This window comes from Kitasatospora sp. NPDC088346 (assembly GCF_044740765.1).
GTDB lineage: Bacteria > Actinomycetota > Actinomycetes > Streptomycetales > Streptomycetaceae > Kitasatospora.
Genome location: NZ_JBIURH010000033.1, coordinates 1 through 56,472, shown reverse-complemented (window position 1 = coordinate 56,472; position 56,472 = coordinate 1). Strand labels below are relative to the sequence as shown.

At 75.3% G+C, this 56,472-nt stretch carries 52 protein-coding genes (1 of these 52 only partly in view); 26 read left to right on the top strand and 26 right to left on the bottom strand.

Annotated elements, in window-relative coordinates:
• The 5 genes from ACIOFR_RS30625 to ACIOFR_RS30605 form a co-directional block, all read right to left on the bottom strand.
• A protein-coding gene (locus ACIOFR_RS30625) for a glycosyltransferase (RefSeq protein WP_401002481.1) crosses the window boundary here: on the bottom strand, positions 1–1,134 show its 5' portion. 66 nt of this gene lie to the left of the window's left edge; only the first 1,134 of its 1,200 coding nucleotides appear in the window; it begins with the start codon at positions 1,132–1,134; its stop codon lies off the left edge, out of view.
• A gap of 2 nt (positions 1,135–1,136) precedes the next feature.
• The gene (locus ACIOFR_RS30620) at positions 1,137–2,330 is read right to left on the bottom strand and encodes an ABC transporter ATP-binding protein (RefSeq protein WP_401002480.1); all 1,194 of its coding nucleotides are present in this window, start codon (positions 2,328–2,330) and stop codon (positions 1,137–1,139) included.
• Positions 2,320–3,066 carry an ABC transporter permease gene (locus ACIOFR_RS30615; protein ID WP_401002479.1) on the bottom strand — a complete coding sequence of 249 codons (747 nt, stop codon included), beginning with the start codon at positions 3,064–3,066 and terminating at the stop codon, positions 2,320–2,322. Before ACIOFR_RS30615 ends, ACIOFR_RS30620 begins: the two co-directional genes overlap by 11 nt.
• 279 nt (positions 3,067–3,345) lie before the next feature.
• The gene (locus ACIOFR_RS30610) at positions 3,346–3,993 is read right to left on the bottom strand and encodes a thiol:disulfide interchange protein DsbA/DsbL (RefSeq protein WP_401002478.1); all 648 of its coding nucleotides are present in this window, start codon (positions 3,991–3,993) and stop codon (positions 3,346–3,348) included.
• 114 nt (positions 3,994–4,107) lie between these two features.
• The gene (locus ACIOFR_RS30605; RefSeq protein ID WP_401002477.1) at positions 4,108–5,196 is read right to left on the bottom strand and encodes a glycosyltransferase; all 1,089 of its coding nucleotides are present in this window, start codon (positions 5,194–5,196) and stop codon (positions 4,108–4,110) included.
• A 244-nt stretch (positions 5,197–5,440) separates the two neighbouring features.
• On the opposite strand from ACIOFR_RS30605, the gene ACIOFR_RS30600 reads away from it, so the two are divergent.
• The 11 genes from ACIOFR_RS30600 to ACIOFR_RS30550 all read left to right on the top strand — a co-directional run bounded on the left by ACIOFR_RS30600 (position 5,441) and on the right by ACIOFR_RS30550 (position 19,919).
• A complete protein-coding gene (locus tag ACIOFR_RS30600; RefSeq protein WP_401002476.1) occupies positions 5,441–6,592 on the top strand; it encodes a glycosyltransferase family 4 protein in 1,152 nt (383 codons plus the stop codon).
• Between the two features lie 492 nt (positions 6,593–7,084).
• Positions 7,085–8,839: an AAA family ATPase gene (locus tag ACIOFR_RS30595; protein ID WP_401002475.1), complete on the top strand. Its 1,755-nt coding sequence runs from the start codon at positions 7,085–7,087 to the stop codon at positions 8,837–8,839.
• Positions 8,836–9,939, top strand: a complete 1,104-nt coding sequence (locus ACIOFR_RS30590) for a glycosyltransferase (protein WP_401002474.1) — start codon at positions 8,836–8,838, stop codon at positions 9,937–9,939. Before ACIOFR_RS30595 ends, ACIOFR_RS30590 begins: the two co-directional genes overlap by 4 nt.
• Before the next feature lie 34 nt (positions 9,940–9,973).
• A complete protein-coding gene (locus tag ACIOFR_RS30585) occupies positions 9,974–11,035 on the top strand; it encodes a GNAT family N-acetyltransferase (RefSeq protein ID WP_401002473.1) in 1,062 nt (353 codons plus the stop codon).
• On the top strand, positions 11,035–12,567 hold the full coding sequence (locus tag ACIOFR_RS30580; RefSeq protein WP_401002472.1) for a hypothetical protein: 1,533 nt from the start codon (positions 11,035–11,037) through the stop codon (positions 12,565–12,567). The genes ACIOFR_RS30585 and ACIOFR_RS30580 overlap by 1 nt, the downstream gene beginning before the upstream one ends.
• Positions 12,564–13,763 carry a DegT/DnrJ/EryC1/StrS family aminotransferase gene (locus ACIOFR_RS30575; protein WP_401002471.1) on the top strand — a complete coding sequence of 400 codons (1,200 nt, stop codon included), beginning with the start codon at positions 12,564–12,566 and terminating at the stop codon, positions 13,761–13,763. Before ACIOFR_RS30580 ends, ACIOFR_RS30575 begins: the two co-directional genes overlap by 4 nt.
• Positions 13,764–13,971: 208 nt before the next feature.
• Positions 13,972–14,415, top strand: a complete 444-nt coding sequence (gene mscL, locus ACIOFR_RS30570; protein ID WP_401002502.1) for a large conductance mechanosensitive channel protein MscL — start codon at positions 13,972–13,974, stop codon at positions 14,413–14,415.
• A gap of 288 nt (positions 14,416–14,703) precedes the next feature.
• Positions 14,704–15,357, top strand: a complete 654-nt coding sequence (locus ACIOFR_RS30565) for a DUF6643 family protein (RefSeq protein WP_401002470.1) — start codon at positions 14,704–14,706, stop codon at positions 15,355–15,357.
• A gap of 201 nt (positions 15,358–15,558) precedes the next feature.
• Entirely contained in the window at positions 15,559–16,470 is a 912-nt protein-coding gene (locus tag ACIOFR_RS30560; protein WP_401002469.1) for an MOSC domain-containing protein, read from the top strand.
• Positions 16,471–16,593: 123 nt separating this feature from the next.
• The gene (locus ACIOFR_RS30555; protein ID WP_401002468.1) at positions 16,594–19,005 is read left to right on the top strand and encodes a right-handed parallel beta-helix repeat-containing protein; all 2,412 of its coding nucleotides are present in this window, start codon (positions 16,594–16,596) and stop codon (positions 19,003–19,005) included.
• A gap of 71 nt (positions 19,006–19,076) precedes the next feature.
• Entirely contained in the window at positions 19,077–19,919 is an 843-nt protein-coding gene (locus ACIOFR_RS30550) for a DeoR/GlpR family DNA-binding transcription regulator (protein ID WP_401002467.1), read from the top strand.
• Positions 19,920–19,946: 27 nt separating this feature from the next.
• On the opposite strand, the gene ACIOFR_RS30545 is transcribed toward ACIOFR_RS30550, so the two are convergent.
• The 7 genes from ACIOFR_RS30545 to ACIOFR_RS30515 form a co-directional block, all read right to left on the bottom strand.
• Positions 19,947–21,053, bottom strand: a complete 1,107-nt coding sequence (locus ACIOFR_RS30545; RefSeq protein WP_401002466.1) for a PLP-dependent cysteine synthase family protein — start codon at positions 21,051–21,053, stop codon at positions 19,947–19,949.
• Between the two features lie 152 nt (positions 21,054–21,205).
• A complete protein-coding gene (locus tag ACIOFR_RS30540) occupies positions 21,206–23,803 on the bottom strand; it encodes an FtsX-like permease family protein (protein WP_401002465.1) in 2,598 nt (865 codons plus the stop codon).
• Positions 23,800–24,555, bottom strand: a complete 756-nt coding sequence (locus ACIOFR_RS30535) for an ABC transporter ATP-binding protein (protein WP_401002464.1) — start codon at positions 24,553–24,555, stop codon at positions 23,800–23,802. The genes ACIOFR_RS30540 and ACIOFR_RS30535 overlap by 4 nt, the downstream gene beginning before the upstream one ends.
• Positions 24,552–24,803 (bottom strand): SHOCT domain-containing protein, encoded by a 252-nt coding sequence (locus tag ACIOFR_RS30530; protein WP_401002463.1) that lies wholly within the window; start codon positions 24,801–24,803, stop codon positions 24,552–24,554. The genes ACIOFR_RS30535 and ACIOFR_RS30530 overlap by 4 nt, the downstream gene beginning before the upstream one ends.
• A gap of 144 nt (positions 24,804–24,947) precedes the next feature.
• On the bottom strand, positions 24,948–25,505 hold the full coding sequence (locus ACIOFR_RS30525) for a MepB family protein (RefSeq protein ID WP_401002462.1): 558 nt from the start codon (positions 25,503–25,505) through the stop codon (positions 24,948–24,950).
• A 45-nt stretch (positions 25,506–25,550) separates the two neighbouring features.
• Positions 25,551–26,222, bottom strand: coding sequence for a response regulator (locus ACIOFR_RS30520; protein ID WP_401002461.1), 672 nt, complete (start codon positions 26,220–26,222; stop codon positions 25,551–25,553).
• Positions 26,219–27,514 (bottom strand): sensor histidine kinase, encoded by a 1,296-nt coding sequence (locus ACIOFR_RS30515; protein ID WP_401002460.1) that lies wholly within the window; start codon positions 27,512–27,514, stop codon positions 26,219–26,221. Before ACIOFR_RS30515 ends, ACIOFR_RS30520 begins: the two co-directional genes overlap by 4 nt.
• A gap of 179 nt (positions 27,515–27,693) precedes the next feature.
• Between ACIOFR_RS30515 and ACIOFR_RS30510 the strand changes: the two genes are divergently transcribed.
• Positions 27,694–27,900: a hypothetical protein gene (locus tag ACIOFR_RS30510; protein WP_401002459.1), complete on the top strand. Its 207-nt coding sequence runs from the start codon at positions 27,694–27,696 to the stop codon at positions 27,898–27,900.
• A 48-nt stretch (positions 27,901–27,948) separates the two neighbouring features.
• On the opposite strand, the gene ACIOFR_RS30505 is transcribed toward ACIOFR_RS30510, so the two are convergent.
• Positions 27,949–28,818, bottom strand: coding sequence for a PhzF family phenazine biosynthesis protein (locus ACIOFR_RS30505; RefSeq protein WP_401002458.1), 870 nt, complete (start codon positions 28,816–28,818; stop codon positions 27,949–27,951).
• Between the two features lie 121 nt (positions 28,819–28,939).
• Complete coding sequence (locus tag ACIOFR_RS30500) at positions 28,940–30,544, bottom strand: MFS transporter (protein WP_401002457.1); 1,605 nt, start codon at positions 30,542–30,544, stop codon at positions 28,940–28,942.
• 94 nt (positions 30,545–30,638) lie between these two features.
• Between ACIOFR_RS30500 and ACIOFR_RS30495 the strand changes: the two genes are divergently transcribed.
• On the top strand, positions 30,639–31,262 hold the full coding sequence (locus ACIOFR_RS30495) for a TetR family transcriptional regulator (protein ID WP_401002501.1): 624 nt from the start codon (positions 30,639–30,641) through the stop codon (positions 31,260–31,262).
• Here ACIOFR_RS30495 and ACIOFR_RS30490 read toward each other — a convergent pair.
• A complete protein-coding gene (locus tag ACIOFR_RS30490; RefSeq protein ID WP_401002456.1) occupies positions 31,234–31,656 on the bottom strand; it encodes a VOC family protein in 423 nt (140 codons plus the stop codon). The two genes, ACIOFR_RS30495 and ACIOFR_RS30490, sit on opposite strands and share 29 nt — an antisense overlap.
• Positions 31,657–31,759: 103 nt before the next feature.
• Positions 31,760–33,016, bottom strand: a complete 1,257-nt coding sequence (locus ACIOFR_RS30485; protein ID WP_401002455.1) for an ROK family protein — start codon at positions 33,014–33,016, stop codon at positions 31,760–31,762.
• Positions 33,017–33,033: 17 nt separating this feature from the next.
• On the opposite strand from ACIOFR_RS30485, the gene ACIOFR_RS30480 reads away from it, so the two are divergent.
• From ACIOFR_RS30480 to ACIOFR_RS30460, 5 genes are all read left to right on the top strand, one after another.
• Entirely contained in the window at positions 33,034–34,332 is a 1,299-nt protein-coding gene (locus ACIOFR_RS30480) for an MFS transporter (protein ID WP_401002454.1), read from the top strand.
• A gap of 121 nt (positions 34,333–34,453) precedes the next feature.
• Positions 34,454–34,660, top strand: a complete 207-nt coding sequence (locus ACIOFR_RS30475) for a cold-shock protein (RefSeq protein WP_401002453.1) — start codon at positions 34,454–34,456, stop codon at positions 34,658–34,660.
• 192 nt (positions 34,661–34,852) lie between these two features.
• Entirely contained in the window at positions 34,853–35,422 is a 570-nt protein-coding gene (locus ACIOFR_RS30470) for a HutD family protein (RefSeq protein WP_401002452.1), read from the top strand.
• 111 nt (positions 35,423–35,533) lie between these two features.
• Positions 35,534–36,430: an NAD-dependent epimerase/dehydratase family protein gene (locus ACIOFR_RS30465; RefSeq protein ID WP_401002451.1), complete on the top strand. Its 897-nt coding sequence runs from the start codon at positions 35,534–35,536 to the stop codon at positions 36,428–36,430.
• Positions 36,431–36,500: 70 nt separating this feature from the next.
• Positions 36,501–36,983 (top strand): group II truncated hemoglobin, encoded by a 483-nt coding sequence (locus ACIOFR_RS30460; protein WP_401002450.1) that lies wholly within the window; start codon positions 36,501–36,503, stop codon positions 36,981–36,983.
• A gap of 65 nt (positions 36,984–37,048) precedes the next feature.
• Here the strand turns inward: ACIOFR_RS30460 and ACIOFR_RS30455 are convergent, their stop codons facing one another.
• Positions 37,049–37,801 (bottom strand): acyltransferase, encoded by a 753-nt coding sequence (locus ACIOFR_RS30455; RefSeq protein WP_401002449.1) that lies wholly within the window; start codon positions 37,799–37,801, stop codon positions 37,049–37,051.
• 81 nt (positions 37,802–37,882) lie between these two features.
• Between ACIOFR_RS30455 and ACIOFR_RS30450 the strand changes: the two genes are divergently transcribed.
• Entirely contained in the window at positions 37,883–38,653 is a 771-nt protein-coding gene (locus ACIOFR_RS30450) for a maleylpyruvate isomerase family mycothiol-dependent enzyme (RefSeq protein WP_401002448.1), read from the top strand.
• A 13-nt stretch (positions 38,654–38,666) separates the two neighbouring features.
• Here the strand turns inward: ACIOFR_RS30450 and ACIOFR_RS30445 are convergent, their stop codons facing one another.
• Positions 38,667–39,431, bottom strand: coding sequence for an enoyl-CoA hydratase family protein (locus ACIOFR_RS30445; RefSeq protein WP_401002447.1), 765 nt, complete (start codon positions 39,429–39,431; stop codon positions 38,667–38,669).
• Between the two features lie 129 nt (positions 39,432–39,560).
• Between ACIOFR_RS30445 and ACIOFR_RS30440 the strand changes: the two genes are divergently transcribed.
• Positions 39,561–40,352 (top strand): ATP-grasp domain-containing protein, encoded by a 792-nt coding sequence (locus ACIOFR_RS30440; RefSeq protein WP_401002446.1) that lies wholly within the window; start codon positions 39,561–39,563, stop codon positions 40,350–40,352.
• A gap of 65 nt (positions 40,353–40,417) precedes the next feature.
• On the opposite strand, the gene ACIOFR_RS30435 is transcribed toward ACIOFR_RS30440, so the two are convergent.
• Positions 40,418–41,695 (bottom strand): MFS transporter, encoded by a 1,278-nt coding sequence (locus ACIOFR_RS30435; RefSeq protein WP_401002445.1) that lies wholly within the window; start codon positions 41,693–41,695, stop codon positions 40,418–40,420.
• Between the two features lie 71 nt (positions 41,696–41,766).
• Here ACIOFR_RS30435 and ACIOFR_RS30430 point away from each other — a divergent pair, with 71 nt between their 5' ends.
• Both ACIOFR_RS30430 and ACIOFR_RS30425 read left to right on the top strand, forming a co-directional pair.
• Positions 41,767–42,747: an ArsR/SmtB family transcription factor gene (locus ACIOFR_RS30430; RefSeq protein ID WP_401002444.1), complete on the top strand. Its 981-nt coding sequence runs from the start codon at positions 41,767–41,769 to the stop codon at positions 42,745–42,747.
• Between the two features lie 128 nt (positions 42,748–42,875).
• Positions 42,876–45,140: a glycosyl hydrolase family 18 protein gene (locus tag ACIOFR_RS30425; RefSeq protein ID WP_401002443.1), complete on the top strand. Its 2,265-nt coding sequence runs from the start codon at positions 42,876–42,878 to the stop codon at positions 45,138–45,140.
• Between the two features lie 51 nt (positions 45,141–45,191).
• Here the strand turns inward: ACIOFR_RS30425 and ACIOFR_RS30420 are convergent, their stop codons facing one another.
• Both ACIOFR_RS30420 and ACIOFR_RS30415 read right to left on the bottom strand, forming a co-directional pair.
• Positions 45,192–46,406 carry a geranylgeranyl reductase family protein gene (locus ACIOFR_RS30420; protein ID WP_401002442.1) on the bottom strand — a complete coding sequence of 405 codons (1,215 nt, stop codon included), beginning with the start codon at positions 46,404–46,406 and terminating at the stop codon, positions 45,192–45,194.
• Between the two features lie 145 nt (positions 46,407–46,551).
• A complete protein-coding gene (locus tag ACIOFR_RS30415) occupies positions 46,552–47,283 on the bottom strand; it encodes a DUF4184 family protein (RefSeq protein WP_401002441.1) in 732 nt (243 codons plus the stop codon).
• Between the two features lie 75 nt (positions 47,284–47,358).
• Between ACIOFR_RS30415 and ACIOFR_RS30410 the strand changes: the two genes are divergently transcribed.
• On the top strand, positions 47,359–48,105 hold the full coding sequence (locus ACIOFR_RS30410) for a hypothetical protein (protein WP_401002440.1): 747 nt from the start codon (positions 47,359–47,361) through the stop codon (positions 48,103–48,105).
• A gap of 35 nt (positions 48,106–48,140) precedes the next feature.
• Here ACIOFR_RS30410 and ACIOFR_RS30405 read toward each other — a convergent pair whose 3' ends face one another.
• From ACIOFR_RS30405 to ACIOFR_RS30385, 5 genes are all read right to left on the bottom strand, one after another.
• A complete protein-coding gene (locus ACIOFR_RS30405; RefSeq protein ID WP_401002439.1) occupies positions 48,141–49,196 on the bottom strand; it encodes an NUDIX domain-containing protein in 1,056 nt (351 codons plus the stop codon).
• Positions 49,197–49,411: 215 nt separating this feature from the next.
• A complete protein-coding gene (locus ACIOFR_RS30400; RefSeq protein WP_401002438.1) occupies positions 49,412–50,824 on the bottom strand; it encodes an acyl-CoA synthetase in 1,413 nt (470 codons plus the stop codon).
• A 184-nt stretch (positions 50,825–51,008) separates the two neighbouring features.
• Positions 51,009–51,971 (bottom strand): electron transfer flavoprotein subunit alpha/FixB family protein, encoded by a 963-nt coding sequence (locus ACIOFR_RS30395; protein ID WP_401002437.1) that lies wholly within the window; start codon positions 51,969–51,971, stop codon positions 51,009–51,011.
• 69 nt (positions 51,972–52,040) lie between these two features.
• Positions 52,041–52,826, bottom strand: coding sequence for an electron transfer flavoprotein subunit beta (locus tag ACIOFR_RS30390; RefSeq protein WP_371495684.1), 786 nt, complete (start codon positions 52,824–52,826; stop codon positions 52,041–52,043).
• A gap of 391 nt (positions 52,827–53,217) precedes the next feature.
• Complete coding sequence (locus ACIOFR_RS30385) at positions 53,218–53,631, bottom strand: thioredoxin family protein (RefSeq protein ID WP_401002436.1); 414 nt, start codon at positions 53,629–53,631, stop codon at positions 53,218–53,220.
• Positions 53,632–53,831: 200 nt separating this feature from the next.
• On the opposite strand from ACIOFR_RS30385, the gene ACIOFR_RS30380 reads away from it, so the two are divergent.
• From ACIOFR_RS30380 to ACIOFR_RS30370, 3 genes are all read left to right on the top strand, one after another.
• Entirely contained in the window at positions 53,832–54,269 is a 438-nt protein-coding gene (locus tag ACIOFR_RS30380) for a DUF4395 domain-containing protein (protein ID WP_401002435.1), read from the top strand.
• Positions 54,270–54,451: 182 nt separating this feature from the next.
• Entirely contained in the window at positions 54,452–55,219 is a 768-nt protein-coding gene (locus ACIOFR_RS30375; RefSeq protein ID WP_401002434.1) for a lysophospholipid acyltransferase family protein, read from the top strand.
• A 191-nt stretch (positions 55,220–55,410) separates the two neighbouring features.
• A complete protein-coding gene (locus ACIOFR_RS30370) occupies positions 55,411–56,370 on the top strand; it encodes an alpha/beta fold hydrolase (protein ID WP_401002433.1) in 960 nt (319 codons plus the stop codon).
• Positions 56,371–56,472: the final 102 nt, after the last annotated feature.

The following is a 56,472-nucleotide window of genomic DNA, read 5'->3' as shown; positions in this document are numbered from 1 at the left end:
CCGCCACCAGCGGGAGCGGCCCGAGGGACTGGTGAGCACCTCCTGGTAGAGCTGCTCGAAGGCGGTGGTCACGCTCTCCAGCGAGAACCGGCCGACCACCCACTCGCGCCCCCAGTCGCCCAGCCGGGCCCGGCGCTCGGGGTCGTCCAGCAGCTGCTGGATCTGCCCGGCCAGTGCCTTCGGCGAGCGCGAGCCGTCGCCGAAGCCGTACATGCAGCGGGACGCGTGCGGCTCGACCAGCGGGCCCGGCTCGTGGACGGCGGTGTAGCCGGCCGCGCCGTGCACGATGACCGGCTTGGCGAAGGCCAGGCCGCGCAGCGCCGAGCCGCCCATGCCGAGCACCAGGTCGGCCGCCTGGTAGGCCGGCCGGGGGTCGGCCAGCTGACCGGGCACCAGGACGGCCTGGCGGCCGAGCTCGCGGTTGACCTCGGCCGCCTGGGCGCGCAGCTTGTCCAGGCTGGGGCCGGTGCCGACGACGGCGAGCCTGATCCGCGGGTCGTCCAGCAGCCGGACCGCCTCGACGGTCAGTTCGGCGCCGGCGTCCTTCTCCAGGTCCGGCACCAGCCGGGTGACGATGCAGAGCAGCAACTCGTCGTCGGTGATGCCGTGTTCGCGACGGAAGGCGGCACCGTCCACCACGGACGGCGCGTCGGTGCCGGTGTTGACCGGCGGCTCGATCAGCCGCACGTCGCGGTGCCCGAAGGCCCGGCCGTCGCCCATCAGCGCGCCCAGGCCGAGCACCAGCGGCTGGTGCCGGGGCAGGCCGCGCAGCATCCGGATGCCGTAGAAGGTGGTGACCACCGGGATCCGGCCGAGCCGGCCGGGCCCGAAGAAGGCGTTCCGGGCGGCCCGAACCTCCCAGGCGTGCAGGAGTTCGCTGCCGTGCTCGGCGGCGAGCCTGTCGAGCCGGCGGCGCACCTCGCGGTGCGGGGTGTCCGGGCCGCCGGCCACCACGACCTCCAACCCGTGCCCGGCGGCCACCTCGACCAGCGGTGCGGGCCCGTCCACGCCCTGGGCGAAGAGCACCGGGTCGTGGCCGCGTCCGCGCAGGGTCCGGGCGATGTCCACCGCGTTGAGCTGGGCACCGCCCAGCGCCAGGTTGTTCAGGTGCACCAACACCCGGAGCGGTCTCACCCTCATTCCTCCCACTGGTGCGGGACGAACACCGGTGCCGCCAGCACCACGGCGCGCGGCGGGGTGTCGAGCATCGGGCCGAACACGTCGAACTGGCCCACCGAGTGCCAGCTCATCAGGGTGCCGCCGTCGGTCTTGCCGATGCTGTAGACACCGGCCCACAGGGTGTACCGGCCGCGCGGCACCGGCAGCCGCGGTATCACGCAGGCGATCTGGCGGTCGTCGCCGGTCAGCCGGACCTCGTGGCTGATCTGGAAGATCGGGCTGGAGGTGCCCTCGCTGACGCCCAGGTGCAGGGTGGCGTCGCCGCGGTAGTCGCCGGCCAGGGTGAGTTCGACCGTCATCGGCTCGTCGGTGGTGAGGTTCTCCCGACCGTCGCCGCGGATCTCGTGCTTGAGCAGCTGGATCGGCTCGTCGGTGCGGGTGGTGGCCTCGGACTGGGCCTCGATGGAGTCCCGGTACCCGGCCAGCGCGTCCTTGATCCCGGCGTCGACCCGGACGGTGCCCTGCTCCAGCCAGATGCCGCGGCGGCAGATCGACTGGACGGCCGGCAGGTCGTGCGAGACGAAAACGATGGTGGTGCCCTGCTCGGCGACCTCCCGCATCCGGTCCAGGCAGCGCTGCTGGAAGACCGCGTCGCCGACCGCGAGCACCTCGTCGACCAGGAGCACGTGCGGCTCCAGGTAGGCGGCGACCGCGAAGCCGAGCCGCATCTGCATGCCGGAGGAGTAGAACTTCACCTGCCGGTCGATGGCGCCGCCGAGCCGCGCGAACTCCACGATGTCGTCGAAGCGGCCCGCCACCTCGCGGCGCTTGAGGCCGAGCAGCGCGCCGAACAGGTAGATGTTCTCCCGGCCGGTGAGGTCCGGGTGGATGCCGGCCCGGATCTCGATCAGCGCGCCGATCCGGCCGCGGACGTCGATCACGCCGGCGTACGGGTACATGACCCGGGTCAGCATCTTCAGGAGGGTCGACTTGCCCGAGCCGTTGGACCCGATCAGGCCGACCGACTCGCCCGGCTCGATGTGCAGGTTGATGTCGCGCAGCGCCCAGCGCCACTCCTCGCCGCGGCCGCCGCGCAGCTTGCGGGCCATCTGCTCGACCCGGTCGCGCAGCAGCATCCGCTGCTGGTCGGCCTTGAAGCGCTTCCACACCTGCTCGGTGCGGATGGTGCCCAGCTCCCACTCACGCGACATCGGCGATCCCCGTCTCCAGCTTCTTGAACACCAGGTAGCCGCCGACCAGGTAGACCACGGCGCTCGCGGCGGCGATCAGCGTGAGCCGCAGGTCCGGGGCCTGGCCGTAGAGCAGGGCGCGGCGGTACCCCTCGATCACCGCGCCGAGCGGGTTGATGCCGCAGTAGATCTCCTGCAGCTTCAGCGGGATGCGGCTCAGCGGGTAGGCGACCGGGGTCGCGAAGACTCCCATCTGGGTGATGATCGGCAACAGGTGCCGGACGTCGCGCAGGTAGACCACGGCCACCGAGAGCACCAGCGCCACCCCGTAGGTGAACGCGAGTTGGATCAACACCAGCGGCAGCACCCACAGGAAGGTGGCGGCCGGTGCCGTCCAGGTCGCCAGGAAGAGCAGGCCCAGCACGCCGATGCCGATCAGCATGTCGACGCTGGCCACCAGCATCGTCGCCAGCGGGAAGACCTCGCGCGGGCAGTACACCTTGTTCAGCAGGCTGAGGTTGTTGGCCAGGCTGACGGCGCCCTGGTTCATCGTGTTGCTGAAGAACTGCCAGACGATCAGGCCGACATAGGCGAAGAGCGGATAGGAGACGTCACCGGTCTCGATCCTCACGGCCTGATGGAAGACCAGGGTGAAGATCGCACAGAGCGCCAGCGGGGTGAGCACCGCCCAGGCGAATCCGAGGACCGCCTGCTTGTACCGGGCGCGGAGGTCCCGCTCCGCGAGGGCACGGACCAACTCCCTTGCGCCCCATAGCTCCTGAGCCACCTGAAGGGGCCGGAGCCGTCGTTTGAACACCAGATCCGGAGGCGGACCGGCCGCAACACCCGCTCTCGCCTCGGTCTGGGTATCGCGCTCGTCTGTGACCTGCGCGCTCTGTCCCCCCACGGACTCCCGCCCTCTCCGGTGCCGATGTGAACGGGCCGCGCAAAACGGACGGCGCGGCCCCGATGTCCACAATGGCACAGAGTGTGCACGGCGGTGGTTGGTTCGGTGAAGATGATCCTGGTCAGGAGGTCACGCCTGTTCGATCAGTCGGTCCAGCTCGGCGGGCATCGCGTCCACCCCGCCGGCGGTGCTCGGCGTGGTCCGGTACCGGCCGTCCACGATCACCGTGGGTAGTTCGTTCACCCTGTACCGGGCGAACAGTTCCGGTGCGGCGGCCACCGCCCGGTCCACCTCGGACGAACGGTAGGCGCGGCGGAAGGCGGCGGCGTCCAGCCCCTGCCGGACGGCCCAGGCGGTCGCCCGATCCTCGGTGGTCAGGTCCGCGTCCTCGGTGTGCACCGCCCGGAACACCCGCTCCTGCAACCGGTCCACCGCGCCGAGGCGCTCCAGCGTGTAGTACAGCCGGGCGTGCGCGGTCTGCACCCGCTCGTCCGGGCTGCCGACCCAGATCGCCGGGACCCTGCGCAGCGTCACCTCGCCCCGGTGCCGGGACGCCCAGCGGGAAAGCGGTTCCTCCAGCTTGACCGAGTGGGTGCAGTCGTACCAGAAGAACTCCACCGCCTCGTGGGTGTCCGAGGCCCGCAGCGGTTGCGGCAGGCCGGGACGGGTGGTGTGCGCCCCCTCGTGCGGGGCGTCGGGCAGCGCGGCGGCGGCGGGCGCCCCCAGCAGGCCGGTGGTCACGGTCAGCAGCACGGCGGAGCGCAGCAGCGAGTTCACGTCCGGCAGCCTGCCAGGTCGGCGGCGGCCGGATCGAGCCGGACGCGACCGGTTCGCCCGATCGGCCCAGCAGAGCCCGGCAGTTGACCCCGGGCGCCGGGCGGCGGGCGGGCGCTACCGGCGGCGGGCCGCCCGGTCCAGCAGGTCCTGCCAGGAGTCGGCGACGCCGGCCAGGTCGAAGCGGTCCAGGGCGTGCCGGCGGGCGGCCGCGGCCAGGCCCGCGCGGTCGCCGGCCAGCACCTTGCCGAGGGCCTCGGCGAGCGCCCCGGGGTCACCGGGCGGGACGAGGGCGCCGGTGACGCCGTCGCGCACCACGTCCCGCACCCAGCCGACGTCGGTGGCGACGGCCGGCAGCCCGGCCAGCGCCGCCTCGATGAGGACTCCGGGCACGCCCTCGCTGTCACTGCTGAGGAGCAGCGCGTCGGCGGCGCGGTACAGCGGCGCGGGGTCGTCGAGGTGGCCGAGGAAGTGGGCCCGGCCGGTGGTGTCGCCGGCCTCGGCGGCGGCCCGCAGCGGGCCCTCGCCGGCCAGCGCGAGGTGCACGTCGGGCAGCAGGGCGAGCGCGTCCAGGGCGACGTCGGGGCGCTTCTCCGGGGCGAGGGCCCCGATCCAGGCGACCAGCAGGCCGTGCGCGGGCAGGCCCAGCAGGGCCCGGGCCCGGCGGCGCTCGGCGTCGTCCGCGGCGGGTGCGAACCGTTCGGCTGGGCGGCCGTTGGGGATGGTGCGGACCTTGGCCGCCGGCAGCCGGAAGCGTTCCAGCAGGACGTCGCGGGCACCGTCGGAGATGGCCGAGACGGCGGCCGCCCGGTGCAGGAAGAGGCCGACCCGCAGCCGCCGGGACAGGCTCGCCGTCCAGTGCCGGGGGTCGCCGATGTTGACGTAGACGAACGGGGTGCGGGTGCCGAGCAGGCCGACCGCGCACGCCTGAAGGGTGCTGGAGCCGTGCGCGACCACCACGTCGGCGCGGGCCGCGGCGGCGCGCAGGGCCCGCAGGGTGGCGGGGTGGTGCCGGGACGGGCCGAGCACCGGGGTACCGGGGTCGGCGGGGGCGTCCTGGTGCGGCTGGAGGGCGCACAGGGTGGACGGGCGGCCGCGCCGGAGCAGTTCGGCGTGCAGGTCGCGGGCGAGGTTCTGGGCCCCTCGCCGCCTCGGGTCGGTGATCAGGTGGAGGACGCGCGGCGGCGCCGGCACGGGGGCTGACATGGCTCGACCCTGGCACAGCGGCGTGTCGGCGCGCAGCCCGTTCCGCCGAAGCGGGCGGGCGGCGCCGGCCGTCGCACGAGGGGCGCGCGCCGGTGCCCGGGGGCTCCGGCGCCGCCCGTCCGGATCGCGACCTCGGCGAATCCCTGGCGGACACCCCTTCCGGCCTGGAATGCTGAGCCGGAGTCAGGGCGCGGTCGACAGGGAGGTCGGCGGCGCCCAGGGGTTCCCCCGGGGGGTTGCGGCTGTGCATGTGCTCTATGTGATCGACAGCGTCAGCCGGGTCGGCGGTGCCGAGCAGGGTCTGGTGGCGATGGCGCCGCAGCTGGTCCGCGCCGGCGTCCGGCTCGACGTGGCGTACCTGAAGGAGTCCCCGGGCGGTTTCCAGCCGGAGCTGACCTCCGCCGGGGCCACCGTCTTCGGCGTGCACCGGCCGGGCCGGGCCGGGCGGTTGGCCGGCCTGCGCGCCCTGGTCCGCGAACGCCGTCCCGAGCTGGTGCACACCACGCTCTACGAGTCGGACGTGCTGGGCCGGGCGGCCGCGCTGTCGGCCGGCACCCCGGTGGTGTCCAGCCTGGTGAACTCGTCGTACGGGCCCGAGCACCTGCACGCCCGCGGGCTGAACCCGTGGAAGGTGCGGGCCGCGCAGGCGGTGGACGCGGTGACCGCCCAGGGCACCCGGCGCTTCCACGCCCTGACCGAGCACGTGGCCGGGGCGATGGCCGCCCGGCTGCGGGTCTCCCGGGACCGCATCGACGTCGTGCCGCGCGGGCGGGACCCGGAGCTGCTCGGCGCGGTGACGGCGGAGCGGCGGGCCGCCGTCCGAGCGGCGCTGGAGCTGCCGGACGACGTGCCGGTGGTGCTGGCGGCCGCTCGCCAGCAGTACCAGAAGGGCCTGGACGTCCTGCTGGAGGCGTGGCCGGCGGTGCGCCGGCACACGCCCGAGGCGGTGCTGCTGCTGGCCGGCAGCGAGGGGTCCGAGACCCCGCGGCTCAGACGGCTCGCCGAGGCCGCGGGAGCGGGGCAGGTGCGCTTCCTCGGCGCCCGCGGGGACGTCTTCGACCTGATGGCGGCCGCCGACGCGTTCGCCGTGCCGTCCCGCTGGGAGGGGCTGGGCAGCGCGGCGATGGAGGCGATGGGGGTCGGCGTGCCGCTGGTCTGTTCGGACGTGGCGGCGCTGCGCGAGACGGTCGGCTCGGAGGACTACGCCGCGCTGGTGCCTCCGGAGCGCCCGGCGGAGCTGGCCGCGGCGCTGATCGACACCCTGGACGACGCGGCCGCGGCGGCGGTGCGGGTGAAGGCCGCCCGGGCCCGGTTCCTGACCTGTTTCACCCTGCACCACGTCTCCGGCCGGATGGTCGAGTTCTACGAGCGGTCGCTGCACCGGCGGTCGCTCTGATGCTCCGTCAATGCGGGACAAAGCGGCGGTAACCGCCAGCCCCGGTCCAAGCGCGACGTAACGGCCTGCGTGAGATTGGTGAAAGTGCTTGCGCCGCAGGTCCGGGACGACAAGCATCGACACTGGGGGGCCTGTGGATCGTCGGGGGGACGATGCCGGGCACGCTCCGGGCCGACCACGCCCGGAAGTGCGATGCCGTCAGGGGGGCTGATGACACCACAGCCGATTCCGGAACACCTGCCGCGCGATCCGTCACCGGACGGATCCGCGCGGCCGACGCCGTTCCCGGGACGGCCGGGCCGCGAGCAGCGGGGCCGGCCGGTGTCACGAACCATCCACAGCGCCTTGGCGTTAGGCCCCACGGGCTGACCCTGTCCAACCGCGCCCGGCCCGCCGGGCAGGCCCGCACCAGTGCGCGCCGCCGATGCCTGGCGGGTGCGGGCCGACCGCCACGCCAGGCGCCTGCACCACGAACGCGAGGGGATCCGACCGGTGGAACCGGCTAACCACTTCACCGTCCTGCGACGCTACTGGCGACTGCTGGCCGGCTGCACCGCGGCCGCCCTGCTGGTGGGCTTCCTGCTCACCCCGGCGAGCGATGCGGTGGACACCGCCAAATGGCAGTGCAAGGCGGCCATAACGCCGGTCGCCGGGGCCGGCGACGTGGTCAAGGCCGACCAGGTGCTGTCCTACGCCCAGGGCTCGGACGTCGCCAACGCCGCCGCCAAGAAGCTGAACGTCCCCGCGGCGTCGGTGAGCAGCCGCCGGACGGTCACCGCGGCCAGCGCCCAGATGCTCACCTTCACCACCACCGGCCCGACCCAGCAGTCCTGCATGGACCTGGCCTCCGCGCTGGCCGACGCCACCATCAACGGGTACGCGTCGGAGACCCTCAAGAGCGCCGACGAGCAGATCAAGCGGGCGCAGGACCAGCTCAAGGAGCAGCAGGGCCAGGTCGACGAGCTCAACCGGGCCTACCCGAAGGCGAACAGCGCCGACCAGGCCCGGCTCAAGGTGCAGATCGACTCCGCCAACAGCCAGATCGCCAAGACCCTGGACCGGATCGCCACGCTGCGCTCCACCTCGCAGACCGACGCCATCCAGCAGTGGGGCTCGATCGACGCCAAGGAGGCCGGCGGCAGCCTGCTCAGCTCCCCCAGCCGGGGTCTGCGGCTCACCCTGGCCGTGGTGCTCGGTCTGGCGCTCGGCGTCGTGGCCGCGCTGATGCTGAGCCGGATGGACACCCGGCTGCGCGGCCGCAACAGCACCGAGGAGGCGTTCAACCTCCCGGTGATAGGCGAGGTCCCGCTGCTGTCGCGGCGGCTGCGCCGCACCCGTGAGCCGCTGGTGGTGGCCCGGCCGTCCGACCCGGGCGCGGAGGCGTACCGCTCGTTGCGCTCCACGCTGCTGCTGACCGGCCCGGCCTCGCTGTCGGCCCAGTTCGGCGAGGGCGGCATCTCGCAGGCGGAGCGCGTCTCGCGCCGGCTGGCGGAGCCGTCGCCGGTGATCCTGGTGATGTCCGGGCGCAGCGGCGACGGCCGCACCACCACCGTCGCCAACCTGGCCGCCGCGCTGGCCGAGACCGGCCGCGAGGTGCTGGTGCTGGACTGCGACTTCCGCAGCCCGCAGGCGCACGTGCACTTCGGCATCAGCGACGGCCCGGGCATGGCCGAACTGCTCAGCGGCGAACAGCTGCCGAAGCTGGACGACCTGATCCGGCGCACCAACGTGGAGGGCGTGCGGCTGATCACCGGCGGCAACACCAACGCGTACCCGGCGGCGCTGGTGCTGCGGGCGGGCGAGGTGCTGCGGCGGGCCCGCCGGCACGCCGACGTGGTGCTGATCGACAGCTCCCCGCTGCTGCACGCCAACGACGCCTACGACCTGGTGCAGCACGCCGACGCGGTGCTGGTCACCGTGATGGCCGGGAACGTGAAGCCCGAGCAGGCCGACCGGGTCAGCGAGTTGCTCTCGCGCACCGGCGTGCCGGTGGCCGGGGTGGCGCTGCTGGGCACCGACGGCCCGTCCGGCCGCCGGGCCCGGGAGGCGGTGCGGGCGGTCGCCACGGCACCGGCCCGTCCGGCCGCCCCGGCCGCCCCGGCCGCGGGGACGGGCGCCCAGCCCGCGCCCGCACCGAGAGCCGCCGAGGACCCGGACCCGCCGACCGGGCCGAGCTGGGCCCGGCGCCGGGCGTCCGAGGCCCCGGTCGAGACCACCATGCAGCTGCGCCTCAACGAGGACCTGTGAGCACGTCGCCGGGCCGGACCCGGGTGCTCTGGCTGGCCAAGGGCCTGGGCCGGGGCGGCGCCGAGCAGTTGCTGGTGAACTGCGCACGGCACGCGGACACCTCCCGGTACGAGGTCGAGGTCGCCTACGTGCTGCCGTGGAAGGACGCCCTGGTGCCGGCCCTGGAGCAGGCCGGGGTGCGCACCCACTGCCTGGGCGGTCCGCCCGGCGCGCTCTGGCCGCTGCGGCTGCGGCGGCTGCTGGCCGAGCGCCGGTACGGGCTGGTCCACTCGCACATGCCCGTCCCGGCGGTGGCGGCCCGGCTGCTGTCGGCCGGCCGCCGCGGGCCGCGGCTGGTGCACACCGAGCACAACGTCTGGGAGCGGTACCGGACGGCCACCCGCTGGGCCAACGCCCTGACCTACCGGCGCAACGACGCGGTGATCGCGGTGTCGCACGCGGTCGGCGCGACCATCGCCCGGCGCCGGCCGGAGCCGGACTGGGTGACGGTGGTGCACCACGGCCCGGACCTCGCGGGTGCGCCCACCGGCCCGGCCGCCCGGGCCGCGGCCCGCGCCGCGCTCGGACTGCCGGCCGACGCGGTGGTGATCGGCACGGTGGGCAACCTGACCCCCAAGAAGGACCAGGCGACCCTGCTGGACGCCTTCGCGCGGCTCCGGGCCGAGCAGCCCGCGGCGGCCCTGGTGCTGATCGGCGCCGGGCCGCTGGAGGCCCAGTTGAAGGCGCGGGCGGGCGAGGGCGTGGTGTTCGCCGGGTCCCGGTCCGACGTGCCGGCGCTGCTGGCGGGCCTGGACGTGTTCACCCTGAGCTCCCGCCAGGAGGGCCTGCCGGTCGCCCTGATGGAGGCGATGACCAGCGGGCTGCCGTCGGTGGTCACCCGGGTGGGCGGGATGCCGGAGGTGCTGGACGACGGCGAGCAGGGCTTCCTGGTGCCGCCGGGCGATCCGGCCGCACTGGCCGGGGCGCTGGGCCGGCTGGTGGCCGACGAGGGGTTGCGCCGCCGGCTCGGCGCGGCCGCCCTGGACCGCTCGAAGTCCTTCGACGTGGCCGGGGCCCAGCAGGCCATCGAGCAGGTGTACGCGCAGGTGCTGGAGCGCTGAGCGCCCGGCCCACCGGAAGGGATCGACCACCCCCGTGACCACCCCGTCCGACGAGCCGTCAGCCGCTGCCGGGCTGACCGTCCGTCCGCTCACCGAGGCCGACACCCCGGCCGTGCTGGACCTGCTGACGGCCTCCCTGGCCGGCGGCCCGACCGGCACCCGCAGCGCCGACTTCTTCGACTGGAAGCACCGGCGCAACCCGTTCGGCAGCAGTCCCGGGCTGCTCGCCGAGACCCCGGACGGCCGGCTGGCCGGCGTCCGGCTGTTCCTGCGCTGGGAGTGGCAGGCCGGCGGCCGCGCCGTGCGCGCGGTCCGCCCGGTCGACACCGCCACCCACCCCGACTTCCAGGGCCGGGGCATCTTCCGCCGGCTCACCACGGGCCTGCTGGAGGAGGTCGCCGAAGACACCGAGCTGGTCTTCAACACACCGAACGGCAACAGCCTGCCCGGCTACCTGAGGATGGGCTGGCAGGTGGTCGGCCGGGTGCCGATCGCGCTGCGGATCGCCCGCCCGGGCGCGTTCGCCCTGGGGGCCCGGGCCGCGCTCGGCCGCCGGACGACCACGGCGCGCCGGCCGATCCGCTGCCAACTGCCGACCGCCGCGGCGTGGTTCGAGAAGCCGCACGCCGGACTGCCGGAGCTGCTCGCCGAACGCGCCCAGGCGGACGCCGCCGACCCGCGGCACGCCGTCCTGCGCACCGAGCGTTTCCTGCGCTGGCGTTACGGCGACGCTCCGGGGCTGGACTACCGGGTGCTGACCTGCGAACGCGGCGGCGAGCTGGCCGGGGTCGCGTTCGGCCGGCCCCGCCGCCGCGGCCCGCTGACCGAGTTCACCCTCGCCGACGTGATCGTCCGCCCGGGCGACCGGGGCAGTGCGGCCCGGCTGCTGCGGGCCGCCGCCGCGGCCGGCTGCGACCACGCCGCGACCCACTTCGCCCCGGGCACCGAGGCCGCGGCCGCGGCCCTGCGCGGCGGTTACCTGACCGCGCCCCGGACGGGCATGACGCTCGCGGCGCGCGGCCCGCTCGGCCCGCTGCCCACCGAACGCGCCCTGGCCGACTGGCGGTTCAGCCTGGGCGACCTGGAGGTCTTCTGATGGACCGTCCGGGAGCCGCCGAGGGGCGGCCGGACCTGCGTGCCCTGGCCCGGGAGGTGCACTGGCCCACCGTGGTCGCGGTGTCCCTGGTGATCGGGTACGTCACGCTGTTCGTGGTGGCGATGGTGCACACCAGCTACGACACCTGGGGCGCCCTGCTGGTGGCCCCGGCGCTGATGGCGATCGGCACGCCGATCCTGGCCCGGGTGGCGGCCGCCAACCCCGAGCGCGGCATCTTCAAGCTGCTGATGCTGGCGATGGGCCTGAAGCTGTTCTGCGCCTTCCCGCGCTACCTGATGGCCTTCGTGCTCTACGGCGGGGCGGCCGACGCGAAGATGTACCACCAGAAGGGCAGCGCGCTCGCCCTGTACCTGGACAACACCGACCTGCTGGGCCAGGGCGTCCACTACGACCTGGGCATGAAGGTGGCCGGCACCGGCTTCGTCATCATCGTCACGGGTGTGGTCTACGCGATCACCGGGCCGACCCTGATCGGCGGGTTCCTGGTGTTCTCCTGGATGGGCTTCTGGGGCCTGCTGCTGTTCTGGCGGGCGGTGCAGATCGCCTTCCCGGAGGCCGACTCCCGGCGCTACGCGAAGCTGGTCTTCTTCCTTCCCTCGCTGCTGTTCTGGCCGTCCAGCATCGGCAAGGACGCCTGGATGATGCTCTGCCTGGGCCTGACCACCTACGGTGTGGCCCGGTTGCTGGACCGCCGTTTCGGCGCGTTCTTCTGCATCGCGGTCGGCTCGCTGGGCACCGCGATGGTCCGTCCGCACGTGACGGTGCTGGCCGGCGCGGGGCTGTCGGTGGCGTACGTGCTGCGCAAGCGGCCGCAGCAGGTCAGCGCGCTCGGGCCGCTGCGCACCATCCTGTCGGTGGTGGTGATGGGCGCCGGCGTGATGCTGATGCTGCAACAGGTCTCCACGTTCTTCGGCACCGAGGGCGCCAACGGCGACAGCCTCAACCACGTGCTGTCGGAGACCTCGCGGCGGACCTCGCAGGGCTCCTCCATGATCAACGCTGCGCCGCCCGAGGACGCGGCGCCGCAGTTCAGCCTCAATCCGGCCGGGCTGCCGATGGCGGTGGTCAGCGTGCTGTTCCGGCCGTTCCCGTTCGAGGCCTCCAACATCCAGAACCTGATCCAGTCGATCGAGTGCTTCGCCCTGCTGATCATGTTCATCCGCAGCTGGCCGCACCTGCGCCAGCTGCCCCGACTGTTCCTGCAACGCTCCTACATCGCCTACTCGGTGGTCTACACGCTGCTGTTCTGCTGGGCCTTCTCGACCATCAACAACATGGGCATCCTGTCGCGCGAGCGCGTCCAGGTGCTGCCGCTGTTCCTGGTGCTGCTGGCCGTGCCCAGACCGGAGGGCCCGCGCTCCACCACCGTCCGACGGTCCCGGCCGCCACTGTGGCGGGTGCAGCCCGGGCAGTGGGGCGAACGGGCGGCCCCGGCCGCTCCGCACGAACATCCGGCTCGCGTCGGCGGCCCGGACTCACCACCTCGACCCAGGGGGGATCGAACCGAATGACCACCACCGACCTCGCACTGCCCGCCGCCCTCGGCGGCGCCCCGGCCTTCCCGGACGGACTGCCGCTCACCCGCGTGCAGGTACCGGACCGCGAGGCCCTGCTGAGCCGCCTGGGCACCGTCCTGGACAGCGGCCAGCTCACCAACGGCCCGACCGTGCGCGAACTGGAGCAGCGGGCGGCCGAACTGCTCGACGTGCCGCACGTGGTGGCCGTCTCCAACTGCACCGCCGGGCTAATGCTGGTGCTCCAGGCGGCCGGCGTCGGCGGTGGCCGTCCGGTGGTGATGCCCGGGTTCACCTTCTCGGCCACCGCGCACGCCGCGCACTGGGCGGGCGGCACCCCGGTCTTCGCCGAGGCCCGCGAGCAGGACATCACCCTGGACGTGGCCGACGCCGAGGCCCGGCTGAACGCCGCGGACCGGCCGGCGGCGCTGATGGCCACCCACGTGTACGGCACGCCGTGCCAGGTCGAGGCGCTGCAGAAGGTCGCGGACGCGGCCCGGGTCCCGCTGGTGTACGACTCGGCGCACGGTTTCGGCAGCCGCCGCCGGGGGGTGCCGATCGGCAACTTCGGCCTGGCCGAGGTCTTCTCGATGAGCCCGACCAAGGTGGCCGTCGCCGGTGAGGGCGGCCTGGTCGCCACCCACGACGCCGCGCTCGCGCAGACCCTGCGCACCGGCCGGGACTACGGCAACCCCGGCGACTACAACACGCTCTTCCCGGGCCTGAACGCCCGGATGAGCGAGCTGCACGCCGCCGTCGGCCTGACCTGGCTGGCCGGGCTGCCCGAGCGGGTCGCCCACCGGGGCGCGCTGGTGGCGGAGTTCGCGGCCGTCACCGCCGGGCTGCCGGGACTGCGGCTCGCCCTGCCGGAGGAGGGGGACGTGTCGACGTTCAAGGACCTCACGCTGATCCTGGACGCCGAGGCCTTCGGGCTGACCTCGACCGAGCTGGCCGCGGCGCTGAAGGCCGAGGGCATCGACACCCGGCGCTACTTCCACCCGCCGGTGCAGCGCCAGCAGTCGTACGCCCACCTGGGCCAGGCCGAGGACCTGCCGGTGACCGACCGGCTGGCCGACTCGGTGCTCACCGTGCCGCTGTGGACGCAGATGGACGCGGAGACCGTCCGCCGGATCGCCGCGGCCGTTGTGCGGGTCCAGCCGTACGCGGAGCGCGTGCGCGCGGCCGCGGCCTGAGCCGGACGGCTGTGCCGCCCGGCGCCCTTGGCCCGCGGCGGCACAGCCGTTCGGTGTGTGAACACCGGCCCGAGGCTTAGCCGAATCAGGTGAACTCGGTTGGACCGCAGGCCCGTTGGCCCGGGAGGATGTCGCGCCGGGCCGCCCCTCGGCCCGGTCCCCCGACGGGCCCGCCCGGGCCCGCCCCCGTACGGAGATGGAGCACCCGGTGTTCAAGGGCTTCCGCAGCTTCCTGCTGCGCGGAAACGTGGTCGACCTCGCGGTCGGCATCGTCATCGGCGCGGCCTTCACCGCCGTCGTCACCGGGTTCGTGACCGCCTTCCTCACCCCGCTGATCGGGGTCGCCACCGGCGCGGTCGGCGACTACTCCAAGCAGGCCTTCGAGATCGGCGACACCACCTTCCCGTACGGCGCGTTCCTGAACGCGCTGATCAGCTTCGTCCTGATCAGCGCGGTGATCTACTTCGCCGTGGTGGTCCCGGTCGGGAAGCTGCAGAGCCGGTTCGAACCGGTCAAGGACACGCCGGTGGCCAAGACCGACTGCCCCGAGTGCCTGAGCCTGGTCCCGGCCGCCGCCCGCCGCTGCCCATTCTGCACCAGCGAACTCGGCGACCGGAGCGGGCTCCCCGCCCAGCCCGCACAGAGCCGCTGACCAGGCGGCCTTCCCGTCCGGCCGCCGGTTGTGCCCGGCGGCCGGGCGGCCGCGGGGCCCGCGCGGGGCCGCCGCCGGCGGCGGCCTCCGACGGACGGACGCACGCCATGGCCGGTTCGATTCGCGTTCGACTACTCGTCAGGAACCCCGGGTGGCCTGATCTGGTCGGCGAGATGTCGGATCTGCCCACGTTTGACCGATTTAAGAGAGCGAAGACTGTGTAAACAGTTGAACTCCCCTGCCTCCCGCTCTCCTCAGCAGGCACATTGTGGGCTTACGGTATGCCCCATGACCTCGCCCCGCTCCTACGACGGAGTCGGCTACCCCTCTCCGTCCTTCGGCTCCGGCACGCCCATCTACGACAGCCTTGTCGCGGAACGCGGTGTCCCGCAGATCGCGCCCATCAACGTGCCGGCGGCGCTGCCCCCGGCCACCGGCGGCTACGGCTCCTCCTACCAGAGCAGCTACGCCCCCTCCTTCGACAGCCCGGTCAGCAACCTGCCCGCGCTGCCGCCCGCCCGGCTCGCTCTCGGCCCCGGCCCGAGCAGTGCCCCGATGACCGGCTACATCCCGGCCCAGCCCAGCCCGGCGATGTACCCGGCGCCGCAGGCCCCGATGACCGGCTACGCCTCGGCGCCCAGCTTCCAGCAGGCACCGCCGGCCTACCAGAGCCAGGTCGGCCAGCCGGCCGGCGGCTTCGGCGGGCAGAGCTTCGGCGGCCAGAACACCTTCGCCCAGGCCCCGCAGGGCTTCACCGGGCAGAGCTACAACGGCCAGAGCTTCGGCGGCCAGAACACCTTCGCCCAGGCCCCGCAGCAGCAGAGCTTCGGCGACCAGAGCTTCGGCGGCAACCAGTTGCGGCCCGCCGCGCCGGTCGCCCCGGTGCGCCCGGTGTCGCAGTACGGACCGCCGCAGTACCCCCAGTACCCCCAGGCCGGCTGAGCCCGGTCCCGACTTCGGCGAACGAGGGGCGCCGGAGCAGGGAGCAGGGCGCAGGGTCGACCCCCGGGGGCCGCCCGCACACCGCACGAGAGAGCGGAGCGCGGGCGGCCCTTGCACACCCACCGGCAGCCGCCCGCCGCGGGCCGGACGGATCGGCGGCCACCCGTGCCGCAGCCGTGGGCCGCCTGGCAGGATGGCTCCATGCCGCAGCTGACCGGACTCCACGTGTACCCCGTCAAGTCCACCTACCGGCTGAGCCCGCAGAGCGCCCGGGTCCAACCGTGGGGCCTGGCGGGCGACCGGCGCTGGATGCTGGTGGACGAGCGCGGCCGCGCCGTCACCCAGCGGGACCTGCCCGAACTGGCCCGCTACCGGGCCGACCCGACGGACGACGGCGGCCTCCTGGTGACCGCTCCCGACGGCGCCCGCACGGAGATCGCCGCACCGTCCGTCGAACGCGGCGACCAGGACACCGACGTGGAGATCTTCGGGACCGTCTTCGGCGCCGCCGAGGCGGCCAAGGAGGCCCGGCTCTGGTTCGCCGAACGGCTCGGCGACGTCCGCCTGGTGCACCTCGACCGCCCGGACCGCAGCCGCCCGATCAAGGCCGGGTACGGCCGGCCCGGCGAGACCGTGAGCATGGCCGACGGCTTCCCGTTCCTGCTCACCACCACCGGATCGCTGGCCGAGCTGAACGACCGGATCGCGGCGGACCACCCGGACGACCCGGTCAAGGGCGCGGCGCTGCCGATGGAGCGTTTCCGCCCCAATCTGGTGGTCGACGGGACCTCGGCCTGGGCCGAGGAGGAGTGGCGGCGGATCCGGATCGGCGGCCTCACCTTCCGGGTGGCCAAGCTCTGCGCCCGCTGCGTGGTCACCACCACCGACCAGGAGAGCGGTGTCCGGCGCGGCCCCGAGCCGCTGCGGGCGCTCGGTCGGCACCACCGGATCGGCCAGAAGCTGATCTTCGGCGTCAACCTGGTCCCGGAGCGCCCCGAGGGCGTCGACGGCGATCTGCTCGGCACCCTCCGGCTCGGCGACGAGGTCACCGTGCTGGACCGGGGTCCGCGCCCCGACCCGGCCGCGGAGCCCGCCGCGGCCGACCAAGGGTAGAGCCTTCCGGAACCGCTCACCCAGTCACTCGTTGAACCGGGCGAGCGGCCGGGAGGGACGGACGGAGCACGCTACGGTGGGGCGGCACGCAAGCCTCGACGAAGGTGGGGACGACAGACCGTCATGGCTGAGCACAGGGTCCGGGTCACACAGGACAGCGGCTCCCGCTGGCGCCGCCGCGCCGGGGAGTACGAGACGCTGGGCGAAGCCCTGGCCGCGGCCGAACACGGTGACACGCTCACCCTGCGGCCCGGCACCTTCCGCGAGAACCTGCTGCTCGACAAGGCCGTCACCCTGGTCGCCGCCGACGGTCCCGGTACGGTCCGGCTGCTGCCCGCGGCCGGGGTGCCGCTGACCGTGACGGCCGCGGCGGCCGTCCGCGGCCTGGTGGTGGAGGCCGACGACAGCACCGCCCCGGCCGTCCTGGTGACCGGCGAGGACGGCGCGGCCGAGCTCACCAACTGCCGGGTCGAGGCCCGCTCCGCGGTCGGCGTCGAGGTCGCGGACGGCGCCGGGGCGACCCTGCGCGGCTGCACCGTCGCCAACCCGTCCGGACTGGGCGTCCGGCTGCGCGGCGAGGCCCGGGCGCTGCTGGAGGACTGCGAGGTGGCCCAGGCCGGCCAGGCCGGGCTGGCCGTGCTGGGCGGCTCCACCGCGCGGCTGGAGCGCTCCCGGATCCACCACGCCGGTGGCGCCGGGCTGCTGCTCGCGGACCAGGGCTCCACCGCCGAGCTGACCGGCTGCGAGATCTACGAGGTGCGCGGCAGCGGGGTGCAGGCGGAGTCCCGCGCGGCCGGCCGGCTGGCCGACTGCGAGATCCACCGGGTCACCGGCAACGGCCTCACACTGGACACCGAGGCCGAACTGGCGCTCACCGGCTGCCGGCTGCACGACCTGCCGGAGAACGCCGCCGACCTGCGCGGCCGCTCCCGGCTGAGCCTGCACCACAGCACCGTGCACTCGTTCGGCCGCGGCGCCCTGTCGGTCTGGGACGCCGGCACCCACGCCGTGGCCACCGCCAGCGAGATCCACTCCGCCACCGGCGACTACCCGGCGCTCTGGGTCAGCGACGGCGCCCGGGTCGAGCTGTCCGACTGCACCCTGCGCGACCTGCCGGACGCCCTCTTCGTCCTGGACCGCGGCTCCACCGCCCGCGCCGAGGACTGCTCCTTCAGCCGGATCCGCAACTCGGCGGTCTCGGTGAGCGGCGGCGCCACCGTGGACCTGACGGCCTGCCGGATCCAGCAGGCCGGCACCGGCCTGTGGTTCCGCGACCACAACAGCGGCGGCCGGCTGACGGACTGCGAGATCGCCGAGGTCGCCACCGGGATCATCGTCACCAAGGGCGCCGACCCGGTGGTGCGCGGCTGCGCCGTCCGCGCCAGCAGCGACGCCGCGGTGTACGTCTCGGCCCAGGGCCTCGGCACCTTCGAGGAGTGCCGGGCCTCGCACGGCAAGGGCTTCGGCTTCCACGTCATCGACGGCTGCCGGACCACGCTCACCCGCTGCCGGGCCGAGCACAACGCCCGGGCCGGCTTCGAGTTCTCCGAGCCCGGACCGGTCGCCGAGGCCTGCGTGTCGGACGACGTGGCCCCGGCACCGGCCGACCTCCCCGCCCCCCGGACGGCCACCGGCGCGCTCCTCGCCCCCGCCGCCGCCCTCGTCCGGGCCACCGCCGGCCCGGCCCCGCTCGTCGCCCCGGCCGGGGCGATCGCGCCGATCCCCGACTGCCGGCCCGCCGACGAGGCACTGGCCGAGCTGGACGCACTGGTGGGCCTGGCCACCGTGAAGCAGGAGGTGCGGACCCTGGTCGACCTGATCGCGGTCGGCCGCCGCCGCGAACGGGCCGGCCTCAAGGCCCCCTCGCCCCGGCGCCACCTGGTCTTCACCGGCGCCCCCGGCACCGGGAAGACCACCGTGGCCCGGCTGTACGGCGAGGTCCTGGCCTCGCTCGGGGTGCTGCGCCGTGGCCACCTGGTCGAGGTGGCCCGGGTGGACCTGGTCGGCGAGCACATCGGTTCCACCGCGATCCGCACCCAGGCCGCCTTCGAGCAGGCCCGGGGCGGGGTGCTGTTCATCGACGAGGCGTACGCGCTGGCGCCGGAGGACGGCGGCCGGGACTTCGGGCGGGAGGCGATCGACACCCTGGTGAAGCTGATGGAGGACCACCGCGACGACGTGGTGGTGATCGTGGCCGGCTACACCGTCGAGATGGAGCGCTTCCTGGCCGCCAACCCCGGCCTCTCCTCGCGCTTCTCACGCACCGTGACCTTCCCCGACTACTCGGCCGGCGAGCTGCTGGAGATCGCCCGCGCCCAGTGCGCCGAGCACGAGTACGCCATGGACGAGGCCACCGAGGACGCCCTGCTGGACCACTTCGCCGGAATCGACCGCGGGCCGGGTTTCGGCAACGGCCGGACCGCACGGCAGGTGTTCGAGACCATGGTGGAGCGCCACGCGATGCGGGTGGCCCAACTGGCCGACCCCTCCACCGAGGAGCTCCAGCTGCTGGTCCCCGCCGACCTGCCACGCTGACGGGTCACCGGCGGCCGGCGCGTCGGCCGGGCGTGGCAGGATGAGCGGGAACGAAGCGGAGGGGTGACCACGTGGCCGACAGCAGCAACCTGCTCGCGGAGCAGCGCCGGGCGATGATCCTGGACGAGGTCCGGCGGCGTGGCGGTGTCCGGGTCAACGAGCTGACCCGGCAGCTCAACGTCTCGGACATGACGATCCGCCGGGACCTGGACGCCCTGGCCCGGGCCGGCGTGATCGAGAAGGTGCACGGCGGCGCGGTGCCGACCGAGGCCGCCCGCACCCACGAGCCCGGTTTCGAGGCCAAGTCCTCGCTGGAGCTGAGCGCCAAGGAGGAGATCGCGCTGGCCGCGGCGCGGCTGGTCCAGCCGGGCAGCGCGATCGCGCTCTCCGGTGGCACCACCACCTACGCCCTGGCCCACCACCTCACCGAGATCGAGCAGTTGACGGTGGTCACCAACTCGGTCCGGGTCGCGGACGTCTTCGACCGGGCGCAGCGCCAGCAGAGCCGGCAGGCGGCGACGGTGGTGCTGACCGGCGGTGTGCGGACGCCGTCGGACGCCCTGGTGGGTCCGGTGGCGGACCGGGCGATCCGCTCGCTCCACTTCGACGTGCTGTTCCTCGGGACGCACGGCCTGTCGGCCACCGCCGGCCTGTCCACGCCGAACCTGGCGGAGGCCGAGACCAACCGCACCTTCATCGCCTCGGCCCGCCGGACGGTGCTGGTGGCGGACCACACCAAGTGGGGCACGATCGGTCTGTCGAGCTTCGCGGAGCTGACCGAGGTGGACACCTGGGTGACCGACTCCGGTCTGCCGGCGGAGGCGGCGGAGGCGGCCGGGGAGCAGGTCCGGGAGCTGATCCTGGCCGGGGTGGAGCCGGCCGAGGACGCGGGCGGGGACGACGCGGAGCAGTAGGCCGGCCGGCGGGGGCCGTACCCGGGCTCAGGCGAGTTCGGCCGTCTCACCGGCGAGGAAGCGCTCCATCAGCTCCAGGTAGGGCGCGATCTCGATGCCCTGCTCGGCCAGCCAGGCGTCGGAGTAGTACTTGTCGAGGTAGCGGTCACCGGGGTCGCAGATCAGCGTGACCACGCTGCCGCGTCGTCCGGCCGCCCGCATCTCGGCGACCAGCCGCAGCGCGCTCCACAGCCCGGTGCCGGTGGAGGCGCCGGCCTTCTTGTCGATGGCGCGCTCCAGCAGCCGCATGGCGGCGATCGAGGCGGCGTCCGGCACCTTCATCATCCGGTCGACCGCTCCGGGGACGAAGCTGGGCTCCATCCGGGGCCGGCCGATGCCCTCGATCCGGGAGCCGGTGGCGCAGGTGGAGTCGGGGTCGTGCTTGACCCAGCCGTCGAAGAAACAGGAGTTCTCCGGGTCGGCGACGCAGATCCGGGTGTCGTGCTGGAGGTAGTGCACGTAGCGGGCGATGGTGGCGGAGGTGCCGCCGGTGCCGGCCGTGGCGACGATCCAGGTCGGTTCGGGGTGCGGTTCCAGCCGGAGCTGGGCGAAGATCGACTCGGCGATGTTGTTGTTGCCCCGCCAGTCGGTGGCGCGCTCGGCGTAGGTGAACTGGTCCATGTAGTGGCCGCCGGTCTCCTCCGCCAGACGGGCCGAGACGGCGTACACCTCGGCGGCGCTGTCCACCAGGTGGCAGCGGCCGCCGTGGAACTCGATCAGCTCGATCTTGGCGCGGCTGGTGCTGCGGGCCATCACCGCGATGAACGGCACGCCGATCAGCTTGGCGAAGTAGGCCTCGGAGACGGCGGTGGAGCCGCTGGAGGCCTCGATGACCGGCTTGCCCGGTCTGATCCAGCCGTTGCAGAGCCCGTAGAGGAAGAGCGAGCGGGCCAGCCGGTGCTTGAGGCTGCCGGTGGGGTGGGTGGACTCGTCCTTCAGGTAGAGGTCGATCCCCCACTCCTCGGGGAGCGGGAAGCGCAGCAGGTGGGTGTCGGCCGAGCGGTTGGCGTCGGCCTGGACCTTGCGCACCGCCTCCTTGAGCCATGCCCGGTAGTCGCCGTCCGAACGGTCCACATCCGTGGTCTGCACAACCATCGCGCTCTCCCTCGCCTCTGCCGTCCCGCGTGTCACTCCTACCTAGTGTAACGGTTAATTACGATAAGTAACATTAACGGGGGATCCAGCTTCCGCTTATCGGGCCCGCGCCGACCGGCGGCGCGGGCCCCGACACCTCCGGTCGCCGGCGGCTAGTCGGCCGCGATCGCCGCCAGGACGTCCGACCGCGCCGCCCGGGCCGCCGGCCGCAGCCCGGCCACCGCGCCCGCGACCAGCCCCGCGACCAGGACCACGACCAACCGCCCGACGGGGACGGCGAAGGAGCCCGTCCCGGCCTCGTCCGAGGCCCGCACCAGCGCCCAGCCCAGGAAGGTCCCCAGCCCCAGCCCGCCGACCGTGCCGAAGGCCGCGACCAGCACCGACTCCCAGCGCACCATGGCCCGCAGCGCCCCCCTGGTCTGCCCGACCGCCCGGAGCAGCCCCAGCTCCCTGGTCCGCTCGTGCACCGCCAGACTCAGCGTGTTGGCGATGCCGAGCAGCGCGATCAGCACCGCGAGCGCCAGCAGCGCGTAGACCACCGAGAGCATCATGTCGACGCCGCCCGCGGCACCGGCCGCGTACTCGTCCCGGGTCTGCACCTTCGGGCTGCCGTACGAGGCGGCCGTGCGCTCCACCGCCGCCCGGCCGTCGGCGAGGGCGACCCCGGGGCGCAGCGCGACGGCGATCAGACCGGCGCTGTCCTGCCCCCGGTGCGGGGCCCAGGCCTGGGGGGTCATCAGGTAGTCGCCGGCCACCCCTCCGCCGTCGAACAGCGCCCGGACGGTGAAGGGGCCGGACCCGTCGGCGAAGGCGACGGTGACCGTGGTGCCGACCTGCCAGCCGTGCCCGGCCGCCTCGCCGCGGGAGACCGCGAGGCCGTCGGTGCCCAGCGCGCCGAGCGAGCCGTCGACCCGGCCGAGTGCCACCACCGACTCCAGGCGCGCCGGGTCGGCGATGTCCAGGGTCCGGCCGTGGCCGTCGATCCGGGCCACGCCGCGCCCCAGCGCGACGGCCCGGCGGACCTCGGGCAGCCCGTCCAGCGCGTCGGCGAGCGCGGGGCTGACCCCGCTGCCGCCGGCCCCGAAGGCGGGGGCGGTGACCGCCAGGTCGCCCGCGAAGGAGCGGGCCACGGTGTCGTCCATCGTGGCGCGGATCGAGGCGCCGAAGACCGTGAACATCCCCACCACCGCGACCCCGACCATCAGCGCGGTGGCGGCGGCGGCGGTCCGCCGCGGGTTGCGGGCCGCGTTGCGCCGGGCCAGCACGCCGGTCACCCCGCGCAGCCGGGCCAGCGGCGCCCCGAGGGCTCGGACGGCGAGCACCGCCGCGACCGGGCCCAGCACCACCATGCCCGTCAGGACGGCCACCGCGCCGGCGGCGGTCAGCGGCACGGAGGGTCCGTCCACCGCGCCGGCGACGGTCAGTCCCGCGCCGCCGGCCGCCAGGACGGCGCCGAACGCGGCCCGCAGCCCGGCCCTCCGGCCGGTCGCCGCGTCGTCCACGGCGGTGTCGCGCAGCGCCGCCAGGGGCGCCGTCCGCCCGGCCCGGACGGCCGGCAGCAGCGCCGAGCCGACCGCGACGGCGGTGCCCACCAGCAGCGGCAGCGCGACGGCGGCCGCACCGATCACCATGCCGCCGGTCGGCAGCGAGAAGCCGACCGCGGCGAACAGCGCCTTCAGCCCGGCCGCGATCCCGATCCCGCCGAGCAGCCCGGCCGCCGAGGCCAGCACTCCGACCGCCAGCGCCTCGCCGAGGGTCGCGCCCAGCACCTGGCGGCGGCTCGCGCCGAGCGCCCGCAACAGCGCGTTCTCCCGGGTCCGCTGGGCCACCACGATGGCGAAGGTGTTGTGGATGGTGAAGGTCGCCACCAGCAGCGCGATGCCGGCGAAGACCAGCAGCAGGGTGGTGAACATGGTCAGGAACCGTCCGGACACCTGCGCGGTGCTCTCCGCCGTGGCGTCCGCGCCGGTCACCGCCTCGACCCCGGGCGGCAGCACCGGCCGCAGCCGGTCCACCAGCTGACGCTGCGACAGGCCGCCGGCGGCCCGCACCCGGATCGAGCTCGCCTGGCCCTCGCCCTTCGGGGTCAGGTGGCGCTGGGCGTCCGCCAGGGTCAGTGCCGTGAAGGTGCTCGGGCCCATGCCGTCCGCCCCGGCGCCGAAGGTGGCGATCCCCACCACGGTGATCCGGACCGGGTCGGGGGTGCGCAGCACGGTCGTGTCCCCGATCCGCAGGCCGCCGGCCCGGGCCGCGCCCCGGTTGAGCACCGCCTCGCCCGGGGCGGCGGGGGCCCGGCCCTCGGCCAGCCGGTACGGGTTCAGCCCGGCGTCGGCGATCCAGTTGCCCGCCAGCGTGGGCGGCCCCTGGCCACCGACCGGCCGGCCGTCCTTGCCGACCAGCTGTCCGCCGCCCTGGACGGAGGGTTCGGCGGCCGACACGCCCGCGACGGTGCGCAGCCGGTCGGCGAGGGCGGCGTCGACGGGGGCGCGGACCCCGCCGGGGGTGTTCTCCGCGTCCAGGACGTCCGCGCTGCGGACCACCGCGTCGGTGCCCCGCTCGGCGTCCGCGAACAGCGTGTCGAAGTTGGCCCGCAGGGTGTCGCCGAGGACCATCGTGCCGGACAGGAAGGCGACCCCGAGCAGGACGGCCAGGAAGGTCCCGGCCAGCCGGCGGCGGTGGGCGCGCAGCGAACGCCGGGCGATGCGCAGGGTGGCGTTCGGGACGGCCCGGGGGCGCGGCACGGCGGTCACCGGCCCTCGCCCCGGTCGAGGTCCTTCATCCGGTCCAGGACGCGGTCGGCGGTGGGCGCGTCCATGGTGTCGACCAGGCGGCCGTCGGCGAGGAACAGCACCCGGTCGGCCCAGCCGGCCGCGGTGGGGTCGTGGGTGACCATGACCACGGAACGGCCCATGGTGTCCACCGCCCGGCGCAGCAGGCCGAGCACCTCGGCGCCGGTGCGGGAGTCCAGGTTGCCGGTGGGCTCGTCGGCGAAGACCACCTCCGGCCGTCCGGCCAGGGCCCGGGCGACGGCGACCCGCTGCTGCTGGCCGCCGGACAGCTCGCTCGGCCGGTGGTGCAGTCGGCCGCCCAGGCCGACCACCTCGATCAGGGTGGTCAGCCACTCCTCGTCGGGGGCCCGGCCGGCCAGGTCGAGCGGGAGGGTGATGTTCTCCCGCACCGTCAGGGTGGGCAGCAGGTTGAAGGCCTGGAAGACGAAGCCGATCCGCTCCCGGCGCAGCCGGGTGAGGCGCTGGTCGTCGAGGGCGCCCAGGTCGGTGTCGCCGAGGTGGGCCCGGCCGCCGGTCAGGGTGTCGAGGCCGGCGGCGCAGTGCATCAGGGTCGACTTGCCGGAGCCCGAGGGCCCCATGATCGCGGTGAACCGGGCCGCCGGGAACTCCACCGTGACCCCGTCCAGCGCCCGGACCCGGGTGTCGCCCGAGCCGTACTCCTTGACGGCCGCCTCCACCCGGGCGGCGGCCCGCAGTCCGAGGACGGTGCTCACTCGGCACCGCCGCGGGGCTTCCCGGCCAGCACGGCCCGGCGGGCGCGGTACTCGTCGGCGTCGATCTCGCCGTTGGCGTAGCGGCGGCCGAGGACGGCCAGCGGCCCGTCACCGCCGCAGCCGCGCAGCCGTCCGGCCCGGCGGGCGACCGTCACCACGATCGCGACCACCGCCAGCCAGAACAGCGGGACCAGCAGGATCCACGGCCCGGGCCAGTGTCCGTCCGCGGTGGCGAGCAGGGTGTCCATGGCGGTCCATCTCCCTTGTCGGCAGGCTCTGTTCCCGGTTCTCCCGGGCAGATCGAGCCTCCCGCGCGGACCGCCTCCGGCGCGTCGTACGGGCAGCGGCACCCGCGCTACTCCTCCCGGCGTAGCGTCGGCCCCTGCGTGGCGTCACCCCCGGTACAGCGTGCGGGCCCGGGCGAGGTCGGTCGGCCCGGCGCCGGTGCCGTCCGTGCCGATCGGCAGGAAGTGCTCCAGCTGCCAGGCCTGGGAGCCGCGGGCCTGACGGTTGGCGGTCACCGCCCACGGCGGGTAGACCCGGAAACCGCGCTTGCCGTCCGTGCCCGGGCCCGCGACGACGCCCCGCTCGCGGAGCACCTCCCAGGGGAGCACGAACTGTCCGAACCGCCCGCCGTCCCGGGTGCTGACCACCACCAGGTCGATCCCGTCACCGGCCTCGAACGGCCGGATCGGGCCGTCCGGGGACCGCTGCCACACGGTGACGAACTGCCCGGGCTTGGTCGGGGTGGTCCGGCCGGTGCGGAACCGGACGGCGCGCCCGTCGAGGGTGAACGCGTGCGCGCCGTAGTCGGCGCTCTCCGGTTCGGCCACCGGGGGCGAGCACCGGAAGCCGCACGGCTCGTACACCTGCTCCACGGCCGCGCGCAGGTCGCCGTGGAGCGGACCGGCGGCGGACCAGAACCCGGGATCCGGGTGGTTCGTCGTCATCGGGCCCATCCTGCCACCGGCCGGCGCGGGCCCCGCGGCGGCGGGTCAGCCGAGCCAGCCCGGGCGGACCAGCCCCGACTCGTACGCGATCACCACCAGCTGTGCCCGGTCGCGCGCGCCGAGCTTCACCATCGCCCGGCTGACGTGGGTCTTGGCGGTGAGCGGGCTGACCACCAGACGGCGGGCGATGTCGTCGTTCGACAGGCCGAGGCCGACCAGGGCGAGCACCTCGCGCTCCCGGTCGGTCAGGGCCGTCAGGGCCGCGCCGGCCGGCTCGGCGGGCCGCTTGGAGCGGGCCGCGAACTCGCCGATCAGGCGGCGGGTGACGCCGGGCGACAGCAGGGCGTCACCGGCGGCGGCGACCCGCACCGCCCGCAGCAGGTCGGCCGGTTCGGTGTCCTTGACGAGGAACCCGGCGGCGCCCGAGCGCAGCGCCTCGAAGACGTACTCGTCGAGCTCGAAGGTGGTCAGCACCACGACCCGGACGGCGGCCAGCTCCGGGTCCAGGCCGATCCGCCGGGTGGCCTCCAGGCCGTCGAGGCGGGGCATCCGGATGTCCATCAGCACGACGTCGGGGCGCAGTTCGGCGGTGAGCCGGACGGCCTGCTCGCCGTCGTCGGCCTCGCCGACCACGACGAGGTCGGGCTGGGCCTCCAGCAGGGCACGGAAACCGGCCCGGACGAGCAGCTGGTCGTCGGCCAGCAGGACCCGGATCACTCGGCGTCCCTCCCGCTCCGGCTCCGGTTCCGGCTCCGGCTCCGGCTCCGGCTCCGGCTCCGGGCGGGATCGGCGGTTTCGGCTTCAGTTTCGGCTTCGGCTTCGGCTTCGGCGGGGGTCTCGACCGGCAGCCGGGCCTCGACCCGGAAGCCCGCGCCGCTGGGCCCGGCCGCCAGGGTGCCGCCGAGGGCCGTCGCCCGCTCGCGCATGCCGATCAGCCCGGTACCGGAACCGTCCGCCTCCCCCGCGGCGCCGGCCGGTCCCGGGTCCTCGATCCGCACCCGCAGGGCGGTGTCCCGCCACTCCACCAGGACCTCGGCGGTCCGGGCCGCGGAGTGCCGCAGGACGTTGGTGAGCGCTTCCTGCACGATCCGGAAGGCGGCCAGTTCGAGGCCGGCCGCGGCCCGGCGGGGCCGGCCGATGGTGCGGACGGTCACGGCGAGCCCGGCGTGCCGGGCCTGGTCGGCCAGCTCGTCCAGCCGCCCCAGGTCGGGGGCCGGGCTGCGCGGCGCCGCGCCCGCCGGGCCGCGCAGCGCGCCGAGCACCTGCCGGACCTCGCCGAGCGCCTCCTTGCTGGCGGCCTTGATGGTGACCAGCGCACTGCGGGCCTGCTCGGGCCGGCTGTCGATCAGCTCCAGGGCGACCCCGGCCTGGAGGTGGATCAGCGAGATGCTGTGCGCCAGGATGTCGTGCAGCTCGCGGGCCATCCTCAGCCGCTCCTCGTCCACCCGGCGCCGCTCGGCCTGCGCCGCCGCCTCGCGCACGGCCGCGATCCGCTCCCGGCGGAAGCGCAGCAGTTCGGCGCCGGCCAGCACCAGCAGCAGCCAGGCGGCGACGCCCAGCTCCTGCCAGCCCCGGGGCGCGCCGGGCGCGGCGCCCAGCCAGGTCTGCGGCACGACGTACCCGAGCAGCAGGTGGGCGGTGTAGACGGCGGCCGCACACGCCCACACCACCCGGCGCCGGCCCAGCTGGACGGCCGAACCGAAGGCCACCAGCATGCTGAGGAAGACCGGCCCGTAGGGGTAGCCCGCGACGACGTAGCCGAAGGTCACCACCGACGTCCCGACGGTGACCGCTGCGGGCCACCGCCTGCGCAGCACCAGCAACGCGGGCCCGAGCAGCAGCAGCGCGTAGCCGAGGGCGTCCAGCGGGTCGCGGTCGGGTTGGTGGCGGCCGGCGGCGACCGATCCGGCCACCTGGACGGCGGCCACCAGCGCCGCGAGCGCGACCGGCCAGCCCGCCTTGGCGGCGCGGACCCACGGAGGCTGCCAGGGCGGCTGCGGATCGGTCATGCCCGGAAGGCTAGCCGCCGCGGCGCCGGCCGGTCGTCGGTCCTGCGGCGTGGCCGCGGCTACTCCTCCCGTAGTACGCGGCGGCCCCGGTACGTCCGGGTGCGGGAAAGGGGTGAACCTCGCGGCGGCCCGGAGCATGTCGGGGCCGCCGGTCGGCGGGCCGGTGGGAGCGTCGGGACATGTCTGAGGTCAACGCCAACGAGCTGCTCGAACGCATCCGCAGGGCACGCGACTGGGCTCGGCGGCGCGAGTCGGAACCCCTCGCCCCCGACACCGGCGGGCCGCCGTCGGACACCGCCCGGCTGGAGGCCACCGTCCACCGGATCGTCGCGGACGTCCTCGACGAGATCCTGTCGCCCGGCCGGGCCGACCGCCGTCGCCCGTAGCCCCGGCCCCTCCCCCGCCCCCCGCCCCCCGCCCCCGCCCCGCGCCGATCAGGCCGTGCGCGGCCCGATCGGGACGGCCGTGCCACCGACCCGGACCCGGGAGTCACCGGGGCGCAGCTCCACCCGCAGCACCCCCGGGCGGCCGAGGTCCTCGCCCTGGTGCAGGGTGAGCTCCGCCTCCCGCACGCCGTGCAGCTCCCGCAGGTACGCGCCGAAGGCGGCGGCCGCCGCTCCGGTGGCCGGGTCCTCCACCACGCCGCCGACCGGGAACGGGTCGCGGACGTGGAAGACGTGCTCGGACTCCCGGTACACCAGTTGAAGGGTGATCAGGTCGAGCCGGGTCATCAGCGCGGCCAGCCGCTCGAAGTCGTAGGAGAGCGCCGCGAGCCGGGCCCGGGTGGCGGCGGCCAGCACCAGGTGGCGGGCGCCCGCGTAGGCGATCCGCGGCGGGAGGGTGGGGTCGAGCTCGTCCTCGGTCCAGTCGAGGGCGGCCAGTGCCTCCGTGAGGTCCGCTGCGGTGACGGGCCCGACGTGCGGTTCGACGCTGGTCAGGGTCGCCGACAGGGTGCCGTCGGGGGCGCGCTCGACCAGGACCGGAACGGGACCGGCCTTGGTCTCGAAGAGCAGTTCCCCGGCCCCGATCCGCTCCGCCACCGCGACGGCCGCCGCCACCGTGGCGTGTCCGCAGAACGGCACCTCGGCCTTCGGGCTGAAGTACCGCACCGCGAAGGCGCGGTCGCCGGCCGGCGCGCGGGTGAGGAAGGCGGTCTCGGAGTAGCCGAGGTCGGCGGCGACGGCGAGCTGGTCGGCGGCGTCGAGGCCGGTGGCGTCCAGGACCACGCCGGCCGGGTTGCCGCCGTCCGGGTCGGCGGTGAAGGCGGCGTAGCGCAGGACCTCGGAGGAGAGCGAGTCGTTCATGCCGGGGCGAACGCCGGGGCCCGGCCTTTCGATTCCCTCTCCTCGGCGCGTCACGCGGCGGGCACGCCCCCGCGGGAGCCGGGGTGCGCCGGCGGCCTCGGGGGCGTGGGGTGACGTGCCGTCAGCCGTCCACGCGTTCCGGCAGCCGGACCACGGTGGCCCGGGTGGCGCGCCGTGCGTCTGCCGGAGTCACCGTGCCGTCCGCGCCGTCCGGCTCGCCCTCCGCGGGCTGTCCGGGCCGGCGCAGCAGCAGGGCCACCACGAGCGCGGCGAGGAGGGTGGCGGCGGCGCCGCCCAGCAGGGCGAGCCGCATGCCGTCCACGAACGCGGACCTGGCCTGCTCGGCCACCGCGCCCCCGGCCGCGCTCGCGGCGCCCAGTGAGGAGCGGGCCCGGTCGGCGAGGTCCGCGGGCAGCCCCGGCAGTTCCAGGTGGCGGCGGTAGGTGGCGCTCAGGATGCTGCCGAGGACGGCGATGCCGAGGGCGCCGCCGAGTTCGCGGGAGAGGTCGTTCATCGCGGAGCCGACGTTCTGGAGCGAGCGCGGCAGCGCGTCCGTGACGGCGGTGGTGGCCGGGGTCATCGCCAGGCCCATGCCGGCGCCGAGCGGGAGCAGTCCGGCGAGCACCAGACCGTACGGGCTGCCGGCGTCCAGCGTGGCCAGGACGGCCAGGGCGGCGGCGATCAGCAGCAGGCCGGCGAGCCACGGGCGGCGGGCGCCGAACCGGCCGGTCAGCACCGGGCTGAGGCGGGAGAGCGGCACCATCGCGACGGCCATCGGCAGCACGCTCAGCGCGGCGGTGAGCGCGCTGTCGCCCCGGACGAGCTGCAGGTACTGCATCACCACGAAGATGTAGCCGAAGAAGGCGAAGAACTGCAGCGTGATCGAGATCGATCCGGCGGCGAACCGGCGGTTGCGGAACAGCCCTGGATCGAGGAGCGGGTGACGCTGCCTCAGCTCCCAGCCGGTGAAGCCGGCCAGCACGGCCAGGCCCAGAGCGATCCCGCCGAGGGTCGCCGGGTCGCCCCAGCCGCGGGTCGGCGCCTCGATCACCGAGTACACCAGCGCCGCCAGGCCCGCCGCCACCAGCAGGGCGCCGACCACGTCGACCCGTGGGGCGCCGGGCTCCGCCGACTCGGGGACGAACAGCAGGGTGCCCACCAGGGCCACCAGGGCGAGCAGGACGTTCAGCAGGAACACCGAGCGCCAGGACCAGAACTCCAGCAGTGTGCCGGAGGCGAGCAGCCCCACCACCGCGCTGGCGCCGGCGACGGCCGCCCAGACGCTGACCGCCCTGGCCCGCCGGGCGCGCGGGAAGGTGCTGGTGATGGTCGACAGGGTGGCCGGCATGACGAGCGCGGCGCCGGCCCCGAGGACGCCGCGCAGCACCAGCAGCGTGCCCGGGTCGGTGGTCAGGGCGGCCAGTCCGGAGCCGCCGCCGTAGACCGCCAGACCGGCGAGCAGGGCCCGGCGGCGGCCGAACCGGTCGCCGATCGCGCCGGCCGGGAGCAGCAGCGCGGCGAACACCAGGCCGTAGGCGTCGACGATCCAGGACAGCTGGGTCTGGCTCGCCCGGGTCTCCCGGCCGAGGTCGGGCAGGGCCACGTTGAGCGAGGCCATCGCGGCGACGACCGCGCCCAGTGCGAGGCAGGTGACCAGGAGGACGGCGCCGTGGCGGGCCGGGTGCCCGGTGGCGGCCGACGGGTCGGGCGGCTTGACGGCAGGCATGGTTGCCCCTCTTCCGGTTCCGGTGAGGGCTGCCGGTCTGCTCCGGCGGCCTGCGGTCCAGGCTGGCGGCGGCGCGACTAGCATTTCAACCGTGATGAATAACCAGCCGCGTCGGGGCCGGCGGACCGGCAGCCCGGACACCCGGGCGCAGATCCTCGCCGTCGCACGCCGCCGCTTCCTCGCCGAGGGGTACCACGCGGTCACCCTGCGGTCGATCGCCGCCGAGGCGTCCGTGGACCTCGCCCTGGTCAGCTATTTCTTCGGCTCCAAGAAGGGCCTCTTCGGCGCCTGCCTGGCCCTGGCCGCCAACCCGGCCGAGCTGCTCGCCCACACCCTCGAAGGCGACCTGGCGACGTTCCCGCAGCGCGCCCTGCGGGCGATGCTCACCGTCTGGGACGACCCGGAGACCGCGGCCCCGCTGCGCGCCATGCTGGCCGGCGCCGCCCAGGACCCGGCCCTGTCGGCCCTGGTCAAGGAGGTGATCGAACGGGAGATGATCGACAAGATCGCGGCCCGGATCGGCGGCCCGGACGCCCACCGCAGGGCCGGCCACTTCTGCACCCAGATGGCCGGCCTGATCCTCACCCGGTGCGTCCTGCGTCTGGAGCCGGTGGCATCGATGCCGGTTGATGAAATCGTGCGCTTCTCCACGCCCCCGCTGCGCTACGCCCTGCGGGAGCCGGCCCGCACTACCGGTCGTAGTGCCGGGCCTCGATGACGTTGCCGTCCGGGTCCGGGAAGTAGCAGGAGCGCGGCGCGGGCCCTCGGGCCCCGTACAGGTCCGCCCGGTCCGGCGTCACCCGGTGTCCGCCGGCGAGGAGCCTGGCGCGCAGCGCGTCGTACTCCTCGGCGGTCATCGCGAGGCACACGTGATTGACCGGGTGCCCGGCACTGCCCTCGGCCCCGGGGGTGGCGTCGAGCGCGGGCGCACTGCTGCGCGGCGTCAGGTCGAGGATGGTCGACGGGCTCACCCGGACGCTGACGAACGGCGCCGCGCCGTCCCGGTACTCCGCCAGCCGCAACGGCTCCAGGCCGAGCACCTCCCGGTAGAACGCGGCCGACCGGACCGGGTCCGCCACCCACAGCACCACGTGGTCGAGCACGTACGCCATCACTCCTCCAACCCCGCCGCCACCGGGCCCCGGGGCTTGAGCCTACGGCCCGGGCGCTCCGCCCGCCCCGGCTCCGGGGATCGGCGGGGCGCCCGCCGCGCGGTCACGCCGGGGCGGCCGCCTGCGGGTCGTCGAGGTAGTACTCCCAGGCGAGTTCGGCGGCGCCGACCAGGCCGGCGTGGCGGACCTGGGCGGGGACGATCGGCACCCGGCCGCTGCGGCCCCACAGGCAGCGGTCGGCGACCACGGCGGCCAGCCGGTCGGGGGCGCCGGCGAGAAGGTCGAGGTGCAGGCCGCTGAGCACGATCCGGTCCGGGTTGAGGATGTTCACCAGGCCCGCCAGGCCGAGCCCGAGGCGGTCGACGACGTGCTCGACGGCGGCGCGGGCGGCCGGGTTGACCGCTGCGGACCGGGCCAGCTCCCGGGCCTGGGCGAGGACCGGGCGGGCCGGGTCGGCGGTGCGGCCGGCGGCGGCGAGCAGCGCTTCGGGGTCGGTCTCGGCGTTCAGGCAGCCGCGGTTGCCGCAGGGGCAGCGGCGGCCCTGCGGGTCGACGGTCAGGTGGCCGACCTCCAGGGCGAGTCCGGCGCTGCCGGTGTGCAGGCGGCCGTCGATGACCAGGGCGCCGCCGACGCCGCGGTGGCCGGAGGTGACCAGCAGCAGGTGGCGGGCGTCGCGGCCGGCGCCGTGGCGGTGTTCGGCGAGGGCTGCGAGGTTGGCGTCGTTGGCGACCGCGCTGGGCAGGTCGGCGGGTGCGCCCGGTCCGAAGTCGGCGCGGGCGACCTCGGCGGCGAACAGGTCGGCCACCGGGGTGCCGCTGGGCCAGGCGAAGTGCAGGGCGGCGAGCGCGGTGCCGTCCGGTTCGGTGACCGGGTTCGGCAGGGCGAGGGCGATCCCGAGGCAGCGACGGTCGCCGGCGGCGGCGGCGAGCCGGGCGCCGGTCCGGGCGACGGCGCGCAGCAGCCGGACCGGGTCGGTGGCGTCGGGCAGCGGCAGGTGGACGGGGTCGACCAGGCGCCCGCCGAGGCCGGCCAGCGAGACGCTGACGCCGTCGGCGTGGAGCTGGGCGGCGACCACCACCGGGCCGTCGGGGTCGACGGCGAGGCGGTGCGAGGGCCGGCCACGGCCGCCGCCGGCCGGCCGGGAGTCGACGGTGATCAGGCCGAGCGACTCCAGCTCGGCGGTGACGGCGCCGGCCGTGGCCCTGGTCACGTCGAGGCGCGTGGTGAGCGCCGAGCGGGTGGGGGCCTGTCCGAGGTGGACGAGGCGCAGCGCCGGGCCGAGCAGGGTGCGTCCCCGGTCCGGTACGGGGCGGCGCCGGGGCTCGGGGGCGGTGAACGGGCTTGTCGGTGAGTGCGGCACTCCCCTATTCTGACTTTGTGCCGCCCATAAACAAAACCACCGTCCCGCACCGCACCCACGACCACCCGCCCGGCCGCACCTCCGAGGCCCCCGGCGCCGCTCCGGCCGCGCCCGCCACCTGGTCCGCCGCCCGTCTCGCCCTCACCGCGTTCTTCGCCGTCGACGGCTTCCTGTTCGCCGCCTGGGTGGTCCGGATCCCGGACGTCCGGGCCCAGGTCGCCGCCTCGCACAGCGCGCTCGGCCTCGCCCTGCTGTGCGTGTCGGCGGGCGCCGTGGCCACCATGCCGGTGGTCGGCCGGCTCTGCGTGCGGTACGGCAGCCGGCCGGTCACCGTCGGCTCGCTCACCCTGCTCGCCCTGGCCGTCCCGCTGCCCGCGCACACCCACTCGGTGGCCGCGCTCGGCGCCGTCCTGCTGCTCTTCGGCGCGGGTTACGGCGCGGCGAACGTGGCGATGAACAGCGCCGCCGTCGACCTGGTGGCCCAGCTCCGGCGGCCCGTCATGCCCAGTTTCCACGCCGGGTACAGCCTGGGCGGCCTGCTCGGCGCGGCGGTCGGCGGACTGCTCGCGGGCACCCTCAGCACCGCCTGGGCGCTCGCCCTCGGCGGGCTCCTCGGGCTGGCGGTCACCGCCGCCGCGGGCGTCGTCCTGCTGCGCGCCCCCGCGGCCGGCCCGGCCCCGGCCGCCCGGCCGGCGGGCGGCCCGGTGCGGCCGGAGTCCCCCGCGCGGCACGTACGCCTGCTGGTGCTGCTGCTCGGCCTGACCGCCCTGTTCACCGCGTACGGCGAGGGTGCGCTGGCCGACTGGGCGACGCTGCACCTCACGGACGACGTGCACGCGAGCGCCGGGCTCGCCGCGGCCGGGTACGCGACATACGCGCTGGCCATGACGGCCGGCCGGGTCGGCGGTACCTGGCTGTCCGTCCGGCTCGGCCAGCGCCGGCTGATGCTGGCCGGCGGCCTGACCGCGGGCGGCGGGATGCTGCTGGCGGCGCTGGCCCCGAACGTCCCGGCCGCGCTGGGCGGTTTCGTGCTGGTCGGCCTGGGCCTGGCCAACCTGTTCCCGCTCGCGATCGCGCAGGCCGGCGCGGCCGGCGGCCCGCAGGGCGTGGCCACGGCCTCGACCCTCGGGTACGCCGGCATGCTGATCGGCCCGCCGGTGATCGGCTTCCTCGCCGACGCCAGCAGCCTGCCGGCGGCGCTCACCACCGTGGCGGCGACCTCGGCGCTGGCCGCCCTGCTCGCGCTCGCCGGCGGCAACCGCCCGCGCACCGCCCGTACCCGGCCGGACACACCGTGCGACACACCGGCTGCCTGACCGCCGGAACGGCCCGGCCCGGGGAGGATGGAAAACGCCCGGTCCCGGCAGCAGCGGGCTGCGACGGGCGCGGCGCGTGTGCCCGGCACACGCGGTGGCAGCGAAGGAGACGCACGCACCGATGGCTACTGGCACCGTGAAGTGGTTCAACGCCGACAAGGGGTTCGGCTTCATCCAGCAGGACGACGGCGGCCCGGACGTGTTCGTCCACTTCTCTGCCATCCAGACCTCCGGCTTCAAGTCGCTGGAGGAGGGCAACCGGGTGGAGTACGACGTCACCCAGGGACCGAAGGGCCCGCAGGCCGAGCGGGTCGTGCCGATCGGCTGAGGCCCCACCGAGGTCCCGCCCCGCCCTGCGCGGGGCGGGACCTCCGCGTTTCCCGCCCCACCCGGGCACCGCACCGCCCCACCCGGGCACCGCACCGCCCGCCCGCGCACCGCCCGCTCCCGCCGCCCGCACCCGGCCGAACCGGGCGTGGCAGGATGCGACCGACGAGCACGAACGGGACGGACGGGACAGATGGCGACGATCGAGGTACTGCGGGCGGGCGACCGGGCGGCCACCCCCTGGCTCAACGGCGGCGGAGTGACCCGCGAGGTGGCGGGCTTCCCGGCCGGCTCCGGCCTGACCGACTTCGCCTGGCGGGTGAGCCTGGCCGACGTCGGCGCGGGCGGCCCGTTCTCCCGCTTCGAGGGAGTCGACCGCGTGATCACCGTGGTCGAGGGCGCCGGCATGGCCCTGACCGTCGACGGCGACGAGCACCGGCTGGACGCGCCGTTCCGGCCGTTCGCCTTCCCCGGCGACGCCGCCACGGACTGCGTGCTGCTGGACGGCCCGGTGGTCGACTTCAACGTGATGACCCGCCGGGGCCGGGCCGCCGCCGAGGTGGAGGTCACCGACTTCCAGCGCGAACTGCGGGTGCCCGGGCAGGCCGAGCTGCTGCTGGTCTGCCTGGCCGGCAGCGCCGCGCTGGGCGCCGCCGACCTGCGGCTGGAGCGGTTCGACGCCGCGCTGCTGCCCGCCGGCACCGAGGACCTGCTGCGGGTCGACGGCGTGGCCGCCCTGGTGACCCTGCGCCGACCCGGCTGAGCACGCCACGGGTCACGACGAGGGGCCGCGGCGGCGCCGGCCGCCGGGGCGGGACGGGTTCGCGAGAGATGTCGGCCGGATGCGGCCGGGGGAAGGCGGTGGGGTGTGCGGGTGCTGGTGACCGGAGCGTACGGCTTCGTCGGGGGCGCCGTGGTGCGGCAGTTGGCCGCGGCCGGGCACGAGGTGTGGGCGTTCACCCGGCGCGCCGAGCCGCGGCCCGACCTCCCGGTGGCCCGCGTCTGGCAGGGCGACATCCGGGACCGCGCCGCGCTGGAACCGGCCCTGGCCGGGGTCGGCGGCGTCTGCCACCTGGCCGCGCTGACCCGGGGACGGGAGTCGGTGGACCGGCCCGAGGCGCACTGGGAGGTCAACCACGGCGGGATGGCGGCCCTGCTGGACGCCCTGGCCGGGCTGCCGGGCCGGGCCAGGGTGGTGTTCGGGTCGACGGCCGCGGTGTACGGGGCGCCGCCGCACCAGCCGATCGACGAGTCGACCGCACCGGCGCCCGGCAACCCGTACGGCGCGTCCAAGCTCGCCGCCGAGGAGCTGCTGCGGGAGCGGGCCGCGAAGGACGAGGTCCAGGCCGTGGTGCTGCGCTGCTTCAACGCGGCCGGCACCGGGGACGTCGACGAGGCCCGGATCATCCCGAAGGCCCTCGCGGTGGCCGCCGGCCGCCACCCCCGGCTGGAGCTGAACGGCGACGGCAGCGTGGTACGGGACTTCGTGCACGTCGAGGACATGGCCCGGGCCTACCTGCTGGCCCTGGAGGCGGCCCGGCCCGGCCCGACCTACAACGTCGGGGCGACCCCGGCGAGCATGCTGGAGATCATCGCCGCGGTGCAGCGGGTGACCGGCCGCCCGGTGCCGGTGGTGCACCGGCCGGCCCAGCCCGAGGCCCCGCGGCTGGTCTCCGACACCACGCTGATCCGGCGGGAGCTGGGCTGGCGCCCCGGGCGCTCGACGCTGGACGAACTGGTCGCGGACGCCTGGCGGTCCACCGCCCGGTGACCCGGCGACGCGTGACACGGTGACAGGTGGGAACGAAGGGACCTGACGGATCGTCGGACAGGCGATGCCGGTGACAGCGAACCCCGAGGAGGACACCGTGCCGGAGCCCACCGAGACCCTCTACCAGGCCGTCGGCGGAATCGACGCGCTACGACGGCTGAGCAACACCTTCTACGACCTGGTGCTGGCCGACCCGGTGCTCGCGCCGGTCTTCGCCGACTTCACCCGCACCCACATCGAGCACGTCGCCGTCTGGCTCGCCGAGGTCTTCGACGGGCCGGCCGACTTCACCGCCGAACTCGGCGGCCACCAGGCCCTGTTGCGCGCCCACCTCGGGCTGTCGATCACCGAGGAGCAGCGCGGCCGCTGGATGGAGCTGATGGGCACCGCCGTCGAACGGGAGCTGCCGGACGACGAACTGCTGCGCACCCGGGTGATGGAGTACTTCGACTGGGGCACCACGATCGCCCGCGAGGTCTCCGCCGAGCCCGTGGGACAGGACCTCGGCGACCCGGGCCCCACCCCGCGCTGGGGGTGGCAGGGCCTGCGCTGAGCCCGGCCGCCCTCCCCGGAGCCGTACCGGGGCCGCCCGCAACCGGCCCCCGGTACCGCCGCCGGCTACTGCTCGCCGGGCAGGTGCAGGTCCCAGCCGACCAGCGCCCGCAGTTGCTCCGCGGTGACGCCCTCCGGCAGCGGGCGCGGGGCGTCGTAGCGGATCGGCGGCTGCCAGCCCTCGTCCTCGGTCCAGCTGCGGACCACCTTCGCCGGGGCTCCCGCGACCACACTGTGGTCCGGGATCTCGCCGCGCACCACGGCGTTGGCGGCGACCACCACGTTGCGGCCGATCCGGGCGCCGGGCAGGATCACCGCGCCGGTGCCGATCCACGAACCGGCCCCGATCTCGACCGGCTCGTTGCGCGGCCACTGCTTGCCGATCGGCAGCTCGGTGTCCCGGTACTCGTGCGCCTGGTCGGTGATGTACACGCCCGGCCCGGTCCACACGTTGTCCCCGAGCACGATCGACTGATGGCCGACCAGGTGACTGCCCCGGCCTATCACGCAGCCGCCGCCGATCCGGACGATCGGCTCGGGACCGAGGTCGAGGCCCGGCAGGAAGCCCGCCGAGATGGTGACCCGCTCGCCGATGATGCAGAACGGCCCGATGGAGATCGACTGCTCGTTGAAGACCGTGCCCAGCGGGAACGCCAGCTTGCTGCCGTCCCCCAGCTCTCCGAACCGGTACGGGCCGGGGTTCTGGTTGGAGACCGCGCCGACCTCCTGCACCCAGCGCCACCCGCGGTGCACCAGCCGCCCGGCGGCACGGCGGCCTCGGGAGCGGGCAGCGGTCAGGAGGGTACGGGTGATCGACATGCGAATACCGTATCCGCCACCGGCCCGGCGTCGGCCGGGCGAGGGATCAACATCACATCGGATCGCTGGCAGACTTCCTCCGTGGAAATCTCCGAACACCTCGACGCCCTGCGCCGCGAGGGCGCCCTGCTGGCCGACACCGCCGACCGCACCGACCTCGACGCGCCGGTGGTGACCTGCCCCGAGTGGCGGCTGCGGGACCTCGTCCGGCACACCGGCCAGGTGCACCGCTGGGCCGCCGCCCACGTCCGGGAGGGCCTCGCGCACCCGCTGGACGACGCCGGCTCGCAGGCCGCCTGGGGTCCGGACCCGGACGACCGCGACCTGGTCGGCTGGTTCCGGGACGGCCACGCCTCACTGGTGGCCGCACTGGAGAAGGCCCCGGCGGACCTGGCGTGCTGGAGCTTCCTGCCCGCGCCGTCCCCGCTGGCCTTCTGGGCCCGCCGGCAGGCGCACGAGACGGCCGTGCACCGGGTGGACGCCGAGTCCGCGACCCGGTCGACCGCCGGATCCTTCGAACCGACCCCCACCGACCCGGCCTTCGCCGAGGACGGCATCGCCGAGCTGCTCACCGGCTTCGTGACCCGGCCCTACGGCCGGCTGCGCAGCGAGCGCCCGCGCACGCTGCTGGTCCGGCCCACCGACCGCCCGGCCGCCTGGCTGGTGACGGTCAGCCAGGACCCGGTGGTGGTGACCGAGGGCGAGGGACCGGCCGACTGCACCGTCGACGGCCGGGCCCACGACCTCTACCTGATGCTCTGGAACCGCCTGCCGGCCGACCGGGTCCGGGCGACCGGGGACCTCGCGGTCCTCGACCTCTGGCAGGACGGCTCGTCGGTCCGCTGGAGCTGACGCGGCCCGGGGATCAGCGCGCCCAGGGCGCCGGACGCTTCTCCAGGAACGCCCGCATCCCCTCCTGGGCCTCCGCCGAGCCGAACAGCCGTGCCGACTGGGCGACCCGCTCCTGCGCGTCCCGCTCGAAGGAGGCGACCACCTCCGTGTTGACCAGCCGCTTCGACTCGGCGAGGCCCTGCGGCGAGCCCAGCCGGACGGCCTCCAGCACCGCCTTGAGCGCCGCCTGCACGTCCTCGGCGGCCTCGGTGATCAGCCCGATCCGGGCCGCCTCGGCGGCCTTGAACGTCTCACCGGTCAGGTAGTAGCGGGAGGCCGCCCGCGGGTCCAGCTTGGGGCGCAGCGGCAGCGAGATCACCGCGGGGGCCAGGCCCAGCCGGACCTCGGTGAAGGCGAAGGTGGAGGCGGGCCCGGCGATCACCAGGTCGGCCGCGCCGAGCAGGCCGAGGCCGCCGGCCCGGACGTGTCCGTCCACCACCACGATCACCGGCTTCGGGCAGTCCACAATGGCGCGCTGGATGTCCACCAGGCCGCGCGGACCGACCGTCGGGTCGTCGCCGGTGGCCTCCGACAGGTCGGCGCCGGCGCAGAACACCTTGCCGGTGTGGCCGAGCACCACCGCCCGCACCGCCGGGTCGGCTGCCGCGTCCGCCAGCCCCTTCGCCAGCTCCGCCATCAGCCGGGTGGAGAGGGCGTTGCGGTTGTGGGGGGAGTCCAGCTCCAGGGTGGTGACCGCGTCGGCGGTGGAGATGCGGACGAAGGGGACTTCGCGGGTCATCGCGGCTGCCTGCTTTCCGGCTGAGGGTGGGTCGGACGGTGGTGACTCTCGCACGAGGCGGTCCGCCGGGGCCAGGGAGCCCCGGAAACCCGCTGGTCGGCGGCGGGTCGGCTCGGGCAGCATGACCGCATGACCGACCGCCTCCTGCTGCTCGCGCCCCGGATCAACGAGACCGGTCTGCAGCTGCTCACCGCCGCCCGCCGACGCGGGATCCACGCCCGTACCGCGACCCGCTGGGAGGTCCCCGCGGAGCTGCGCGGCCTGCGCCCGGCGCACCTGTACGGCGGTCCGCTGTTCGCGGACGCGGTCGGCCGGGACCTGGGCGTCGCGGTGCTGGAGGACCCGCCCGGCTGGCTGCCCGGCCTGCCGTTCGGGCTGACCCGCCGCAAGGTCGAGTGCACCACCCTCGCCGAGGCCCGGGGGCTGCGCCGGCCGGCCTTCGTCAAGCCGCCCAACGACAAGCTGTTCGCCGCCCGGGTCTACCCGGACGGCAGCGGGCTGCCCGGGCCGGACGCGCTGGAGGACGACCTCGCGGTGCTGGTCAGCGACATCGTCACGTTCCGGCGCGAGTACCGGCTGTTCGTCCTGGACGGCGAGGTGCTGACCGGCAGCCGCTACCTGACCGACGGCGGTCTCGACGTCGCGCCGCTGGACGAGGACCCGCACCGCGCCGAGGTCCTGGGCTTCACCGCCGACGTACTGGCCCTCGGCGGGCTGCCCAGCGCCGTGAGCGTCGACGTGGGCCTGCTCGCGGACGGCGGCTGGGCCGTGGTCGAGGCCAACAGCGCCTGGGCCAGTGGCGGTTACGCCTGTGACCCGGACCGGGTGCTCGACGTCGTGCTGCGCGCGGCCGGCCCCGAGCAGGACGTCCGGCCCGCCGATCTCCCGCACCGGCGCGCGCTGCCCACGGTGGTCCGCTGACGGGTGGCTCCGCCGGCCGGCCCGGCCGGGGCCGCCCGTGCGCCGGTGGATCCGGGGCCCGCGCCTCAGACCGCCACGGCCGGCTCCGGCCGGGCCGCGGACCGGGCCTCGGCCCAGCGGACGGTGGGGCCCATCGCCAGGCCGCCCGCGGCGAAGAGGGCCGCGAGGACCGCCCACCCCAGCACGCCCTGGCCGATCACCAGCCAGGTGACCAGGGCCGGGCCGAGCATCAGGGCGGCCGACTGCCCGGTGTTGAAGACGCCCTGGTAGGCGCCGTGCGCGCCCTCACCCGCCAGGTCGTAGCTGAGCGACCAGGTGCCGGCCTGGCCGAGCACCTCGCCCAGTGCCTGGAGGCCGACGCCCGCGACCACCAGCAGCGCGGCGACGGCGGCGGGCACGCCGTGGGCGAGCGCCAGCACCCCGCAGGAGCCGGCGACCAGCAGCCCGCCGCGGCGGAAGGCCCGGGCGGCGGCGGCCGGCCGTTCGACGCCCCGGGCCGCGCGGACCTGGAGGGCGATCACCAGCGCGGTGTTGACCAGCATCGAGCCGGCCACCATGGCGCGGGGCGCCTCGGTCTCCCGGACGATCCACAGCGGCACGCCGACCTCCAGCATGGCGAACTGCAGGGTGAGCACGCCGTTCAGGGCGGTCACCGCGAGGAACGGCAGGTTGCGCAGGGCCGGGTTCGGGCCGCCGGCGGCCGCGTCGGCGGCACCGGCCGGCCGGGCCGCGTCCGGGACCAGCACCGCGAACAGCACCGCGACCACCACGAAGGAGCCGGCGTCGGTGAGCAGCGCCGCCAGGTACGCGCCGCGGGTGTCGGCCTGGAGGGCGATCGCCGCCAGGCAGGCGCCGAGCGCGATGCCGATGTTGGTGACGGACCGCAGGTACGCCCGGCCGGCCACCCGGCCGTCGGGGGGCAGCACCTCGGCGTAGAGCGCGTTGCGGACGGCCGCGGCGCCGCGGTCGGCGACGGCCACCAGGCAGGCGAGCGGGACGAACGCGGCGTACGACCCGACCAGGGTGTAGCCGACGGTGCCGACCGCCTCCACGGTGACCAGCGCGACCAGGACGCGCTTGGCCCCCCACCGGTCGGCCGCCCGCCCGGCGGGGACGCCCGCCAGGACACCGCACAGCCCGGCGGCGGTGAGCCCGAGTCCGACCTGGGCGGCGCCGAAGCCGAGCATCCGGGTGAACCAGAGCACGCCGAGCGTCATCGACAGGCCGCTGCCGAGGGTGTTGACGAAGGTGATCAGGGTGAGCCGGCGCACCATCGGGTCGGGGTGCAGCAGGCGTGCGGGCAGGGTGGTGAGGCCGGCTCGGCCGGCGGTGCTGGCGGTCATGGAAGGATCACATCGCAGCCCGCAGGACAGGCCGTATTCATTTAGGCCGGGGCTGAACCATGGGGGACCGAATGCACCGTTTCCGGCTGGGGCTGGCCGATCTGGCCGCCGCCTCGTTCGCCTGCTCGCCGCTCCAGGAGACCGTGCTGAGCCTGCGGATGTGGACGCACCCGGGGGTGTACGTGCACCAGACGGCGTGGTTCGAGCGGATGCGGCCGGCCTTCGAGCGGATCGACGCCGCCCTGCTGTGCTCGCTGGTGGCGAGCAACCGCTACGTCCCGGACTTCCTCACCCCGCGCCCCGCCGCGCCGTTCCCGGACATCCGCACCGAACTGGCCGAGGTGCGCGCCCTGCCGCCGCAGGAGCTCCCCGCCCAGCTGGCACGGACCTTCCTGCCGCACGACCGGCGGATCCCGCGACCGCTGGCGGACGGGCTGGCGGACCCGGCGCGGCTGCTGGCGAGGATCGCGGACGCGCTGGAGGAGTACTGGGAGGAGTGCCTGAGCCCCCAGTGGTGGCCGCGGGCGAGGTCGGTGCTGCGCGCGGACATCGTGCACCGCTCCCGGGTGCTGGCGGAGCGCGGCGCGGCGGCGCTCTTCGGCGACCTGGACGGTCGGCTGCTGTGGGAGGACGGCGTGCTGACGATCCGCCGGGACTGGGGAAACGGGAACGTGGACGTGGTGGTCGGCCGGCGCGGCCTGGTCTTCCTGCCGACCTGCTTCGCCCGCGGCGCCATCACCTCGATCGGCCAGGACCACCCGCCGACCATCACCTACCCGGCGCGCGGTCAGGGGACCCTGGGCGGGACCGTCCAGCCGCCGCCCGCCACCCGCGCCCTGGAACAGCTGGTCGGTCCGCCGAAGGCCCGACTGCTGGCCCTGCTGTCGGAGCCGTCCTCCACCACCGAGCTGGCCCGGAGGCTCGGCGTCACCCCCGGCGCGGTCAGCCAGCACCTCGCGGTGCTGGCCGCGACCCGGCTGGTCACCCGGGCCCGGCACGGCCGGATGGTGCTGTACGCGCGCAGCCCGCTCGGCGACCGGCTCTGCGAGTGACCCGGCCGCCGGACCTCGCCAACTCCCCTGTGGTCTGGACCTGTTGACGGGAGGTCCCGGTCGGCCTACATTGCGACTGGCTCCCCGGCACCCCTGTACGGATCCCCCACACCACACAGGGAGCACCGATGCTCGTTCGGCCGAGGCACCGCGCCAGGGGCAGACTCCTGGCCCTGCTGGCCTCACTCGTCCTGCCGCTCGCCCTGCTCGCCGCCACCCCCGCGCACGCCGCGGGCCGGCTCACCGCGTCCTTCACCACGGCCGACAACGGATCCTGGTGGAAGGGCACCTTCGTGGTCCGCAACGACAACGCCGCCGCCGTCACCGGCTGGACGCTGGAGTTCGACCTGCCCGCCGGCGTCACCGTCAGCAGCAGCTACAACGGGACGGCCACCGTCAGCGGCCGCCACGTCAGCGCCGTCAACGCGTACTACAACGCCACCGTCCAGCCGTACAGCTTCTGGTTCGTGGCCACCGGCCCGGTCGGCGTCCCCGCCAACTGCCGCATCAACGGCGACAAGTGCGACGGCGGCGCGGACGTGCCGCCCGACCCGCCCGGTACCCCGCAGGTCACCGACACCACCGCGCACACCGTCGCGCTGAGCTGGCCGGCCGCCGCACCCGGCGACTTCCCGATCGCCGGGTACGACGTCCTGTCCGGCAGCACCGTGCTGGCCTCCTCCCCCGCCACCTCGGTCACCGTCACCGGGCTCGCCCCGGCCACCGCCTACGCCCTCGCCGTGCGGGCCCGCGACACCCGGGGCACCACCGGCCCGGCCGGGCCGGCCGTCACCGCCCGCACGGTCGACCCGGCCACCGATCCGACGCCGCCGACCGCGCCCGGCGCGCTGCGCAGCACCGGCGTCACCAGCAGCAGCGTGGCCCTGGCCTGGAACGCCGCCACCGACGACCAGCGGGTCGCCGCCTACGACCTCTACCAGGACGGCACGCCCGTGCAGACCGTCACCGGCACCACCGCGGCCGTGACCGGCCTGTCCCCCGCCACCTCCTACACCTTCGCCGTCCGGGCCCGGGACGCCGCCGACAACGCCTCCCCCGCCTCCGCCCCGCTCACCGTCACCACCGGCGACCTGGCCGGGCCCGGCCGGTACAGCCGGGTCGGGTACTTCGCCCAGTGGGGCATCTACGGCCGCCAGTACTTCGTCAGGAACCTGGACACCTCCGGCAGCGCGGCCAAGCTGGACGTGGTCAACTACGCCTTCGAGAACATCGACCCGGTCAACCTGACCTGCCTGGCCGGGGTCACCAAGGGCACCACCGCCGACCCGCAGGACCCGGACCAGGGCACCGGCGCGGGTGACGCGGACGCCGACTACGCCCGGCCGTTCAGCGCCGCGCAGTCGGTCGACGGGGTGGCCGACGACGGCTGGGGCAGGCTGCGCGGCAACTTCAACCAGCTGAAGAAGCTCAAGGCCAGGTACCCCGGCCTCAAGGTGGTGGTCTCGCTCGGCGGCTGGACGTACTCCAAGTACCTCTCCGACGCGGCGGCCACCGAGGCCTCCCGGCAGAAGTTCGTCAGGTCCTGCGTGGACACCTGGATCAGGGGCAACCTGCCGGTCTACAACGGCGCGGGCGGGGACGGCGCGGCGGCGGGCGTCTTCGACGGCATCGACCTGGACTGGGAGTGGCCCGGCTCCCCCGACGGTCACGCCGGCAACCACTACGCGCCCGCCGACAAGGCCGACCTGACCCTGCTGCTGGCCGAGTTCCGCCGGCAGCTGGACGCCCTCGGCGGCCCGCACCGGCTGCTCACCGCGTTCACCCCGGCCGACCCGGTCAAGATCGGCCAGGGGTGGGACCTCTCGAAGATCTCCCAGTACCTGGACGTGGCCAACATCCAGGGCTACGACTTCCACGGCGCCGGCAGCGACAACTCCTGGGAGCCGAACCGCACCGGCCACCAGGCCAACCTCCACGCCGACACCCAGGACCCGTACGGCTTCCACTTCAGCGTCGACGGCGCGGTGCAGACCTACCTCGCCGCCGGGGTCAACCCGCGCAAGCTGACCATCGGCTTCCCGTTCTACGGCCGCGGCTGGCAGGGCGTCACCGAGGGCGGCGCGAGCGGTGAGTGGCAGGCCGCCGGGGGCGCGGCCCCGGGACAGTTCGCCGAGGAGGCGGGCACCCGCGGGTACCAGAACCTCATCACACAGGTGCCGGGCCTGACCGTCCACCACGACACCCAGTCGGGCTCCACGTACGCCTACACCGGGCCGGGCGGGCAGTGGTGGAGCTTCGACGACCCGTGGGCGATCGCCCAGAAGACCGCCTACCTGAGGTCCAGGAACCTGCTGGGCGCGATGATCTGGGAGATGTCCGGCGACACGCCGTCCGGCACCCTGATCACCGCGCTCGACAACGGGCTGAAGTAGCGCACCGGGCCCCGGGGTTCACCAACCCCGGGGCCCGGTCGGCCTACGGCGTCAGCGGCCGGCGATCGAGGCCAGCTTGCGCGCGGCCCGGTGGTCGCGCATCACCTCGGCGAAGGTGGTGTGCCCCTGGGTCGCCCGGGCGAACGCCCGCCAGGCCGGCTCGATCAGGCAGACCGCCGCGTGGAAGACCTGCGGGCGGCGCTCGAACGCGGCCAGCATCACCTTGCCGGCCCGCATCTCCACGCCCAGCCCGGCCTTGACCGCGAACGCGTAGTTGAGCGCCTGCCGGCGCACCTCCGCCCCGCCGTCCGCCTCGGCGACCTTGACCGCCCACTCTCCGGCCAGCCGGCCCGAGCGCAGCGCGTACGAGATGCCCTCCCTGGTCCACGGCTCCAGCAGCCCGGCCGCGTCGCCGGCCACCAGCACCCGGCCGCGGGACAGCGGCGAGTCCTCGGCCCGGCAGCGGGTCAGGTGGCCCGACTCGACGCTCGGGGTGAAGCCGGACAGGCCGAGCCGGCGGATGTACTCCGCCAGGTACTCCTTGGTCCGCTCGCCGTCACCGCGGGCGGAGATCACACCGACCGTCAGGGTGCCGGAGTCGGTCTTGGGAAACACCCATCCGTACGAGCCGGGCAGCGGGCCCCAGTCCAGGTGGATCCTGCCGGCCCAGTAGCGGGAGACCGACTCGGGGACCGGGATCTCCGCCTCCAGACCGAGGTCGATCTGGTCGAAGCTCACCCCGACGTGCCGGCCGATCCGGCTCGCCGAGCCGTCCGACCCGACCACCGCACGGGCCTCGGCCCGGCGCCCGTCGGCGGTGGTCACGAGGACCGTCCGGCCGTCCTCGCCGTCCTTCGGCTCGACCCCGGTCACCGTGACACCGGTGACCACCACGGCCCCGGCCTGTTCGGCGGCCTGCACCAGGCGCAGGTCGAACTCGTCCCGGTTGACCAGCCCGAACAGCATCCGCCTGGAGCGCCGGGTCCGGGAGAACCTGCCGTTCAGCGCGAAGGTGACGGCGTGGATGCGGTCCTGCAGCGGCAGTTTGAAGTCCGGCGGCAGGCTGTCCCGGGAGAAGCCGATGATGCCGCCACCGCAGGTCTTGTAGCGGGGGTGCTCGGCCTTGTCGAGCAGCAGCACCCGGCGGCCCTGAACGGCCGCGGCGTACGCGGCGGAGGACCCGGCCGGGCCGGCGCCGACCACCACCACGTCCCACACGCCGGCCAACGGGTCGGGCCCGGCGGCCTCGGTGTCGGTCGATTCCATCGGATCCTGCCCAAGCGAGCTACCGGTATCAGTCACATCGGCCAATGGTAGACGCCTCCCGCAAGCCGATCCCCGGCACCGGGTCGACTCGGCGTGCGCGCACGGTCCGCCGCGCGCCCCACCGCGCGGTCCGGCACACGGCCCGTCACCACCCGTACCGCGCAGCGCCCGACGGGCCGGCCGGGCGCCGGGCCCGCGCCACCGCGCCGACCGCGGCCAGCGCCACGGCCACCCCCACGCCCGCCCCGAAGCAGGCCTCGTCCACCACCCCGCCGCGGCGCCGCGCGAGCCGGTGCGCCGCGCCCGCCGCCGCGGCCGCCGCCAGCAGGACGGCCGCCCCCGGCCGGGCGGGTCCCGCGCCCGCGCGGGCGGCGTGGCGGGCCACCAGCACCAGCCCGGCCAGCGAGGTGCCGTACTGCAGGGCGGTGTACAGCGGCACCCCGCCCAGCCGCCGGGTGAGCACCGGCAGGGCCCGTACACCGGCCCGGCCGCGGTGGGTGAAGGAGTCCCAGCCGACGTGCGTCGCCGCGCCCAGCGCCGCGGACAGCGCCACCGGCCCGGGCCCGGGCAGCCGGTCCGGCCGGTCCGCCGGCCGCGCCCCGGTGGCGGGCAGCAGCACCGCCGTCCCGTCCCGCCACAGCCCCCGCCAGCCCGCGACCAGGGCGGTCGCCAGGGCGACGTCCACCGTCGGCACCGCCCACCAACGGTGCGTCAGGCCGCCCGAGCGGTACACCCCCGGTAGCAGCGACTCCGCGAAGAACGGCAGGTCGGGCGCCATCGACCCGGCGACCAGCGCCGGGGCCACCAGCGGCCCGCGCGCCCGGACGCCGCGCAGCAGCGGCAGCACCGCCGCCGGGTGGCTCAGCGTGAACGGCATGCCCCCATCCTCCCCGCGCGGCCGCCCGGCCGCCCGCCGTGTCCGTTGTCGGTGCCGATCGCTACGCTGCCGGCCATGCCCTCCTACTTCCAGCGGTACGCCGGCGGCGAGCACGAGGCCGTCTGGACGGAGCTGCGCGCACTCGGCCCGGTGCCCCCGGCGCTGAGCGAGGACGTCGCGGCGGTCGCCGAGCACACCATGCTCCGGGCCGACCGGCACATCAGCCGGATCGAGGAGCAGCTCGCCGGGCTCGGCTTCGCCCCGGCGTGGCAGGTCCGCGAGCGGTCCACCGCCGACGACCTGGCCGAGCTCGACCGGCTGTCCGGGGAGATCGGCCGGCTGCCGGCCGCGTACGAGGCGGGCCTGCGGGTGCTCGGCGGCGTCTCGTTCGTGGGTGACTGCACCGCCCTCGACCTCGGCCACCGCTCGCACCCCGACCCCGCCGCGGACGGTCCGCGCCGCCGCACCACCGCGGTCTACCCCGATCCGCTGTGGCTGCCGTCGGTGCCGTCGCTGGGCGAGGAGTGGGCGGAGTACCGCGCGGACGCCGACGAGTACCCCGACCTCGCCGCGGACGGCTTCTACCAGGGCTCCCCGGACGAGCTGCACACGGCCAACGTCAGCGGCGCCAGCTTCGACCTCGCCCTCCCGGACGGCAGCGCCGACCCGGTGGTCGACGGCGTCGGCGGCCGGCCCGGGATCACCCTGGTCGAGTACCTGCGCACCTCGATCGCCTGGGGCGGTTTCCCCGGCTGGTCCTTCGCCCCGCCCCAGGAGGTCCCGCCGGCCCTGGCCGCCCTCCGGGCGACCCCGGACTTCTAGGCCCTGTCCGGGACCCCCGGGCGGCGCCGTGCCGGTCAGCCCGCGCCCGCCCCCACCGCCGCGGGCAGTCCGGCCTCCAGGTAGCGCAGGGTGCCGCGGGCGCGCGCCTCCAGGGCCCCGAGCAGCCGCCGGTGACGGTTGGGCGGCAGCAGCCCCGCGGCCTCGTCCGGGGTGACGAACCGCCAGCAGCGCAGCTCGTCCCGGGGCAGCCGGATCCGGGCCACGGCCGCGGCGTCCAGCCGGCCGCCGTCGAACATCAGCCGCAGGCCGCCCCGGCGCGGGCCGGTGCAGGGCTCCCAGTCGACGGCGAGCAGCCGCAGCGCCGCGCCGTCCAGGTGCAGGCCGAGTTCCTCCGCGGTCTCCCGCAGGGCCGCGTCGCTGGGCGCCTCGCCGCGCTCCACGACGCCGCCGGGGAACTCCCAGGACGGCTTGTAGACCGGATCGACCAGCAGGACGCGGTCCAGCTCGTCGAAGAACAGCACGGCGGCGGCCACGGTGTCACCGGTCGCGTCGTCGCTGCGGACGATCGGGCAGCGGGCCTGGCCGCCCTCGACCAGCTCGGCGATGCGTTCGGCGGTGCGGCGCGGCGAGAGCCCGCCGGTGTCGAGCAGCCGGGCGTCGCGGCCGAGCCAGCGTCTGGCGTGACGGTAGTGCGGCAGGTGTTCGAGCGACCACTCGCGGACCCGGGCGCTGCGCTCGGGGTGGTCGGGTTGGTCGTCACGGGCCTCGATCCGGGCGCGCAGGATCGTTTCCTCCAGGTCCAGCACGATGTGGTGCACGGCCAGCCCGCGGGTGGCCAGGGCGCCGAAGATCTCGTCCCGGTAGTCCTCCCGGAGCAGCGTCATCGGCACCACCAGGGGCCCGGGCACCTCGGCGAGCAGGGCCGCCGCGACCTCGGGGACCAGCCTGCGCCAGGACGGCAGGTCCTGGTAGTCGGAGACCGGGACGAACCGGTCCGCCGGCAGCAGGGCGCGCAGCCCGTCGCCGACCCGCTCGGGGTCGAAGAGCAGGCTCCCGGGCAGCAGCTCCACCAGCTCGCGGCAGGCGCTCGTCTTGCCCGCCCCGAACGGGCCATTGACCCAGACGATCACAGTTCCCCCTGTCGTCGGCCCACCCCGGCGCGGACGCGCCGGGCGGCGGACGCCCGCACCGTCCGGCGCCCGCACCACCTCAGGTGGTACCCGCGCCTGCCCGGTCCCCATGCGTGCGCCTTCGCGCCGGTCGTCTCCGCCGCACGCTCCGCCGGTCCGCCGGGCGTTCCCCGGCCGTTCCCCGCGCCGGTCCGGCGGGGGATCCGACAGCGGGCCTAGGCCTCCGGCCCGGCCTCCAGCAGCTGCTTCTTCAGCACCTTGCCCATCGCGTTGCGCGGCAGCTCGTCCACCAGGACGACCCGCCGGGGCCGCTTGTGGACGGACAGCCGCTCGGCCACGAAGGAGGTCAGCTGGTCCCCGGTCACCGCGCCGTCGGCGATCACGTAGGCGACGACGGCCTGGCCGAGGTCGCCGTCGGGGGCACCGACCACGGCGGCGTCGGCGACGGCCGGGTGGTCCCGCAGGGCCGCCTCGACCTCACCCGCGCCGATCCGGTACCCGCCGCTCTTGATCAGGTCGACCGAGGCACGGCCGACGATCCGGTGGAAGCCGTCGGGGCCGATCACGGCGACGTCCCCGGTCCTGAACCAGCCGTCGGCCGTCCACGACTCGGCGTCGGCGTCCGGCCGTCCCAGGTACCCGTCGAACAGGGTCGGCCCGGCGACCTGGAGCTCGCCGACCGACTCGCCGTCGTGCGCGAGCGGCGCGCCGTCCTCGCCGACCAGCCGGGTGCGCACCCCGTCGACCGGCAGGCCGACGCTGCCGGGACGGCGCTCACCGGCGGCCCGGGTGGAGACGGTGATCAGCGACTCGGTCATCCCGTAGCGCTCGATCGGGGCCTGCCCGGTGAGAGCGGTGAGCCGTTCGAAGACCGGCACCGGCAGCGGGGCGCTGCCGGAGACCAGCAGCCGGGAGCCGGCCAGCGCGCGGGCCGCCGACGCGTCCGCCGCCACTCGCGACCAGACCGTCGGCACGCCGAAGTACAGGGTGCCGCGCGCCCCGGCGTACGCCGCCGGCGTGGGGCGGCCGGTGTGCACAAGCCGGCTCCCGGTGCGCAGCGCGCCGAGGACCCCGAGCACCAGGCCGTGCACGTGGAACAGCGGCAGACCGTGCACCAGGGTGTCGTCGGCGGTCCACTGCCAGGCGGCTGCGAGGGCGTCGAGGTCCGCGGCCACCGCCGAGCGGGAGATCAGCGCCCCCTTGGGCGCGCCGGTGGTGCCGGAGGTGTACAGGACGAACGCCGTGCGCTCCGGCGCGGGCTCCACGAACGCGCCCCTCGAACGCGCCGTCAGGTCGACCGGCAGCACCTCGATGTCCTCGGCGCCCTCGCCCGCAGGTACGGCCAGCAGGGCCGCACCCGAGTCGCGCAGGATGTGGGCGCGCTCCTTGGGCCCGGAGTCCGGCGGCAGCGGTACCACCGGCACCCCGGCCAGCAGTCCACCGACCACCGCCACCACCGTCTCGACGGTCGCCCGGGCCAGCACGGCCAGCGCCGGAGCCCCAGCCGCCCGCTCCGCCACCGCGCCCGCCGCGCCGAGCAGCTGCTCGCGCGACATCGCCCGGCCGTCGACCAGCAGCGCGTCCGCCGCGTCTTCGAAGCCACCCTCAAGTGCCGTCAGCAGTCCCATGTCCGGGAGCCTACCGGCGGCCCGGCGGGCGCGGCGGCCCGATCACGGCGCGGTCGACCGGGACGCGAGCGCCGGTCCACACCGGTCCCGGCCGCCCGGGCACGCGGGGGGGCGGGGCGGCCGGGCACGCCGAAGGGCGCGGCCCCCGGGTGGGAGCCGCGCCCTTCGGCCGTGCGGGAGGTGCTCAGCCCTTGCGGGACTTGACCTCGCCGGTCAGCTGCGGGAGGACGGTGAACAGGTCACCGACCACGCCGTAGTCGACCAGCTCGAAGATCGGCGCCTCGGGGTCCTTGTTCACGGCCACGATGGTCTTCGAGGTCTGCATGCCGGCCCGGTGCTGGATCGCGCCGGAGATGCCCGCCGCGACGTACAGCTGCGGCGAGACCTGCTTGCCGGTCTGGCCGACCTGGTTGCTGTGCGGGTACCAGCCGGCGTCCACCGCGGCGCGCGAGGCGCCGACGGCCGCGCCGAGCGCGTCCGCGAGCTCCTCGACCACGCCGAAGCCGTCCTTGGCGCCGACGCCCCGGCCGCCGGAGACCACGATCGCGGCCTCGGTCAGCTCCGGGCGGCCCGAGGAGACCCGCGGGGTGCGCGAGGTGACCTTGGCGGCCTTGCCGGTGAACTCGACGGTCACGTTCTCCACGGCGCCGGCGGCCGCGGCGGCCTCGGGGCTGGTGGAGTTGGGCTTGACGGTGATGACCGGCGCGCCCTTCGAGACCTTGGACTTGACCTGGAAGGAGGCCGCGAACACCGACTGGGTGGCGACCGGACCGCCGTCGCCGGCCTCCAGGTCGACGGCGTCGGTGATGATGCCCGAGCCCAGGCGGAGCGCGACGCGGGCCGCGATCTCCTTGCCCTCGCCCGAGGAGGTGACCAGCACGGCGGCGGCGTCGGCGGCCTTGGCGATCTGCGTCAGCGCGTCGACCTTCGGCACCACCAGCAGGTCGGCGAACTCGGCGCCGTCCGCGACGTACACCTTGGCGGCGCCGTACTCGCCGGCCTTGGCGGCGATCTCGGCGGCGGCCGAACCGGCGCCCAGGACCACGGCCGAGGGCTCGCCGATGCGGCGGGCCAGGGTCAGCAGTTCGAGGGCCGGCTTGCGGACCACACCGTCGGCGTGGTCGACGAGAACGAGAATCTCACCCATTGCTCAATGTCTCCTGTATCTCCTGGCTGCCGCGCGCATCGGCGTGCGGCAGCCACCACGTCCAACGGGTCAGATGAACTTCTGCTCGGCGAGGAAGGTGGCGAGCTGCTTGCCGCCCTCGCCCTCGTCCTTGACGACGGTGCCGGCGGTGCGGGCCGGGCGGGCCGCGACGGCCTCGACGGCGGTCCAGGAGCCGGCCAGGCCGACCTCGTCCGCCTCGATGCCCAGGTCGTCCAGGTCCAGCGACTCGACCGGCTTCTTCTTGGCGGCCATGATGCCCTTGAAGGACGGGTAGCGGGCCTCGCCGGACTGGTCGGTGACCGACACGACGGCGGGGAGCTCGGCCTCGACCTGCTCGGTGGCGGCGTCGCCGTCGCGGCGGCCCTTGACCACGCCGCCCTCGACCGACACCTCGGAGAGCAGGGTGACCTGGGGCAGGCCCAGACGCTCGGCCAGCAGGGCCGGGAGGACGCCCATGGTGCCGTCGGTGGAGGCCATGCCGCAGACGACCAGGTCGAAGCCGACCTTGTCCAGGGCCTTGGCGATGATCGCGGAGGTGCCGATCACGTCGCTGCCGTGAATGTCGTCGTCGTTGACGTGGACGGCCTTGTCGGCACCCATGGAGAGGGCCTTGCGCAGGGCGTCCTTGGCGTCGTCCGGGCCCACGGTCAGGACGGTGACCTCGGCGTCGCCGGAGGCCTCGGCGATGCGGAGCGCCTGCTCCACGCCGTACTCGTCCAGCTCCGAAAGGAGGCCGTCGACGCCCTCCCGGTCGGTGGTGGTGTCGTCCGCGAAGCGACGGTCACCGGTCGCGTCGGGCACGTACTTCACACAGACAACGATCCTCAAGCTCACGGCCTGTCTCCTGTACTGGTCTCGTCCGGCGGCTGCGGCTGTGCAATGGGCGGAAGTCAGGCTTCCGGGCCCACGCGGGCTGCGTCTTCCTGAGCCCGGCCGGAACTTCCTGGCAGCATACTCGCCAGTAGCTTAGCCGTCACTACTGGCCAGTAGCTTAGCGCTGCCCGGGCCCCGGCCGACCGCCCGGCACCCCGTCCGCGGCCCGGACGGCGGCCCGGGCGAGCAGGGGTGCAGAGCGGCTGCACTGCCGTCTTCGCCCCATCCTGCCCCAGTGCGCGCCGCATACCACCTGACTGGGCGGCAGATCGGCTGTGAGATTGAAGGTCTTGACAGCCCGGCGGCTGACGGTGGCTCCGGCGGCCACCCGTCCGCGGGTCGGGGAAGCGGTTCAGACCGCCGCGCCGAGGGCCGCGATCACGTCCGCGCGCCGCGGCTGACCGGCCGCCCGGCGGACCACCCGCCCGCCGGAATCCAGCACCAGGACGGTCGGCGTCCGCAGGATCTCCAGCCGCCGCACCAGCTCCAGGTGCTCCTCGGCGTCCACCTCGACGTGCTCCACGCCCTCCACCATCGCGGCCACCTCGGCCAGCACCCGGCGGGTCGCCCGGCAGGGCTGGCAGAACGCCGTCGAGAACTGGACCAGCGTCGCCCGTTCCCCCAGCCCGGCGCCCAGCTCGGCGGCCGACACCCGCACCGCACCGTCCTTCGCCCGCACCCGCAGCCTTCCGTCCCGCGCGGCGCGCCACAGCCCGAAGGCGCTCGCCACCGCGAGCACGACACCGCACACCACCAACCCGGTCACCCGTCCAGTGTGCGGCACCGCGCCCCGCGATCGACCGGCGAGTGCCCCGGCGCGTACCATCGCCGCGTGGACCCCCGCCCCGCCCGGACGCCCCGGCTGACCACCCGCCGCGTGGTCGACCTGTGCCGGGCCACCGCATCGCGCTGTCGCTGACCGCCCACCGCCGTCAGCCCACCAGCCGTGCCACCCCGGAGCCACCCGTGCAGATCGACCCCCGCGGCCCGCGATTCGCCGCCGCACTCACCAGCCTCCTGCTCGCCGCCGTCCTGATCACCGGCAGCGGCGCCCTGCTCGCCGTCCAGACCGCCGTCTTCGCCGCCGGCGCCCTGGCGGGCCTGCGGTACTCCCCGTACGGCCTGCTCTACCGCACCCTGCTGCGGCCGCGGCTCGGCCCGCCCGCCGAACTGGAGGACGCCCGACCGCCCCGCTTCGCCCAGGGCGTCGGGCTCGTCTTCGGCCTCATCGGCACCGTCGGCCACCTGGGCGGCGTGCCCTGGCTCGGGACGGCCGCCACGGCCCTCGCGCTGGCCGCCGCCTTCCTGAACGCCGCCTTCGGCTACTGCCTCGGCTGCGAGCTGTACCCGCTGCTGCACCGCGGCCGCGCCCGGCTGACCGCCACCCGGAACACCGCCGGCTGAGCGGGCCGCGGCAGCGGATCCCCCCTCGCGGACGGCCTCAGGTGACAGAGGGCACCCCTTCGAGGGATCATCTCGGAGTAAACACACCCGTGGCCGCTGCCGCGTGCCGCGTCTCGGACGGCCCCGACCTGCGCCCCGGGTACCACCTGACCGGGCACCAGCCCGTGGGAAGTAGGGCTGACGTGGCAGAGTTCGTGTACCCGCCGGTGATCCGTGCCGCACTCACCTGCTTCCGTGCGCTGGACGTACGGATCAGCATCGTCGGCGCGGAGAACATCCCCGCGACCGGCGGAGCCGTGCTGGTGAGCAACCACATCAGCTACCTCGACTTCCTCTTCGCCGGGCTCGGTGCCTTCAAGGGCGGCAAGCGCAAGACCCGCTTCATGGCCAAGGACGACGTCTTCAAGCACGCCGTCTCCGGCCCGCTGATGCGCGGCATGAAGCACATCCCGGTGGATCGCACCGACGGCCAGCCGGCGTACGAGGCCGCGGTCCGGGCCCTGCGGGAGGGCGAGGTGGTCGGTGTCTTCCCCGAGGCCACCATCAGCCGCTCCTTCACCCTGAAGAAGTTCAAGACCGGCGCCGCCCGGATGGCCGCCGACTCCGGCGCCCCGCTGCTGCCGGTGATCCTCTGGGGCACCCAGCAGCTCTGGACCAAGGGCCGCCCCAAGACCCTCACCAAGCGCCACGTCCCGGTCACCATCATGATCGGCGAGCCGATCCGGCTCACCCCCGAGGACAAGCCCGTGATGGTCACCCGCCGCCTGAGGGCCGCGATGACCGAGATGCTCGACCGCGCCCAGCGCGACTACCCCGGCAAGCCCGCCGGCCCCGAGGACAGCTGGTGGCTGCCGGCCCACCTCGGCGGCACCGCGCCGACCCTGGAGGTCGCCGAGGCCGAGGACGAGGCGGAGGCCGCCGAGAAGGCCGCCCGCCGCGCCGAACGCTGACCGTCCGTCGGTGGGGCCCGCCCGGTGCGGACCCCACCGGCGTCCCCTCCCCGCGATCCCGCTCTCCCCGACTCCGGCCTCCCGGACTCCCCGCTCCCCCACGGCAGTCGGGCTTCCCCCGCCCGCCCGGTTGAGGTAGACCTGACACGGTGCCAGCCGCTCAGCGGCCCGTTCCGAGCAGGGAGACCACCATGCCCGAGATCTCGCACCGCATCGTCCGATCGGCCGGCGGCCTCGACATGCGCATCGCGGAGGCGGGCACCGGCCCCCTCGTCCTGCTGCTGCACGGCTTCCCAGAGAGCTGGTACTCCTGGCGGCACCAGCTGACCGCCCTCGCCGAGGCCGGCTACCACGCCGTCGCCCCCGACCAGCGCGGCTACGGCGCCACCGGCGGCCCCGACGCGGTCGACCAGTACAGCATCCTCCACCTCGCCGGCGACGCGCTCGGCCTGCTCCCGGCCCTCGGCGCGAACCGCGCGGTGGTGGTCGGCCACGACTGGGGCGCCCCGGTCGCCTGGCACACCGCACTGCTGCGGCCCGACCTGGTCCGCGGCGTCGTCGGCCTCTCGGTGCCGCCCCTCCCCCGCGGCGACCACCGCCCCCTCTCGATGCTGCGCCAACTGCCCGGCGACCCGCACTACATGGTCTACTTCCAGCAGTCCGGCCCGGCCGAGACCGAGCTCGGCCGCGACCTGCCGACCACCTTCCGCCGCCTCTTCGGCGGCCGCGCCCGCCTCCACGACAGCGGGCTGCCCCTGGTGCCCGAGGACGGCGGATTCCTGGACGTCTTCGACGACCCGGCCGAGCTCCCGGACTGGCTCACCGAGGCCGACATCGCCTTCTACACCGCCGAGTTCGCCGCCCACGGCTTCGCGCGACCGCTGAACTGGTACCGCAACCTGGACCGCAACTGGGAGCTCACCGCCGCCTGGCACGGCGCCCGGATCGAGCCGCCCGCCCTGCTCGTCGCCGGCGAGCACGACCTGGTGGTCGCCAACCCCCGCACCCGGGCCGCCCTCGCCGAACTCCACCACCACGTACCCCGGCTGCAGGAGACGCTCTGGCTCCCCGGCACCGGCCACTGGACCCAGCAGGAACGCCCCAAGGAGGTCAACGAGGCCCTGATCCAGTTCCTCCAGGGCCTCGACTGATCGGGTGCGGGAATGCGAAAAGCCCCTCCCGGGTGACCCGGGAGGGGCTTCTCTGAAAGATTGTTCGGCGGCGTCCTACTCTCCCACAGGGTCCCCCCTGCA

Excerpts from the sequence above, each read along its gene's own strand:
- ACIOFR_RS30620 (WP_401002480.1), bottom strand. The coding sequence starts at position 2,330 with ATGTCGCGTGAGTGGGAGCTGGGCACCATCCGCACCGAGCAGGTGTGG.
- ACIOFR_RS30605 (WP_401002477.1), bottom strand. The coding sequence starts at position 5,196 with ATGTCAGCCCCCGTGCCGGCGCCGCCGCGCGTCCTCCACCTGATCACC.
- ACIOFR_RS30580 (WP_401002472.1), top strand. The coding sequence starts at position 11,035 with ATGGACCGTCCGGGAGCCGCCGAGGGGCGGCCGGACCTGCGTGCCCTG.
- ACIOFR_RS30575 (WP_401002471.1), top strand. The coding sequence starts at position 12,564 with ATGACCACCACCGACCTCGCACTGCCCGCCGCCCTCGGCGGCGCCCCG.
- ACIOFR_RS30565 (WP_401002470.1), top strand. The coding sequence starts at position 14,704 with ATGACCTCGCCCCGCTCCTACGACGGAGTCGGCTACCCCTCTCCGTCC.
- ACIOFR_RS30560 (WP_401002469.1), top strand. The coding sequence starts at position 15,559 with ATGCCGCAGCTGACCGGACTCCACGTGTACCCCGTCAAGTCCACCTAC.
- ACIOFR_RS30555 (WP_401002468.1), top strand. The coding sequence starts at position 16,594 with ATGGCTGAGCACAGGGTCCGGGTCACACAGGACAGCGGCTCCCGCTGG.
- ACIOFR_RS30545 (WP_401002466.1), bottom strand. The coding sequence starts at position 21,053 with ATGGTTGTGCAGACCACGGATGTGGACCGTTCGGACGGCGACTACCGG.
- ACIOFR_RS30530 (WP_401002463.1), bottom strand. The coding sequence starts at position 24,803 with ATGGACACCCTGCTCGCCACCGCGGACGGACACTGGCCCGGGCCGTGG.
- ACIOFR_RS30525 (WP_401002462.1), bottom strand. The coding sequence starts at position 25,505 with ATGACGACGAACCACCCGGATCCCGGGTTCTGGTCCGCCGCCGGTCCG.
- ACIOFR_RS30515 (WP_401002460.1), bottom strand. The coding sequence starts at position 27,514 with ATGACCGATCCGCAGCCGCCCTGGCAGCCTCCGTGGGTCCGCGCCGCC.
- ACIOFR_RS30510 (WP_401002459.1), top strand. The coding sequence starts at position 27,694 with ATGTCTGAGGTCAACGCCAACGAGCTGCTCGAACGCATCCGCAGGGCA.
- ACIOFR_RS30505 (WP_401002458.1), bottom strand. The coding sequence starts at position 28,818 with ATGAACGACTCGCTCTCCTCCGAGGTCCTGCGCTACGCCGCCTTCACC.
- ACIOFR_RS30500 (WP_401002457.1), bottom strand. The coding sequence starts at position 30,544 with ATGCCTGCCGTCAAGCCGCCCGACCCGTCGGCCGCCACCGGGCACCCG.
- ACIOFR_RS30495 (WP_401002501.1), top strand. The coding sequence starts at position 30,639 with ATGAATAACCAGCCGCGTCGGGGCCGGCGGACCGGCAGCCCGGACACC.
- ACIOFR_RS30490 (WP_401002456.1), bottom strand. The coding sequence starts at position 31,656 with ATGGCGTACGTGCTCGACCACGTGGTGCTGTGGGTGGCGGACCCGGTC.
- ACIOFR_RS30475 (WP_401002453.1), top strand. The coding sequence starts at position 34,454 with ATGGCTACTGGCACCGTGAAGTGGTTCAACGCCGACAAGGGGTTCGGC.
- ACIOFR_RS30470 (WP_401002452.1), top strand. The coding sequence starts at position 34,853 with ATGGCGACGATCGAGGTACTGCGGGCGGGCGACCGGGCGGCCACCCCC.
- ACIOFR_RS30455 (WP_401002449.1), bottom strand. The coding sequence starts at position 37,801 with ATGTCGATCACCCGTACCCTCCTGACCGCTGCCCGCTCCCGAGGCCGC.
- ACIOFR_RS30445 (WP_401002447.1), bottom strand. The coding sequence starts at position 39,431 with ATGACCCGCGAAGTCCCCTTCGTCCGCATCTCCACCGCCGACGCGGTC.
- ACIOFR_RS30440 (WP_401002446.1), top strand. The coding sequence starts at position 39,561 with ATGACCGACCGCCTCCTGCTGCTCGCGCCCCGGATCAACGAGACCGGT.
- ACIOFR_RS30435 (WP_401002445.1), bottom strand. The coding sequence starts at position 41,695 with ATGACCGCCAGCACCGCCGGCCGAGCCGGCCTCACCACCCTGCCCGCA.
- ACIOFR_RS30430 (WP_401002444.1), top strand. The coding sequence starts at position 41,767 with ATGCACCGTTTCCGGCTGGGGCTGGCCGATCTGGCCGCCGCCTCGTTC.
- ACIOFR_RS30425 (WP_401002443.1), top strand. The coding sequence starts at position 42,876 with ATGCTCGTTCGGCCGAGGCACCGCGCCAGGGGCAGACTCCTGGCCCTG.
- ACIOFR_RS30420 (WP_401002442.1), bottom strand. The coding sequence starts at position 46,406 with ATGGAATCGACCGACACCGAGGCCGCCGGGCCCGACCCGTTGGCCGGC.
- ACIOFR_RS30415 (WP_401002441.1), bottom strand. The coding sequence starts at position 47,283 with ATGCCGTTCACGCTGAGCCACCCGGCGGCGGTGCTGCCGCTGCTGCGC.
- ACIOFR_RS30410 (WP_401002440.1), top strand. The coding sequence starts at position 47,359 with ATGCCCTCCTACTTCCAGCGGTACGCCGGCGGCGAGCACGAGGCCGTC.
- ACIOFR_RS30400 (WP_401002438.1), bottom strand. The coding sequence starts at position 50,824 with ATGGGACTGCTGACGGCACTTGAGGGTGGCTTCGAAGACGCGGCGGAC.
- ACIOFR_RS30395 (WP_401002437.1), bottom strand. The coding sequence starts at position 51,971 with ATGGGTGAGATTCTCGTTCTCGTCGACCACGCCGACGGTGTGGTCCGC.
- ACIOFR_RS30370 (WP_401002433.1), top strand. The coding sequence starts at position 55,411 with ATGCCCGAGATCTCGCACCGCATCGTCCGATCGGCCGGCGGCCTCGAC.